This is a genomic window from uncultured Streptococcus sp. (genome assembly GCF_963511325.1).
Taxonomy (GTDB): domain Bacteria; phylum Bacillota; class Bacilli; order Lactobacillales; family Streptococcaceae; genus Streptococcus.
Map to the genome: position 1 here is coordinate 1 of NZ_CAUPII010000001.1, position 57671 is coordinate 57671.

The 57671-nt window shown below is 37.7% G+C and carries 52 protein-coding genes and 1 pseudogene (1 of these 53 running past the window's edge); 27 read left to right on the forward strand and 26 right to left on the reverse strand.

The annotated features are described in order from the left end of the window. Positions 1 to 74 precede the first annotated feature (74 nt). From RQ973_RS00005 to RQ973_RS00020, 4 genes are all read left to right on the forward strand, one after another. Positions 75 to 1034: a restriction endonuclease subunit S gene (locus tag RQ973_RS00005; protein ID WP_399553127.1), complete on the forward strand. Its 960-nt coding sequence runs from the start codon at positions 75 to 77 to the stop codon at positions 1032 to 1034. Between the two features lie 72 nt (positions 1035 to 1106). Beyond that, on the forward strand, positions 1107 to 4457 hold the full coding sequence (locus RQ973_RS00010; protein WP_311522256.1) for a DEAD/DEAH box helicase family protein: 3351 nt from the start codon (positions 1107 to 1109) through the stop codon (positions 4455 to 4457). A 19-nt stretch (positions 4458 to 4476) separates the two neighbouring features. After that, positions 4477 to 5253: a nucleotidyltransferase domain-containing protein gene (locus RQ973_RS00015; protein WP_311522257.1), complete on the forward strand. Its 777-nt coding sequence runs from the start codon at positions 4477 to 4479 to the stop codon at positions 5251 to 5253. Positions 5254 to 5261: 8 nt separating this feature from the next. Beyond that, a complete protein-coding gene (locus RQ973_RS00020; RefSeq protein WP_311522258.1) occupies positions 5262 to 6347 on the forward strand; it encodes a hypothetical protein in 1086 nt (361 codons plus the stop codon). 79 nt (positions 6348 to 6426) lie between these two features. On the opposite strand, the gene RQ973_RS00025 is transcribed toward RQ973_RS00020, so the two are convergent. Genes RQ973_RS00025 through RQ973_RS00035 form a run of 3 tightly spaced genes read right to left on the reverse strand, consistent with a single transcriptional unit; the run spans position 6427 to position 8276 of the window. Next, the gene (locus RQ973_RS00025) at positions 6427 to 7242 is read right to left on the reverse strand and encodes a TIGR03943 family putative permease subunit (protein ID WP_311522259.1); all 816 of its coding nucleotides are present in this window, start codon (positions 7240 to 7242) and stop codon (positions 6427 to 6429) included. Next, a complete protein-coding gene (locus tag RQ973_RS00030; protein WP_311522260.1) occupies positions 7239 to 8144 on the reverse strand; it encodes a permease in 906 nt (301 codons plus the stop codon). The genes RQ973_RS00025 and RQ973_RS00030 overlap by 4 nt, the downstream gene beginning before the upstream one ends. Next, positions 8145 to 8276 (reverse strand): SPJ_0845 family protein, encoded by a 132-nt coding sequence (locus RQ973_RS00035; protein WP_000268695.1) that lies wholly within the window; start codon positions 8274 to 8276, stop codon positions 8145 to 8147. Positions 8277 to 8439: 163 nt separating this feature from the next. Between RQ973_RS00035 and RQ973_RS00040 the strand changes: the two genes are divergently transcribed. Genes RQ973_RS00040 through RQ973_RS00050 form a run of 3 tightly spaced genes read left to right on the forward strand, consistent with a single transcriptional unit; the run spans position 8440 to position 11337 of the window. Then, positions 8440 to 10569: a Tex family protein gene (locus tag RQ973_RS00040; protein ID WP_311522264.1), complete on the forward strand. Its 2130-nt coding sequence runs from the start codon at positions 8440 to 8442 to the stop codon at positions 10567 to 10569. Next, on the forward strand, positions 10556 to 11005 hold the full coding sequence (locus RQ973_RS00045) for a SprT family protein (protein WP_311522265.1): 450 nt from the start codon (positions 10556 to 10558) through the stop codon (positions 11003 to 11005). The genes RQ973_RS00040 and RQ973_RS00045 overlap by 14 nt, the downstream gene beginning before the upstream one ends. A 59-nt stretch (positions 11006 to 11064) precedes the next feature. Then, a complete protein-coding gene (locus RQ973_RS00050; RefSeq protein WP_311522267.1) occupies positions 11065 to 11337 on the forward strand; it encodes a PspC domain-containing protein in 273 nt (90 codons plus the stop codon). Between the two features lie 212 nt (positions 11338 to 11549). On the opposite strand, the gene RQ973_RS00055 is transcribed toward RQ973_RS00050, so the two are convergent. Next, on the reverse strand, positions 11550 to 12245 hold the full coding sequence (locus tag RQ973_RS00055; RefSeq protein ID WP_311522268.1) for a VIT family protein: 696 nt from the start codon (positions 12243 to 12245) through the stop codon (positions 11550 to 11552). 218 nt (positions 12246 to 12463) lie between these two features. On the opposite strand from RQ973_RS00055, the gene RQ973_RS00060 reads away from it, so the two are divergent. Both RQ973_RS00060 and radC read left to right on the forward strand, forming a co-directional pair. After that, positions 12464 to 13744: an O-acetylhomoserine aminocarboxypropyltransferase/cysteine synthase family protein gene (locus RQ973_RS00060; RefSeq protein WP_311522270.1), complete on the forward strand. Its 1281-nt coding sequence runs from the start codon at positions 12464 to 12466 to the stop codon at positions 13742 to 13744. Positions 13745 to 13807: 63 nt separating this feature from the next. Further along, positions 13808 to 14488 carry a DNA repair protein RadC gene (radC, locus tag RQ973_RS00065; RefSeq protein WP_311522272.1) on the forward strand — a complete coding sequence of 227 codons (681 nt, stop codon included), beginning with the start codon at positions 13808 to 13810 and terminating at the stop codon, positions 14486 to 14488. A 23-nt stretch (positions 14489 to 14511) separates the two neighbouring features. On the opposite strand, the gene RQ973_RS00070 is transcribed toward radC, so the two are convergent. The 7 genes from RQ973_RS00070 to RQ973_RS00100 all read right to left on the reverse strand — a co-directional run bounded on the left by RQ973_RS00070 (position 14512) and on the right by RQ973_RS00100 (position 19283). Next, positions 14512 to 15201 carry a gamma-glutamyl-gamma-aminobutyrate hydrolase family protein gene (locus RQ973_RS00070; RefSeq protein WP_311522273.1) on the reverse strand — a complete coding sequence of 230 codons (690 nt, stop codon included), beginning with the start codon at positions 15199 to 15201 and terminating at the stop codon, positions 14512 to 14514. A 15-nt stretch (positions 15202 to 15216) separates the two neighbouring features. Then, on the reverse strand, positions 15217 to 15858 hold the full coding sequence (locus RQ973_RS00075) for a redox-sensing transcriptional repressor Rex (protein WP_311522274.1): 642 nt from the start codon (positions 15856 to 15858) through the stop codon (positions 15217 to 15219). Positions 15859 to 15938: 80 nt separating this feature from the next. Then, entirely contained in the window at positions 15939 to 16154 is a 216-nt protein-coding gene (locus tag RQ973_RS00080) for a DUF4649 family protein (protein ID WP_311522275.1), read from the reverse strand. A gap of 7 nt (positions 16155 to 16161) precedes the next feature. Beyond that, positions 16162 to 16509 (reverse strand): DUF1831 domain-containing protein, encoded by a 348-nt coding sequence (locus tag RQ973_RS00085; protein WP_311522277.1) that lies wholly within the window; start codon positions 16507 to 16509, stop codon positions 16162 to 16164. 4 nt (positions 16510 to 16513) lie between these two features. Beyond that, positions 16514 to 17629, reverse strand: a complete 1116-nt coding sequence (locus tag RQ973_RS00090; RefSeq protein WP_311522278.1) for a cysteine desulfurase family protein — start codon at positions 17627 to 17629, stop codon at positions 16514 to 16516. Between the two features lie 15 nt (positions 17630 to 17644). Further along, positions 17645 to 18589, reverse strand: coding sequence for a ribose-phosphate diphosphokinase (locus RQ973_RS00095; protein WP_049503350.1), 945 nt, complete (start codon positions 18587 to 18589; stop codon positions 17645 to 17647). Between the two features lie 124 nt (positions 18590 to 18713). Continuing rightward, complete coding sequence (locus RQ973_RS00100; RefSeq protein ID WP_311522280.1) at positions 18714 to 19283, reverse strand: CYTH domain-containing protein; 570 nt, start codon at positions 19281 to 19283, stop codon at positions 18714 to 18716. Positions 19284 to 19417: 134 nt separating this feature from the next. Between RQ973_RS00100 and RQ973_RS00105 the strand changes: the two genes are divergently transcribed. The 17 genes from RQ973_RS00105 (at position 19418) to RQ973_RS00185 (ending at position 37341) form a co-directional block, all read left to right on the forward strand. Beyond that, positions 19418 to 20089: a GTP pyrophosphokinase family protein gene (locus RQ973_RS00105; protein ID WP_049509203.1), complete on the forward strand. Its 672-nt coding sequence runs from the start codon at positions 19418 to 19420 to the stop codon at positions 20087 to 20089. Beyond that, complete coding sequence (locus tag RQ973_RS00110) at positions 20073 to 20891, forward strand: NAD kinase (RefSeq protein ID WP_025171265.1); 819 nt, start codon at positions 20073 to 20075, stop codon at positions 20889 to 20891. The genes RQ973_RS00105 and RQ973_RS00110 overlap by 17 nt, the downstream gene beginning before the upstream one ends. Next, the gene (locus RQ973_RS00115; protein WP_311522282.1) at positions 20888 to 21787 is read left to right on the forward strand and encodes an RluA family pseudouridine synthase; all 900 of its coding nucleotides are present in this window, start codon (positions 20888 to 20890) and stop codon (positions 21785 to 21787) included. Before RQ973_RS00110 ends, RQ973_RS00115 begins: the two co-directional genes overlap by 4 nt. A gap of 15 nt (positions 21788 to 21802) precedes the next feature. After that, positions 21803 to 22777, forward strand: a complete 975-nt coding sequence (gene pta / locus RQ973_RS00120) for a phosphate acetyltransferase (protein ID WP_311522283.1) — start codon at positions 21803 to 21805, stop codon at positions 22775 to 22777. A 251-nt stretch (positions 22778 to 23028) separates the two neighbouring features. Further along, positions 23029 to 23721: a YjjG family noncanonical pyrimidine nucleotidase gene (locus tag RQ973_RS00125; protein WP_075228583.1), complete on the forward strand. Its 693-nt coding sequence runs from the start codon at positions 23029 to 23031 to the stop codon at positions 23719 to 23721. A gap of 215 nt (positions 23722 to 23936) precedes the next feature. Then, entirely contained in the window at positions 23937 to 24581 is a 645-nt protein-coding gene (locus RQ973_RS00130) for a YiiX/YebB-like N1pC/P60 family cysteine hydrolase (RefSeq protein WP_223338469.1), read from the forward strand. Positions 24582 to 24703: 122 nt separating this feature from the next. Beyond that, entirely contained in the window at positions 24704 to 25672 is a 969-nt protein-coding gene (locus RQ973_RS00135; protein ID WP_311522286.1) for a hypothetical protein, read from the forward strand. 293 nt (positions 25673 to 25965) lie between these two features. Then, on the forward strand, positions 25966 to 26877 hold the full coding sequence (locus tag RQ973_RS00140; RefSeq protein ID WP_311522287.1) for a hypothetical protein: 912 nt from the start codon (positions 25966 to 25968) through the stop codon (positions 26875 to 26877). A 117-nt stretch (positions 26878 to 26994) separates the two neighbouring features. Continuing rightward, the gene (locus RQ973_RS00145; protein ID WP_049509671.1) at positions 26995 to 27648 is read left to right on the forward strand and encodes a uracil-DNA glycosylase; all 654 of its coding nucleotides are present in this window, start codon (positions 26995 to 26997) and stop codon (positions 27646 to 27648) included. Positions 27649 to 27657: 9 nt separating this feature from the next. Continuing rightward, entirely contained in the window at positions 27658 to 28122 is a 465-nt protein-coding gene (locus RQ973_RS00150; protein WP_001135775.1) for an 8-oxo-dGTP diphosphatase, read from the forward strand. Positions 28123 to 28134: 12 nt separating this feature from the next. Continuing rightward, positions 28135 to 29406: a dihydroorotase gene (locus RQ973_RS00155; protein ID WP_311522288.1), complete on the forward strand. Its 1272-nt coding sequence runs from the start codon at positions 28135 to 28137 to the stop codon at positions 29404 to 29406. 282 nt (positions 29407 to 29688) lie between these two features. Next, entirely contained in the window at positions 29689 to 31029 is a 1341-nt protein-coding gene (locus RQ973_RS00160) for an MATE family efflux transporter (protein WP_311522289.1), read from the forward strand. A gap of 180 nt (positions 31030 to 31209) precedes the next feature. Beyond that, complete coding sequence (locus RQ973_RS00165) at positions 31210 to 32178, forward strand: thiamine pyrophosphate-dependent dehydrogenase E1 component subunit alpha (protein WP_311522290.1); 969 nt, start codon at positions 31210 to 31212, stop codon at positions 32176 to 32178. Positions 32179 to 32195: 17 nt separating this feature from the next. Continuing rightward, positions 32196 to 33188, forward strand: a complete 993-nt coding sequence (locus tag RQ973_RS00170) for an alpha-ketoacid dehydrogenase subunit beta (protein WP_311522291.1) — start codon at positions 32196 to 32198, stop codon at positions 33186 to 33188. 321 nt (positions 33189 to 33509) lie between these two features. Beyond that, a complete protein-coding gene (locus tag RQ973_RS00175) occupies positions 33510 to 34553 on the forward strand; it encodes a dihydrolipoamide acetyltransferase (RefSeq protein ID WP_311522292.1) in 1044 nt (347 codons plus the stop codon). Between the two features lie 38 nt (positions 34554 to 34591). Continuing rightward, on the forward strand, positions 34592 to 36295 hold the full coding sequence (gene lpdA / locus RQ973_RS00180) for a dihydrolipoyl dehydrogenase (protein ID WP_281335602.1): 1704 nt from the start codon (positions 34592 to 34594) through the stop codon (positions 36293 to 36295). A gap of 56 nt (positions 36296 to 36351) precedes the next feature. Continuing rightward, positions 36352 to 37341, forward strand: coding sequence for a lipoate--protein ligase (locus RQ973_RS00185; RefSeq protein ID WP_311522293.1), 990 nt, complete (start codon positions 36352 to 36354; stop codon positions 37339 to 37341). A gap of 72 nt (positions 37342 to 37413) precedes the next feature. Here the strand turns inward: RQ973_RS00185 and xerS are convergent, their stop codons facing one another. From xerS to RQ973_RS00250, 15 genes and pseudogenes are all read right to left on the reverse strand, one after another. Continuing rightward, positions 37414 to 38484, reverse strand: coding sequence for a tyrosine recombinase XerS (gene xerS, locus RQ973_RS00190; protein ID WP_311522296.1), 1071 nt, complete (start codon positions 38482 to 38484; stop codon positions 37414 to 37416). A 364-nt stretch (positions 38485 to 38848) separates the two neighbouring features. Continuing rightward, on the reverse strand, positions 38849 to 40399 hold the full coding sequence (locus RQ973_RS00195) for a chloride channel protein (RefSeq protein ID WP_311522297.1): 1551 nt from the start codon (positions 40397 to 40399) through the stop codon (positions 38849 to 38851). 15 nt (positions 40400 to 40414) lie between these two features. Beyond that, the gene (locus RQ973_RS00200; protein WP_075231342.1) at positions 40415 to 41194 is read right to left on the reverse strand and encodes a ribonuclease HII; all 780 of its coding nucleotides are present in this window, start codon (positions 41192 to 41194) and stop codon (positions 40415 to 40417) included. Next, a complete protein-coding gene (ylqF, locus tag RQ973_RS00205) occupies positions 41181 to 42032 on the reverse strand; it encodes a ribosome biogenesis GTPase YlqF (RefSeq protein WP_075231341.1) in 852 nt (283 codons plus the stop codon). The genes RQ973_RS00200 and ylqF overlap by 14 nt, the downstream gene beginning before the upstream one ends. Before the next feature lie 133 nt (positions 42033 to 42165). Further along, positions 42166 to 42468 carry an Imm40 family immunity protein gene (imm40, locus tag RQ973_RS09435; protein ID WP_083301272.1) on the reverse strand — a complete coding sequence of 101 codons (303 nt, stop codon included), beginning with the start codon at positions 42466 to 42468 and terminating at the stop codon, positions 42166 to 42168. Between the two features lie 102 nt (positions 42469 to 42570). Further along, positions 42571 to 44448 carry a glucosaminidase domain-containing protein gene (locus RQ973_RS00210; protein ID WP_399553128.1) on the reverse strand — a complete coding sequence of 626 codons (1878 nt, stop codon included), beginning with the start codon at positions 44446 to 44448 and terminating at the stop codon, positions 42571 to 42573. Beyond that, on the reverse strand, positions 44420 to 44584 hold the full coding sequence (locus RQ973_RS09440; RefSeq protein ID WP_399553129.1) for a hypothetical protein: 165 nt from the start codon (positions 44582 to 44584) through the stop codon (positions 44420 to 44422). The genes RQ973_RS00210 and RQ973_RS09440 overlap by 29 nt, the downstream gene beginning before the upstream one ends. 215 nt (positions 44585 to 44799) lie before the next feature. Further along, a complete protein-coding gene (locus RQ973_RS00215) occupies positions 44800 to 45246 on the reverse strand; it encodes a hypothetical protein (RefSeq protein ID WP_311522386.1) in 447 nt (148 codons plus the stop codon). After that, on the reverse strand, positions 45227 to 46138 hold the full coding sequence (locus RQ973_RS00220; RefSeq protein WP_049526308.1) for a phosphodiester glycosidase family protein: 912 nt from the start codon (positions 46136 to 46138) through the stop codon (positions 45227 to 45229). The genes RQ973_RS00215 and RQ973_RS00220 overlap by 20 nt, the downstream gene beginning before the upstream one ends. Then, positions 46135 to 47178: a bifunctional glycosyltransferase family 2/GtrA family protein gene (locus RQ973_RS00225; RefSeq protein WP_311522301.1), complete on the reverse strand. Its 1044-nt coding sequence runs from the start codon at positions 47176 to 47178 to the stop codon at positions 46135 to 46137. The genes RQ973_RS00220 and RQ973_RS00225 overlap by 4 nt, the downstream gene beginning before the upstream one ends. Positions 47179 to 47401: 223 nt before the next feature. Further along, positions 47402 to 47899 carry a YkgJ family cysteine cluster protein gene (locus RQ973_RS00230; protein ID WP_049509707.1) on the reverse strand — a complete coding sequence of 166 codons (498 nt, stop codon included), beginning with the start codon at positions 47897 to 47899 and terminating at the stop codon, positions 47402 to 47404. A gap of 128 nt (positions 47900 to 48027) precedes the next feature. After that, a complete protein-coding gene (locus RQ973_RS00235; RefSeq protein WP_311522304.1) occupies positions 48028 to 49206 on the reverse strand; it encodes a hypothetical protein in 1179 nt (392 codons plus the stop codon). A gap of 16 nt (positions 49207 to 49222) precedes the next feature. Continuing rightward, on the reverse strand, positions 49223 to 52870 hold the full coding sequence (gene addA, locus RQ973_RS00240) for a helicase-exonuclease AddAB subunit AddA (RefSeq protein WP_311522306.1): 3648 nt from the start codon (positions 52868 to 52870) through the stop codon (positions 49223 to 49225). Then, on the reverse strand, positions 52867 to 56118 hold the full coding sequence (rexB, locus tag RQ973_RS00245; RefSeq protein ID WP_311522388.1) for an ATP-dependent nuclease subunit B: 3252 nt from the start codon (positions 56116 to 56118) through the stop codon (positions 52867 to 52869). The genes addA and rexB overlap by 4 nt, the downstream gene beginning before the upstream one ends. A 131-nt stretch (positions 56119 to 56249) precedes the next feature. Then, a pseudogene (locus RQ973_RS00250) lies at positions 56250 to 56921 on the reverse strand (lysostaphin resistance A-like protein). Between the two features lie 179 nt (positions 56922 to 57100). Here RQ973_RS00250 and RQ973_RS00255 point away from each other — a divergent pair. Beyond that, on the forward strand, positions 57101 to 57671 hold the 5' portion of the coding sequence (locus tag RQ973_RS00255) for a Cof-type HAD-IIB family hydrolase (RefSeq protein WP_311522307.1). The gene runs 239 nt beyond the window's last position; the window shows 571 of its 810 coding nt (coding positions 1-571); it begins with the start codon at positions 57101 to 57103; the stop codon falls past the right edge of the window.

Consider the following 57671-nt stretch of genomic DNA (forward strand, 5'->3'; position numbering starts at 1 on the left):
AAAGTAATGTCAAACATTCCCATCAGAAGTTTATCTCTTAAGTGCAAATCCCGATATTTCGAGGAGGTGGTTGCGTGAAGAAAGTGAAGTTAGGGCAATTAGTTTCTATTCAAACTGGTAAATTGGATGCTAATGCGGCAGTTTTCGGAGGTAAGTATCCTTTTTTTACAACAGCTAAAGAAATTTCAAGAATTAACGAATACGCTTATGACGGTGAGGTAGTTTTAGTAGCTGGAAATGGGGATTTAAATGTTAAGTATTATAAAGGAAAATTTAATGCTTATCAGAGAACCTATATTTTGACTAGTAATTCTAATGTAAGAATGAAATATCTATACTACTTTCTTGATAAGTATATAGAAGTTTTACGATACCAATCAATTGGAGGAGTTATAAAGTATATTAAACTCAATAATTTATCAGATGCCCAGATTCCAATGAGGAGTATTTTTGAACAAGATAAAATTATTGGAATATTAGAAAAGTTAGATAATGAAATTATTATTAGAAGTAAACAACTTAGCGAACTTTCAAACCTTGTAAAATCCCGATTTAACGAAATGTTTGGGGATGTTATTCTTAATGATAAAGAATGGAAAGTTTGCAAATGGAACGAAATTCTTACTATAAGAAATGGTAAAAATCAAAAGAATGTTGAAGATAATAACGGACAATTCCCTATTTATGGAAGTGGGGGAATTATAGGATATGCTAAAGATTGGATTGTGAAAAAAAATTCGGTAATTATTGGACGTAAAGGAAATATAAATAAACCGATTTTAGTAAGAGAAAACTTTTGGAATGTAGATACAGCGTTTGGATTAGAACCTACTTTAGAAAAAATAAACTCAGAATATTTATTCTATTTCTGTCAATTATACAATTTTGAAAAGTTAAATAAAGCCGTAACGATACCTAGCTTAACCAAATCAGATTTATTAGATATTTCCATCCCCCTCCCCCCTCTTTCCCTCCAGAACGAGTTCGCAGACTTTGTGGCTCAGGTGACAAATCACAATTTGCTTGTCAGATAGCTATAAAACTGTGGAGAAATAGCTTAAAATCTAGTATAATATAGCTATCTATTTAGTCAAAGTGAGAGAAAAATGGGAAATTTTGATTTTCTTTTGAATAATAAGGAGTATGAATCTTTTTCGAGGCCCTGTATAGAAGCTGAGAATATGATTGAGACATCCACTGTAGCGACAGCTTTCATGGCGCGTCGTGCCTTGGAGCAGGCTGTTCATTGGATTTATAGCCATGATTCTTATTTGGAAGCCCCTTATCGTGCTACCTTGTCTTCATTAGTTTGGGATGATGACTTTAGAGAAATCGTAGATCCAGAGCTTCATAGTCAGATGGTTCTCTTGATACGCTGGGGCAATCATGCTGCTCATGGTGGGGAGATCAAGGAACGCGAAGCGATTTTAGCCTTACATCATTTGTACCAGTTCGTAAACTTTATTGATTACTGCTATAGCAATGAATTTGTGGAACGTTTTTTTGACGAGAAATTATTGCCACTTTCAGAGAATGTCAAGAAAAGAGAAACACCACAAGCCATGGTGGAACTGCAAGACAGTTTACCTGTTATGCCAGACTTTCATGAACAAATGGCTGTACAGTCCTTGGAAGTGCAAGAGAATTATACTGAAAAACGTGAAACTGCTGCACAACGGCAAGAGGTTCCTTTCCACATCGATCAGTTATCTGAGGCTGAGACAAGAAAACTCTTTATTGACATTGATTTACGTTTAGCAGGTTGGACATTTGAAGAAAATCGTCGAGTTGAAGTCGCTGTTAATGGACTGAAACACGGCTCGGGAATAGGTTATTGTGATTACGTTCTTTATGGTAAAAATGGAAAGATTTTAGCAATTATTGAAGCTAAAAAAGCTGCAGTTAATCCAGAAGTAGGTGAGGTACAAGTCAGGGAATATGCTGAAGCGCTAGAGGAAAAAATAGGTTACCAACCGATTTGTTTTATTACAAATGGCCTCAAGCACTACATTCTTGATGGTGTAAATCGTCGTCAGATTGCAGGTTTCTACTCTCAAGAAGAATTGCAATTATTGATGGACAGACGGCATTTGCAAAAACCACTGGAGGATATTTCTAGTAAAATCAGAGACGATATTTCTGGTCGTTATTACCAGAAACATGCGATTGCAAGTGTTTGTGAGGCTTTTTCCAACAATCGTAGGCAAGCTCTTTTGGTCATGGCAACTGGTTCTGGGAAAACTCGAACAGCAGTCTCTCTTGTTGATATCCTATCACGTCACAATTGGGTCAAAAATGTCCTCTTTCTAGCTGACCGAACATCTCTTGTAAAACAGGCCTATGATTCATTTAGGAAATTGCTTCCAGATCTTTCGGTTTGTAACTTTTTAGAGGATAAAGCCGGGGCAAGATCAAGTCGTATGGTATTTTCTACTTATCCGACCATGATTGGAGCTATCAGTGATCAGGAAGAAGTCATCCAACGTCCTTTCACTGTTGGCCATTTTGATCTTATCATTATTGACGAGTCTCACCGCTCTATTTATCAAAAGTACAAGGCCATTTTTGATTATTTTGATGCTAGAATCGTAGGCCTAACGGCCACACCTCGTCAGGATCTTGATAAAAACACTTATGGCTTTTTCAACTTGGAAAATGGTGTTCCTACCTATGCTTATGATCTTGAAAAGGCTGTTGAGGATGGCTACTTGGTATCCTATCATTCAATTGAAACCAAATTAGAATTACCTACAGACGGCCTTCATTATGATGATCTATCCCAGGAAGATAAAGAATATTTTGATAGCCAATTTGAAGATGATAGTCTAGAAAAAGACATTGATGCTGGAGCTTTTAATTCTTTTATTTTTAATAAATCTACAGTTGAGATTGTTCTAGATGAACTAATGACGAGAGGAATTCAGACAGCTTCAGGGGATGAGATTGGAAAAACGATTATCTTTGCCAAGAATCATGACCATGCAGAATATATTAGAAAGATTTTCAATAAACGTTATCCTGAAAAGGGGAGCGACTATGCTCAAGTGATCGATTACAGTGTTAAACATTATCAAACCTTGATTGATGATTTTAAAATTAAGGAGAAATATCCTCAAATTGCAATTTCAGTTGATATGCTTGATACAGGTATTGATGTCCCAGAGGTTGTTAATTTAGTCTTCTTCAAGAAAGTACGCTCAAAAACAAAATTTTGGCAGATGATTGGTCGTGGAACCCGTCTCTGTAAAGATTTGTTTGGACCCGATCAAGATAAGGAAAATTTCTTGGTATTTGATTATGGTGACAACTTTGAATATTTCAAAGCAGATCCGAGAGAAGGTAGTGGAAGACATATTGTTCCCTTGACACAGCGTTTGTTTAATATCAAGGTGGACTTGATTCGTGAACTGCAGGACCTTCACTATCAAGAGGATCCATTTGCAAGAGAGTATCGTCAGCAACTCGTCTCAGAACTTCATAGATATGTAGAGGATTTAAATGAGCTAGACTTTAGGGTTCGTATGGTCTTAGATACAGTTTATACCTATAAGAAATTAGAAAACTGGCAAAATCTTACAACAATTTCATGCGAGAAACTTCATAGTCATATCTCCCCTCTCATGTTTGATGATGATAAAGAAAATGAAATGGCGAGACGATTTGATTTATGGATGTTAGAAATTCAAGTCGGACAGTTGACCTCTAGGCCATCTAGAACTCATATATCTCAAGTTATGAAAACTGCTCAGGCTCTTGCTTCTGTTGGCAATATTCCTCAGGTCTTTGCACAGGCAGAAATTATCAGGAAAGTGCAAGAACCTGAATTTTGGGAGGAAGTAAGCTTGTCTGAACTTGAAAAAATACGCCTTTCTCTAAGAGATTTATTGCAATTCTTAGATAAAACGAGTCGAAAGGTATATTATGTCAATTTTGAAGATCGAATTCTTTCTACTGTATATGAAACCACACCTTATTTGCAGGTAAATGATCTTCGATCCTATAACGAAAAAGTTGAGCATTATTTGAAAGCTCATTTGGATGAAGAAGCAATTTCTAAATTGTATCATAACAAGAAGTTAACTACACAAGATTTATTAGCTTTAGAGACTCTTTTATGGGAAAAATTAGGAAGTAAAACTGACTATCAGCAGCACTATGAAAACAAGGCTATTCCTAGATTGGTGCGGGAGATTATTGGTTTGAATAGAGAGGCCGCTAATCAAGTGTTTTCTAAGTTCTTGTCAGATGAAAGCCTTAATGCTAAGCAAATTTCTTTTGTGAAATTGATTGTCGATTATGTCGTTGAAAATGGGTATATGGATAAGTCGATCCTGACACAAGAACCGTTTAAATCTTATGGATCCGTACAAGTACTATTTCAACATCAAATACCAATATTGAGGAATATTGTCCAAACAATTGATTTAATCAATAATCGTGCCGAAGAAGTAGCTTGAATATAGAAAGAGAAGCACCATGCAAACACAAGAAGAAATGAATGTTCTGGTACCTGAAAAACTAGCGGAAATTGAATGTGATTATGATGTTACCGTATTGTGGGCAATTGAGTCTGGCAGTCGCGCTTGGGGCTTTGAGTCTCCAGATAGTGACTTTGATGTGCGTTTCATTTACAAGCATAAGCAAGAATTTTATCTTAGTCTGAACGATCATCGCGATGTCATCGAACTACCAATTGACGATACTTGGGATGTGAGCGGCTGGGATTTGGACAAGGCTTTAAAGTTGCTTTATAAGTCAAATCCAACCTTCTTTGAGTGGTTACAGTCGCCAATCGTTTACCAGCAAGACGAAGGCTTTATTGACCGTATCCGTCCGCTTGTTAGTCAGTATTTTTCTGAGAAAAAGATGCTCCACCATTACTTGAATACTGCTAGAACTCAAATGAATAAGTATCTTTCAGGAGATAAGGTAAAACCTAAAAAGTATTTCTATGCACTTCGTCCTATTTTAGCTTGTCGTTGGATTGAAAAATATCATTCTGTTCCACCGATTTTGTTTGATGATTTGGTCAAAGAATTGCTCCCTGATGAAATGAAAGACCATGTGTCTAGCTTGCTTGATATCAAGTTAAAGGGACCTGAAGGAATGGAAATTGAGCCGATAGAGCCAATTCAGGACTTCATCATCAAAAATATCCAAGAGCTGGATGACTACGTCCAAAGTGTTACAGAGGAAAAGAAAGACTGGAAAGCTCTCAATCAATTTTTCCTTGAAGAATTAAGTCGTGACTGAGGTTAATTATGGGAAAATGGACTTGTAGATGTGGTCAAGCAATGAACGACCACAAAGCCCCTGATCCAAATGCTTATTCGGTTTATTCGGATGAGTTATTAGTAGAAATTATGAATAAAAAAGATGGTAATGATACAATTTCCTATGAAGACATTTCAGAGGCTTCCTTTTATATGTGGAAATGTCCCAATTGTGGTAGTTTTATGGTCTTTGGCGAAGAGGATAATCCAAATTGTTTCACTTTTTATGAGCGCCAGACCAGTGGAGAAGCTGAACCACTTTTCGATCCTGATCAGGAGTTAAATCTCGTTGTCGTTGAGTTTCAAGAAGGTGGAAATGGTTATACTTATATATGTGACGAGCCAAATATCCATATTGGACATGCTGTTATTGTCCCAGTAGGAAAGGAAAATACTGAAAAAACTGCTTTAGTTGTCCAGAAGTATCATGCCCTACCAAAGGATATCACTTTTCCTGTTGAAAAGTTAAAACGTGTCATTCGTAGGTATTCTATTTTTGATCCTGAGACTTCAAAAATAGTTTGTAAAAATATACTTGAGCATGGAAGAATTCTAAATGCTTGTTCGAACAAGGTAAATATAGAGTCTAAACAAATTTACCATGCAATCAAAACTCCTCTAGGCTATTTTTGGTTGGAGTTAAATAGAATTCCAATTCCGATGAAAATCACACAAATTCAAGTTAAAGATAAAAGATATCAGGTAGAGGGTGCCTTCTTCATTAAACCCACCAAGGTAAACTACAGAAAATTGTTAGAACTTGAATTATGTGCAGATTTTGATATTGACGCCTCTCGTTGGATTGACGTTCTATCAGATGAAAATGTTTGGGGAAACACCTGGGAAATGAATGGCCTTCAATTTGGAATTACTGCAGGAGAGTCCCCAGAATTTGAAGATGAAGTAGTTGCAAGAAAATTTAGCCGTATCCCACTTTATTATGACTGGCATCCAGAATTTGAAGACTATTATGGCTTCAGTATAGCCTGGAAAAAATACGAATCTGATAGTGATCTGTCGATTGATTTCTATAAAATCGCAAGAGAATTTTTTACAAGCTATCGAACTTTTTGAAAAAGCAGGCGATCAGATCGGATCCCGAGAAGTTAAAAACTTACTAAACAAGAAAAAGTAGCCCACTCAGGCTACTTTTTTAAAATTCTTTATAAACATAAGGATTCTCTGGTTTATCGACTTTTACAAAGGATTGGATTTCAAGAGTTGGGAGGATTTGGTTGAGTTCTTTGTGGTAGCGATTGCTAATCTTACCTTTGACTCTCACCCAAGTATTATTTTCGTACTGATTGGTGTTTCCTGTAGTCAAAAGTCCAAAAACTCCTGAATCAGCGATACAGTGCATGATACCAAAACGAAAGACAAACTGACTATTAGAGTAATTGGGATCATTGTAGACAAAGCCAGTAAACTCGATCTCCTTACCTTCAAATTCATTTGGAAAATCATAGATAACTTCCATGACTTCCAAGTAATTCTCATCCTTGATGACAATGCTTGATTGGGTTAAGTATTTATCAGCAGTTTTCCTAACAATATTTTCATAAGCAGTTTTTGAATAAAATCTGCTCGTATCCGGTTTGAGATACTGACTGCTCGTTCCTTCACTTGCTTGGATTGCCTTGTCAGTTCCTTCCGACAAAGGGAAATAATATCCTTTTGCCGATACTGTTTGTGAATCCAGAGTGACTGTTGGAAAAGTAAATCCAATTAACAGAGGTAAACTTAAGAGGGCAAAACTAGCAAGCTTGGCTGAAAAACTATGTAAGTGACTATGTTCTTTCAAACGCTTGAAGCAAATATAGGCTTGAACGATGGCTAGTAGCAAAGATAAAAACATAGTGATATAAGCCAGATAAGAGTAGTGGAGGTTTATATACTGATTGAGTTTACCTGATAGGTGCAGATAAAGGGTTAAGATAAAATAGCCAAATAAGATAAAAAATCGAATCATAGCATCACCCCGATTAGATAAGAATAGACAAGAACAACAAGAGTTACGATGGTCATGAACTGCCAGATAAAGCGAGATTTGAGATAATTCTTCATCATGAGGAGGTTCTTGATATCAAGCATGGGACCTATAACTAGAAAGGCAAGCACTGGAGCAAAGCCAAAACTTGATAGAAGAGAAGATCCGATAAAGGCATCTGCTTCACTACAGAGAGATAGTAGGAAGGATAAGACCATCAGAAGAACAATCGCAAGTAGTGGTGTTGCGCTGATAGATGTCAGAACCCGAGTTGGTACATAGACCTGGACTATGCTGGCAAAAAGACAGCCAAAGACCAAGTAACGCCCCATATCAAAGAATTCATCAATAGCTTGGATAAAGACCTGAAGCATTTTTTGACTTTTAGTCAAGTGAGAAAAATCATGCTCATGGCAAGCAAGTCTATTTTCTTTTTGGATAGGTTCCTCCCAGAAAAATCCAAGAAAGACACCCAATATAGTAGCAACTAGAATTGCGCCCAAAGTTCTTAGGAAAACCATTTGAATTGAATTACCAAAAGCTGAGTAAGTCGCAAAAAGTACGATAGGATTGATGATAGGAGCCGTTACTAAAAAAGGTACAGCTGTATAGCTTGGAACCTTCTTCTCCAAAAAACGATTGATGATCGGAACAATTCCACACTCACAAGAGGGAAATAGAAAACCGATGAAGCTACCAAAAAAGATTCTCCCTAGGCGGTTTTTAGGGAGAAATTTATAGACCTTCTCAGGAGTCACATAGACTTCAATGGCACCAGAGATGATGCTACCAATTAAGACAAAGGGTAAAGCTTCAATGATAATTGATAGAAAAATAGCGCCAGTTTGTAAAAGACTAGAGGGTAGAGATTGAAAGATAGTCATCTATTTTTTCTTTTCTGCCTTATCTTTCTTTTCTTTGTCATCTGGGAAAGTCACTTGCTTCAAATCAGGGAGTTTAGCGAATTCTTCGAACATCTTATCTAAGTCATCAGTTTTTGTAAATTTAACAGCCATGGGGCATACCTCAATTCTTATTGTTTCCTCTATTATACTATTATTTCAGCCAAAAAGTTTAATTTTAAATTGTTAAGACGAGTGAATTTTCAATTTCAACAAATACCAAGTCAACTGTGACATGAATGAAAACAAGCTTTCTTCCTTATGGTATAATAGTTTCATGGATAAAAAATATGAAAAAATTTCCCAAGATTTGGGTGTAACCTTAAAGCAGATTGATACTGTCTTATCTTTGACAGCTGAAGGAGCGACTATTCCTTTTATCGCTCGTTATCGGAAAGACATGACTGGAAGCTTAGATGAGGTGGCTATTAAGGCAATTATTGACCTTGATAAAAGTCTAACCAACCTCAATGACCGTAAGGAAGCAGTCTTAGCAAAAATCAAAGAGCAAGGCAAGCTAACCAAGGAATTGGAAGAAGCTATCCTAGCAGCTGAAAAACTCGCAGACGTTGAAGAACTCTATCTTCCCTATAAGGAAAAACGTTGGACCAAGGCAACTGTCGCCCGTGAGGCTGGACTTTTTCCTCTTGCTCGCTTGATTTTACAAAATGTTCCCAACTTAGAAGAAGAAGCAGAAAAATTTGTCTGTGAAGGTTTTTCTAGTGGCAAAGAAGCCTTGGCTGGAGCAGTAGATATCCTAGTTGAAGCACTTTCTGAGGATCCTACACTTCGTGCCATTGCTTATCGCGAAGTCCTTGAAAATTCTAAAATCACTTCTCAAGTCAAAGACGAAAGCCTGGATGAAAAGCAGGTTTTTCAGATTTATTACGATTTCTCGGAGACGGTTGCTAACATGCAGGGCTACCGTACACTTGCCTTTAATCGTGGTGAGAAGTTAGGCATCTTGAAGATTGGTTTTGAGCATGCGGTCGAACGTATTCAAGCCTTCTTTGCTGCTCGTTTTAAGGTTAAAAATGCCTATATTGAAGAAGTTATTCAGCAATCTGTTAAGAAGAAGGTACTGCCAGCTATCGAGCGTCGTATCCGTACAGAGTTAACAGAGAAGGCAGAAGAAGGAGCTATTCAACTATTTTCTGACAATCTGCGTAATCTCCTTCTCGTAGCACCACTAAAAGGGCGCGTGGTTCTAGGTTTTGACCCAGCCTTTCGTACAGGTGCCAAGCTTGCGGTCGTTGATGCGACTGGTAAGATGCTGACAACGCAAGTCATTTATCCAGTCAAACCAGCTTCAGCTCGTCAGATTGAAGAAGCTAAGCGTGATTTGGCAGATTTGATCGGCCAATACGGTGTTGAAATCATCGCTATTGGAAATGGTACTGCCAGTCGTGAGAGCGAAGCCTTTGTAGCTGAAGTACTGAAAGATTTTCCTGAGGTCAGCTATGTCATTGTAAATGAGAGCGGAGCATCAGTCTACTCTGCTAGTGAACTTGCTCGTCAAGAGTTTCCAGAGTTAACTGTTGAAAAACGTTCTGCTATTTCTATTGCTCGTCGCTTGCAAGACCCACTTGCTGAATTGGTTAAAATTGATCCCAAATCCATCGGTGTCGGTCAATATCAGCACGATGTTAGTCAAAAGAAACTGTCTGAAAGTCTGGACTTTGTTGTTGATACAGTGGTTAACCAAGTCGGTGTCAATATCAATACAGCTAGTCCAGCCTTACTTTCACACGTTGCAGGACTAAACAAAACCATCTCTGAAAATATTGTTAAGTATCGTGAAGAGGAAGGAAAAATCACTTCACGCGCCCAAATCAAGAAAGTTCCTCGCCTAGGTGCTAAGGCCTTTGAGCAAGCTGCTGGCTTCCTCCGTATCCCTGAAAGTTCTAATATCCTTGACAATACAGGAGTTCACCCTGAAAACTATACTGCGGTCAAGGAACTCTTCAAACGCTTGGATATAAAAGACCTAAATGAAGAAGCGCAAGCAAAACTCAAATCTGTTTCTATCAAGGAAATGGCTCAAGAGCTAGAACTCGGTCAAGAAACACTTAAAGACATTATCGCTGACCTTCTCAAACCAGGACGTGATTTCCGTGATTCTTTTGATGCTCCGGTCCTTCGTCAGGATGTCTTGGATATCAAAGACTTACAAGTTGGCCAAAAGCTTGAGGGAGTTGTACGCAACGTCGTTGACTTCGGTGCCTTTGTTGATATCGGTATCCATGAGGACGGTCTCATTCATATCTCTCATATGAGCAAGAAATTTATCAAACATCCAAGTCAAGTAGTATCGGTCGGCGATTTGGTAACCGTTTGGGTTAAGAAAATCGATGCTGACCGTGAAAAAGTGAATCTGTCGCTCCTAGCTCCAAATGAATCTAACTGATTACGTTAAACAGGTCTCTTTAGAAGATTTCGGAAAACCTTTCAAACACCAAGCTCAATGGAATACTCGCCTACGGTCGACAGGTGGACGATTTTTCCCTAAGGATGGTCATTTGGATTTCAATCCTAAGGTTTATCAAGAACTTGGTTTAGAGGTTTTTCGTAAAATTGTTCGTCATGAGCTCTGCCATTACCATCTTTATTTCGAAGGTAAAGGCTATCAGCATAAGGATTTAGCCTTTAAGCAACTTTTAAAAGAGGTAGACGGACTTCGCTTTGTTCCTCCCTTATCAAGTGCCAATCAAAAGCCAAATTTCGTCTATGCTTGTCAGTCTTGTCAGCAAATCTATCAAAGAAAGCGAAAAATCGATACCAAGCGTTATCGTTGTGGTCTCTGTCGTGGAAAGCTCCTCTTGTTAAATCGGCCTAAGGACTGATGTAGTAAATCTAGCTTAGTGCTATACTAAGATTAAGAAATCCGAAAGAGGAATAAATTATGAATACAAAATTTTATAAAATGAGAAGAAATCGTATGGTATCAGGTGTACTTGCAGGTCTATCTGATAAGTGGAATCTTGATGTAACCCTAGTTCGTTTCCTTTTTGCAATCTTTACAATCGCAAACTTTGGACTCGGGATTATTATCTACATTATCTTAGCTTCTATCCTACCAACAAAGGAAGATATCGAAGCTGAAATGTATGGAACAGGCCCACGCAAGATCAAAGAAGCCAAACCTATCAATGATGACGAAGGTTGGTTTTGGTAAATCAAATTAACTGTCTATATTTTGATAGCAAAAGAGGCTGGGACGAAAGTCCTAGCCTCTCAATTGTCTTTGGATTGCCGAGCAAGACGCAGTGGTTGAGTGGGCTTTACTACGCTGATTTCATCAGCTTTTACAGCCCTACTCAACTGTGCGGAGGTGGGACGACGAAATCGAATTCTAACGAATTACTGATTTCTGTCCCACTCTCTTTTTTAAATACTAAACAATTGACCCAATAGATAAGTCATTCCCATGGTTAAAAGACCGATACAGAGATTTCGAATCATAGCTGTTTTGGTTGGAGCTTTTCCGAGTTTTGCACTGGTGTAACCTGTGATCAATAAAGAAATTGCAACGATAAAAACAGTAGCAGGGATTCGAAAGTCACTTGGAAAGATGGTAATCGAAAGCATTGGTGGTAGGCTACCAAGTACGAAGGAAATAAAGCTAGATGCTGCAGCATGCCAAGGGTTGGTAAACTCTTCATACTCGATTCCGTATTTTTCTTCTACTAAAGCTTTCAGTGGATTTTTTAGAAAAGCTTTATTGACTAAAAGTTGAGCTGAAGTTTCACACTCACCATTTTGAAGATAAGCAGCATAAAGGGATTTCTTTGCAGCTTCGATATCCTTATCCAAGAGTAGTTGTTCACGGGCTACAGCGGCTTCCTCGGTGTCTTTTTGAGTTGATACAGAGACATATTCACCTCCAGCCATAGAGAAGGCTCCTGCTAAGATTGCTGCTAAACCTGAGAGAAAGATAATCCAGATGTTGCTGGTTGCACTGGCAACCCCGATAACAACTCCAGCGATAGAGATAATCCCGTCATTGGCTCCAAGCACACCAGCACGTAGGATATTTAAACGACCAGCAAAGTTTGTATCTATTTCATGTTTATTTTCTGACATAGTATTCTCCTTTATATCTAGTATAAAGTATAGGAGAAGTGAAAACAAACATTTTTAACTATCTGAAAAAAGTTTTACAATTCTAATAAAAGATTGCTATTTTTCTCTATCAGGCATAGCCATAGCTATTTCTTATGCCAAGATATAACAAAGTTGTATTTGTAACCTATTCCAATAGGTGATACAATGAACCTAATGAAATCTTTGGAGGTCTAAATATGACTCGTGAATTTAAATTTGAAACTCTTCAATTGCATGCTGGTCAAGTGGTAGATGCTACTACCAAGTCTCGTGCTGTTCCAATTTACCAAACAACGTCCTTTGTATTTGATGATACACAAGAAGGTGCAGAACTTTTTGCCCTTCAAAAAGCTGGAAATATCTATACTCGTATTACCAATCCAACAACATCAGCTTTTGAAGAGCGTATCGCAGCACTGGAAGGCGGTGTTGGTGCACTTGCAACAGCTTCTGGGATGGCAGCTCTTACCTACACAATTTTAGGATTGGCTCACGCAGGAGACCATGTGGTTGCAGCTTCAACTATTTACGGTGGTACCTTTAACCTGTTGAAAGAAACCCTTCCTCGCTATGGAATCACCACAACTTTTGTTGATATTGATAATCTAGAAGAGGTAGAAGCAGCGATTAAAGATAATACCAAGCTTGTCTTGATTGAAACATTGGGAAATCCAGTTATCAATATTCCAGATATTGAAAAAATCGCTGAAATTGCTCACAAACATCAGATTCCTTTGGTCGCAGACAATACTTTTGCTACACCTTATCTTATCAATGTCTTTTCACATGGTGTAGACATTGCAGTTCACTCAGCAACTAAGTTTATCGGCGGTCACGGTACAACAATTGGTGGTGTCATTGTTGATGGCGGCAAGTTTGATTGGGCAGCTTCAGGGAAGTTCCCTCAATTTGTCAATGAAGATCCAAGCTACCATAATTTAAGCTACACTAGAGATGTAGGTGCAGCAGCCTTCATCGTTGCCCTTCGTGTTCAATTGCTACGTGACACTGGTGCAGCTCTGTCACCATTTAACTCATTCTTGCTCTTGCAAGGTCTTGAAACACTTTCTCTACGTGTTGAACGCCACGTTCAAAATGCTGAAAAAATCGTTGATTTCCTTGTTAACCATCCAAAAGTTGAAAAAGTTAACTATCCAAAATTAGCTGAAAGCCCTTACCATGCCTTGGCGGAGAAATATTTACCAAAAGGTGTTGGTTCAATCTTTACTTTCCACGTTAAAGGTGGAGAAGCAGAAGCACGTAAGGTGATTGACAACTTGGAAATCTTTTCAAACTTAGCCAATGTAGCAGATGCTAAATCATTGGTAGTTCATCCAGCAACTACCACTCATGCCCAGTTGTCTGACTCAGATCTAGAAGCAGCAGGGGTAACTAAAAATCAAATCCGTCTATCAATTGGTCTTGAAAATGTTGATGATTTGATTGAAGATTTGCGTTTTGCTCTTGAAAAAATCTAAAAATAACTAGTTTTTATCGAATTATAAATCCTTCTCACGAATAATAAAGTGAGGAGGATTTTTATGTATAGTATTTCATTTCAAGAAGATTCACTCTTGCCAAGAGAACGGCTGGTGACAGAAGGAGTGGGAGCTCTGAGCAATCAGGAATTACTAGCTATTTTACTCAGAACGGGGACACGTCAATCTACCGTTTTTGAAATCGCTCAAAAAGTATTGAATCAATTAAGTTGCTTAACTGATTTGAAAAAAATGACCCTACAAGAACTACAGGGATTATCAGGTATCGGTAGAGTGAAAGCTATTGAATTGCAAGCCATGATTGAACTGGGCCATCGTATTCATAAACAAGAAACCATTGAGGCAGAGAGTATTCTCAGTAGTCAAAAGTTGGCTAAAAAGATGCAAGCTGAGCTGGGAGATAAAAAACAAGAGCACCTGGTGGCGCTCTATCTGAATACACAAAATCAAATCATTCATCAGCAAACCATTTTTATCGGTTCAGCTACTAGAAGTATTGCTGAACCACGGGAAATTCTCCACTATGCTTTAAAGCATATGGCAACATCTGTGATACTGGTTCATAATCATCCATCTGGTGCTGTCATGCCGAGTAGAAATGATGACCATGTTACGAAGCTTGTCAAAGAAGCATGCGAATTAATGGGTTTGGTCTTATTGGATCATCTTATCGTCTCACATTCCGATTATTTTAGTTACCGTGAGAAGACGGATCTGGTATAAAAAACCTGTATATGATACAGGTTTTACAATTCATTGATGACATAGTCGAAAAGTGTTTTATCTTTGGGACGATTTTCAAAGAGAAATTCTGGATGCCATTGAACACCGAGGTAAGGGAAACCATCCGTTGTTGTAACAGCCTCGATAATTCCATCTTTAGGATCATGAGCTACAACCTTGAGATTTGGAGCTAGGTCCTTAATACTCTGATGGTGGAAAGAGTTGATATGGGAGATTTCTCCATAGATATCTCGAAGAATAGTATCAGGCTCGGTGACTAAACGTTGAGTTGTATACTCGGCTGAAGTATCCTGCCAATGGTCTTCAATATCTTGATAAAGAGTTCCTCCCATAGCCACATTAAAGAGCTGGGTGCCTCGACAAACAGAAAAAATGGGTTTCTTTTGTTTGATGGCTTCTTTTATAAGAGCTAGCTCAAAAATATCTCTCTGAAGGTGGTAGTCATCGCTATCGATCGTTTTAGGCTCACCGTAGAACTTGGGATCGACATTTTGTCCACCAGTTAGAATAAGTTTATCAATCAAGCCAATGTAGTAACTGGCCATTTCTTGATCATCAATTGGTAGGATAATGGGAATTCCCCTAGCTTCCTTGACTCCTTCAACAAAGCCCTTTGCAGCATAGCTCATCATAAGCTCATCATCAGGATGAGTTTTTTCATTTCCTGTAATCCCAATAACTGGTTTTTTCATAAATGCTTTCGCTTTCTAATCCTCTTTTCTCATGAAATAGAGGAGAGTTTGCAATTCACTAGTTAAATCCACATATTGAGCCACCACATCTTTTGGTAGTTGGAGATGAACGGGTGAAAAGCTTAAAATTCCTTTAATACCAGCATCGACAAGGAGATTGGCTACTTCTTGTGACTTGACACTCGGTACAGTTAAGATTGCAGTTTTTACATCTGCATTTTTTATTTTATCCTTGATTTGGGAGATTCCATAAATTGGAATTCCATCGGGAGTTTTTGTACCAACTTCAGGATGATCATCCAAATCAAAAGCCATAATAATTTTCATTTTGTTTCGTTCATGGAAACGGTAGTGAAGGAGAGCGTGCCCCATATTACCAATACCCACCAACATAACATTTGTAATAGAATTATCATTTAGAAGATCAGCAAAAAACGTCATTAGTTTTTTGACATCGTAGCCAAATCCACGGCGACCAAGTTCACCAAAGTAGGAAAAATCTCGTCTAACGGTAGCAGAATCAATACCAATGGCCTCGGCAATTTGTTTTGAGTTGGCTCTTTCAATCTTTTCTGCATGAAATCTTTTAAAGATACGATAATAAAGAGAAAGTCTCTTTGCTGTTGCTTTTGGAATAGCAGACTGTTTTTCTTTCACAAAATCACAACCTTTCTAAATACTATTTTATAGAAAGATTGTGAAAAAATCAACAAAAACAAGAAAAAACTAAGAAAATCTTAGTTTATCTTTGTAAAATCATAGTGAAATAGAAAACGATAGAGATCTCCCAGAAGACCTTGATAGATTTCTTCTCCCTTATAGGTAAGAGAAGTAATGACGGTCGTATCTGGAAGAGTCACACATCCTGAAAGTGACAGCATGAGTGCTTCGTAATCTTCGTATTCTAAGACACGTTCGACTTGATAGGTGTCCTTGTAAGTTAATCGAAACATAGGCCACCTATCTTTCACTTTTAGTGAAGACACCACGTTCAACAAGACTGTCCATCAAGAAGTAGAATTTCTCTTGGTGGATATGAGTTTCTTCCGACTTAAAGATATCGACCAAACGTAGACCAAATTTATCAGTGATGTTAATTTTTGCACCAGTTAAGTCTTTGTTGATGATAATCTTAAGTTGGAAACCTTCCCCACTATTTGGGACTTTTTCAAGAAGACGTGTTAGTTCATAGTTACCAACCTTTGTTTCAAAAAAAGTGTTATCTTTTAGAGTAAACTTTTTGACAGTTGGACTGATTGTGTAATCGTAACGGCAATTTTTGAGACTAATAGTTTTTTCGAATGCCATTGAGTTATCCTCCAATGATTTCTTTTAGAGTTTGTGCGAGGGTGATCATTTCTTGCTCTGTGTTTTGAGGTGAAATGCTGACGCGAACAGATTCGTGTAAGCGAGGAGAGTCTTCTCCGTAGAAAGCCTGAAGAACATGACTAACTTGAACGACGCCTGCAGTACAAGCAGAACCAGTTGAAATAGAAATCCCTTCAAGATCCAGACGAAGGAGTAGTAGATCATTTCGTTGACCTGGAAATCCAATATTAAGGACATAAGGTAGCTGGTCTTTTCCTTGATTGAGGTAATAGTCTGTCTCAGCCATTTCCTTTAAGAAGGTGTCTTTCAGTTGTTGAACCTTTTCAAAGTTTTGTGCTTGGTTTTCAAGATCATCCTTTAGAGCTGCTACCATTCCTACAATGGCAGGAAGATTTTCTGTTCCTGCTCTTTTTTTCTGCTCTTGATCACCACCATGAAGGTAGGAATCAAAATCTGTAGATGCAGCATAGAGAAAACCAACTCCTTTTGGACCATAAAATTTGTGTGCAGAAGCGCTGAGAAAATCAATTCCCAATTCTTCGGGAAGTATCTCTAATTTACCGACTGCCTGAACTGCATCGACATGATAGACGGCTGGATGATTTTTTAGAACCGCACCAATTTCAGCAATAGGTAATAGTGTACCAGTTTCATTGTTGGCAAACATAGTAGAAACAAGAATGGTATCTTCACGCAGTGCATTTTTGACTTGGTCTGCAGTGATTTCTTGATGTTCAGGCTGTAATATAGTCACTTCAAAACCGAAATTTTCAACCAAGTATTTGATGGGTTCTAGAACAGCATGGTGCTCGATCGCAGTAGTGATAATGTGCTTTCCACGATTTTGATGGCGAAGGCAGTAGCCGATGATAGCAGTATTATTGCTTTCAGTACCACCAGTGGTAAAGAATATGTGTTGTGGCTTTGTTCCTAGTAAACTTGCTAGTTCTTGACGAGCTTCTCGTAATAGTTTACCTGCTTGGCGCCCATGGCCATGAATACTAGAAGGATTTCCATAGGTTTCCTGCATGACTTGAGTCATTGCTGAGATAGCAACTGCTGACATAGGAGTCGTAGCAGCATTATCCAAATAAATCAAAAGCTCACCTTATTTCTATTTAAATAGTGGACTAACTGGTTTTCTTTCATGAATACGAACCATAGCATCACCAATCAATTCGCTAGCAGTGATGTATTGCACGTTTTTAGGTTTTCTACTTTCTGTCACAACAGAATCTGTAACCAAGATTTCCTTAATATTTGTTGCATCTAATAACTCTGCAGCACCGTTAACAAATAGACCATGACTTGAAACCGCATAGATTTCAGTTGCGCCGTCACGCTCTAAAATTTTAGCAGCTTCAGAGAAGGTACGGCCAGTGTTCAGAATGTCATCGATCAAGATTGCCTTTTTACCTTCGACATCTCCGATAATGTAACCTTGACTGCGTTCAGAATCATCTTGTGCATAATCAATGATAGCAATCGGAGCATCTAGGTATTCTGCAAGACTACGAGCACGTTTAACACCAGAGTTTTTAGGACTTACAACAACCACATCTGAACCAGTCAAACCTTTATCACAGTAATGTTTTGCAAAAAGTGGAATTGTATAGAGGTTATCTACAGGAATGTCAAAGAATCCTTGAACCTGAACGGCATGGAGGTCAAGAGTCAATACACGACTAACTCCTGCTTTCACCAACATATTTGCAACCAGTTTTGCAGTAAGTGGTTCGCGCGAAGAAGCGATACGGTCTTGGCGAGCGTAGCCGAAGTATGGAAGTACAACGTTAATGGTATTAGCACTAGCACGAACACAAGCATCAACCATAATCAAGAGTTCCATCAAGTGGTTATTTACTGGATAACTAGTTGATTGGATGATATAAACATCATATCCACGAACACTTTCTTCGATGTTAACTTGGATTTCACCATCTGAAAATTGGCGTGAAGATACTTTTCCAAGTGGAACACCTGCAGCATCTGCGATTCTTTGAGCAATTTCCTGGTTGGAAGATAGTGCGAAAAGTTTCATGTTTTTTGTATCTGACATCGATAAACCGTCCTCTTTAAACTAAGTGAATCGCTGTAGTAAAACACTTTTAGTGATAAATGTTCTCTACAACAGATTCTATTATTTTTCATCCCTTTTATTTTATCAAAAAAAGAAGATTATTTCAGTATTTTTTCATATTTTCTATAAAACGAACCAATTTCGAAGGAGCTTTTTTGTAATGGATTTCATTGACTTGTAAAAATTCTTGGAAATCAAGGCTACCTTGCTTACCATCTTCTACTTCTAATTCAAGCTCAAAGTCAACAATATCAAAGTATTCACTTTGATCAAGAGCCATGAGTCCGATAGGAGTTTCCTTTTCGTAACGAACAGTAGTTAGGCAACCTAAAACTACCCAGCCACTGGTTGAAAGTCCACGGCTAGTCAATTCGTCAGAAATTATTCCTTGTGGAAGTTTACATTCTTTAAGACAATGGTTTGCTTCCTCTAAGCTTAGATCTTGATTGTACTCCATATTTCCAACTTTTTGTGGAATTTTTATGGTCAATTCAGCGCTATTTTCAAAAGTACGAATGCGCATAGCAATTTTATGCTTACGAAGGTAAAAATCAGGCGTGTCTAGGTAGTAATTTCTTTGTGTAATAGGTGTAACTCCTGAAAAGTGATCCTGCAATCTTTGATATTCATCCTTGTTTAGAAGTGTTTTCATTTCAATTTCTAAATGTTTCATTTTTTTTACTTTTTCCTTATCTTTGAAAGCGATTGTATGGTATAATAAGCATTGTATTTATTGTATAAGATTTTTCCTAGAAAATCAAAAACTAGATAAATCGAAGTGTATAGAGAATTGGATGAAAAAGATATATGATTACAGAATGGGAAGAATTTTTAGATCCTTACATTCAGGCTGTCGGAGAGCTGAAGATAAAACTCCGAGGTATTCGAAAACAATACCGCAAACAAAATAAACATTCTCCAATTGAGTTTGTAACTGGTCGAGTCAAACCGATCGAAAGTATAAAAGAAAAAATGGCTCGTCGAGGGATTGGATACGATACGTTGGAACAGGACTTGCAAGATATTGCAGGTTTACGCGTCATGGTTCAATTTGTAGATGACGTGAGCGAGGTTGTTGCCATCCTTCGAAAGAGGCAAGACATGAGAGTGGTACAAGAACGTGACTACATTACTCATCGAAAGGCTTCAGGCTATCGTTCTTACCATTTGATTATTGAGTATACAGTTGATACGATCAAGGGGGCAAGAACGATTCTGGTGGAGATTCAGATTCGTACCTTGGCTATGAATTTCTGGGCTACCATCGAGCATTCTCTCAATTATAAATATCAAGGGGATTTTCCAGAAGAAATTAAGAAACGTCTGGAAATCACAGCAAGAATCTCTCACCAATTGGATGAAGAAATGAGTAAAATTCGTGATGATATCCAGGAAGCACAGGCACTCTTTGATCCATTGTATAGAAAGTTAAATGACGGGGTAGGTAATAGTGACGATACCGATGAAGAATACAGGTAAACGAATTGATCTAATCGCTAATCGCAAACCTCAAAGTCAAAGAGTCTTATATGAATTAAGAGATCGACTAAAAAAGAATAACTTTATATTAAATGATAAACATCCCGATATCGTCATTTCCATAGGTGGGGATGGGATGCTTTTGTCTGCTTTTCATAAGTATGAAGACCAGCTGGATAAGGTTCGCTTCGTTGGTGTTCACACAGGTCATTTAGGTTTCTATACGGATTATCGTGATTTTGAACTAGATCAATTGCTTACAAATTTACAGTTGGATACTGGGGCTCGTGTGTCTTACCCACTGTTAAATGTAAAGATATTTTTGGAAAATGGAGAAGTGAAAATTTTCCGTGCTTTGAATGAGGCTAGTATTCGGAGAGCTGATAGGACTATGGTTGCCGATATTATCATTAACCAAGTGCCATTTGAACGTTTTAGGGGAGATGGCCTGACGGTATCGACGCCAACTGGCAGTACAGCCTATAATAAATCTCTTGGTGGAGCTGTTTTGCACCCTACTATTGAGGCCCTACAATTGACAGAAATTGCGAGTCTTAACAATCGTGTCTACAGAACCTTAGGTTCTTCTATCATTGTGCCTAAGAAGGATAAGATAGAATTGATACCAACTCGTAATGACTATCATACGATTTCTGTTGACAATAGCATTTATTCTTACCGTAATATTGAAAGAATAGAATACCAAATAGACCACCACAAGATTCACTTTGTCGCAACACCAAGCCATACTAGTTTTTGGAATCGTGTCAAGGATGCCTTTATTGGTGAGGTGGATGAATGAGGTTTGAATTTATTGCTGACGAACATGTCAAGGTAAAGACCTTTTTAAAAAAACACGAAGTCTCGAAAGGTTTACTTGCCAAAATCAAGTTTCGAGGTGGAGATATTCGAGTAAACGGTCATCCACAAAATGCAACCTATCTCTTAGATATTGGGGATGTGGTTGTCATCGACCTTCCTCCTGAGGAAGGTTTCGAGACACTGGAAGCCATTGATTATCCACTGGATATTCTGTTTGAAGATGATCATTTCTTGATTTTAAACAAACCCTTTGGTGTGGCCTCGATTCCTAGTGTCAATCATTCCAATACCATCGCTAACTTTATCAAGGGCTACTATGTGAATCAGAACTACGAAAATCAACAGGTCCACATTGTAACCAGACTAGATCGAGATACTTCGGGCCTCATGCTTTTTGCGAAACATGGTTATGCTCATGCTAGACTAGACAAACAATTGCAAAAGAAAGCCATTGAAAAGCGATACTTTGCTCTGGTTAAAGGAGATGGTTTTCTGGAACCTCAAGGTGAGATTATTGCACCGATTGCCCGTGACGAAGATTCAATCATTACTAGACGAGTTGCAAAAGGTGGTAAGTATGCCCATACTTCCTATCGTATAGTGGAGTCTTATGGCAATATTCATCTAGTTGATATTCGACTGCACACAGGAAGGACACACCAGATTCGTGTCCATTTCTCACATATCGGTTTCCCTTTGCTTGGTGATGACCTATATGGTGGTAGTCTTGAACATGGCATAGAGCGTCAAGCTCTGCATTGCCATTACTTATCGTTTTATCATCCTTTTCTTGAAGAGCGGTTGGAGATGGAAAGTCCACTGCCGGATGATTTCAACACCCTTATTACTCAGTTATCAAATAATAATTTATCTTAAAAGGAGTAAAAACTCATGGAAGTTTTTGAAAATTTAAAAGCCAACTTAGTTGGTAAAAATGCACGTATTGTTTTGCCTGAAGGTGAAGAACCACGTATTCTTCAAGCAACAAAACGCATCGTAAAAGAAACAGAAGTTATTCCTGTCCTACTTGGAAATCCTGATAAAATTAAAATCTATCTTGAAATCGAAGGAATCATGGATGGTTATGAAGTAATCGATCCTGCACATTATCCTCAATTTGAAGAAATGGTAGCATCACTTGTAGAACGTCGTAAAGGAAAAATGACTGAAGAAGAAGCTCGCGAAATCTTGGTTAAAGACGTGAACTATTTTGGTGTTATGTTGGTATACATGGGCTTGGTAGATGGAATGGTTTCAGGAGCTATTCACTCTACTGCGGCAACTGTTCGTCCAGCCCTTCAAATCATTAAAACACGTCCAAATGTTAGTCGTACTTCAGGTGCCTTCCTTATGGTTCGTGGCACTGAGCGTTACCTATTTGGTGACTGTGCCATCAATATCAATCCTGATGCTGAAGCATTGGCAGAGATTGCGATTAACTCTGCTATCACAGCTAAGATGTTCGGTATCGAACCAAAAATTGCGATGCTAAGCTATTCAACTAAAGGTTCTGGTTTTGGTGAAAGCGTAGATAAAGTTGTTGAAGCAACTAAGATTGCTCATGATCTTCGTCCCGACCTTGAAATTGATGGGGAATTGCAATTTGATGCTGCCTTCGTTCCAGAAACAGCTGCTCTTAAAGCACCAGGAAGTAAGGTTGCTGGACAAGCAAACGTCTTTATCTTCCCAGGTATTGAAGCAGGGAATATTGGTTACAAGATGGCAGAACGTCTCGGTGGATTTGCAGCGGTTGGTCCAGTATTGCAAGGTTTGAACAAGCCAGTTAATGACCTTTCTCGTGGATGTAATTCAGACGACGTCTTCAAGCTTACTCTTATCACAGCAGCCCAAGCTGTACACCAATAAAATACAAGATAGCTCCTTTTCTGTTAAAGGAGCTTTTCAAGTAGGAAGAATTCAAACTGGTTATTAAAAGGTGATAGGAATATCGGCTTTTGTTAATACTTGGTGAAGTTTATAGATCAAACCTATAGATACCCAAAGACCTAGTTGAGACCATAGTCAATACTGCCAGTTCAATAGAAATTAGCTCCTGCAATCTTTTGAATGACTATTTATTTTTTACTCACTTAATGTTCAGAAAGGAGCATTTAGATTTGAAATATAAGTATTTACTCTTCGACCTCGATCACACACTACTTGATTTTGATGCTGCAGAAGATATTGCCTTATCGCAACTCCTAAAAGAAGAAGGAGTAGTGGATATACAAGCCTATAAAGATTACTATGTACCAATGAACAAGGCTCTTTGGAAGGATTTGGAACAGAAAAAAATTACAAAGGCTGAGTTAATTAACACACGTTTTGCAAAATTGTTTGCTCACTTTGGCATTGAAAAAGATGGGGCTTACTTAGCAGAGCGCTACCAGTTTTTCCTATCAAAACAGGGACAGACTTTCCCAGGTGTCGAAAATTTATTAAAAAAATTGATAAGTAAGGGCTATGAACTCTATGCTGCGACAAATGGAATCACCTATATTCAGACAGGTCGTTTGGAACAATCTGGAATTACACCATTTTTCAAGGAAATATTCATTTCAGAGAAACTCCATACCCAAAAACCAGATGCTGAATTTTATGAAAAAATTGGAGCTCGAATCCCTAACTTTGATAAAAATCAGACCCTTATGATTGGTGATTCTTTGTCAGCTGATATTCAAGGTGGAAATAATGCTGGCATCGATACCATCTGGTACAATCCTCATCATCTGGAAAATAAGACACAAGCTCAGCCAACTTATGAAGTCGACTCTTATCAGGCTCTGCTTGATTGCTTGGGGCTCCTTTAAAAATCACAAAATATAAAAGATTCTGGAAAACATGGTGCATGAAGTGCAAGAAATTCTTGAAAACGCTTCATATCTTTTGACTGTTTTTATTTTTTTAGGTATAATAAAATTGTACACAGATAAAATAATAAACAGAAAGAAGGAGATTGACATGTACAGTTGAGTTGTTTATGATAAGTAATTCCAATAGTTGTGATTTATTTAGGAGAAAAAATATGAGCAAATTAACTAAAAAATTAAGTATAGGTATCATTTTTTTGTCATTATGTGGTTTTAACGAATATGTCTACGCTATGGAGGAAGCTATAGATAAAAATGAAATGAGAGTTTGGGAAGAATCTGTTTTAGAAGATATAAATTCTGAAACTCCTAGAGGTGACTGGAAAACAATGGATAGAGCTGCACATGGAGGATGGACATGGAGAGATGGTGTTATTTGCATAACTGATTCATATGCGATAACTCCTCATTTTAACAATGGGCATGCTGGAATTGTAGCAGCTGATCCTTACTATTATGCAACGATTGAATCTAATCCAGGATCAGGGGTTCAAGTTGTATATGGAAATTGGACAAGTCGTTTTAGTGGTAGTACTGTTTATCAAATAGGGGTTAAAAAAACAAGTATTCGAGATGATCAAAAAGTTGCTTATTGGGCCGCTAGACAAATCGGAAAACCTTATAACTATGAATTTTTCAATATTAATACTAGAAGTAAATTTTATTGTTCTCAGTTAGTTTGGGCAGGGTATAAAGATGTAACAGGAGTAGATATTGGTACTTGGGATTGGGGTTCTGCTATCCATCCGTTTGAGCTACTTAAATCGAGAGAAACGATATTAATATATAGGAACAAATGAGTATGATATTGAAAAGAAATAAAAGAGTCAGGAACTTCATGTTGATGATAGGTGCTTGTTTCTGCCTTATTTGTCTAAGTGCCTGTCAGTCAAACAAGGTAAATTCGGTAGATGATTATAAAATGGCTATCTGGGATAGCGATAAAATAGCTGTATTTGATGATTATGATTTAAATGAGTCCAAGGGTAATATAGCTAGAAAAGAAAAATACATCTATTGGGCAGAAAGTTTTTCGGAAGCAGGATCCTATTCAACTGCAAAAACAAAAGATACTCCTGAACTAAAAAGATATGTATCTAGAATTAATAAGGAAACTTTAAGTGAAACATTTAAATTAGCAGGAGGAAATGATGCATATGCATCCATAACAGATGGGGATTATTTATATGCAACTGCTGTCTTTACGGATAGAATTGAATTTTATAAATATGATAATAATTTAGAGGTTGTCACTAATGTTACCATGAAAAATGATGGTCAACTAAATGCCAGTCAACAGTTCGTTATCGTAGATAATTATTTATACTTACTTGTAAGCATATTGGATTTATCAACTCAAATTTCTAATACGGAAATTTGGAAAATGGATAAAGAATTCAACATCGTCGAAAAATATAATCTTGACGAAACATCAGCATATATGAGAATGGTTAATGTAGATGATGTCTTGTATATTGTGGAAGCACTTGATGGACGTAATTCTAATGGGGAGTATAAGTCAGGAAATAAATTATTGGTTTTTGATTTAAAGACTCAAAACAAGAATTATATCGATATTCCTGAAAAGTATCCAACAAATATTCACTATGATGCTAAAAATAATCAATTGATTATAGAGAATGAGGGATTGTATAATGGCGAATTTTTCTTTACTACAGTCAATCTAGACAATTTAGAAAAAGATATTATTCATCTGGAAGGCTTTAGTACAGAGCAGTATACTGCACCATATTTTACATTTAAAGACAACATCTATTATTTTTTATTTAATGATTCTCTGGTTAAATATGATATTGTTGATAAGAAACAAACAGTTATCAGTTTAGAAAATTATAAGATAAAAGATGCACATTATTTGATTGTTAAATAGTTTATTTATTGGGTGAAAGTCAAATAATAGAAATTTAATCTTTAAGATGTGCTTAAGTATAGTTTTAGTAATCTCTCCTTATCTCTGGCTAAGGGGAGATTTAATCTAGTTTGTTGTCAGCATAGATTTAGAAGGTATTTGAAAAGTCCTGCAAGGAAAAGATTTGAAAGATATCATGATAGTTTTTTTTTATAATGATCAGTTATCTTTCTGAGTATTCTGAACAATAGATTCTTTGCAAAACCTTGTAAAATATTTAGAACTTTTTAAAAGTAGATAGGAGTCTTGAAATTATGGGCACATGGGATGCAACGATTTTTGGAAATGACACCTCCTTAGATATTAAAGAAGAATTCTTCGAGAGATACAATCAAGGAGAAGATGCAAATACAATTAAAAATGACTTGACGTCGGATTTATACGATGACGATATGTATGATGTCTTGTTCGCCTTGGCACAATGTTTATGGGAAGTTGGGCAATTAGATGACGAATTCTTGCTTGAAATTAAAGAAATCATTCTCAACAAAGAGGATTTAGAACTTGCCCAAGAATTGGGTGCAGATAGTGAATTTTTAGAACAAAGAAGTGAAAATCTAGAAAAGTTCTTAGAAAAAATTAGTGTAAAAAAAGAAAATCCAAAAAAGAGAATTGCTCCGCCTGTTCCTGTAGAAAGCAAATATAGGAACGGTGCTGTGATGGTTTTTCAGTATGAAGATGGCATGTACGGTGCTTTGATAGCAGTAGATGGAGCTTTCTTTGATAAGGAAACCTATTATGCTTATCTGCAGACTGATATTAAAATGCCCACAAAACCCACTATGGAAGATGCGCGATCAGCACGAATTCTCGATCCAAGTTTTCATAGTGCAGAATACAATTCATTTCGTGACTCTAAGTATTACTACTCTTTTGTAAATTGTATTTCAGGTTATTTAAAAAGTACAGCAACTAAAAAATTTGAAAAATATAATGATAGTGTTTTTGAAATAATAGGCTATCTTTCAGATTGGGGGAGTTGCTGTAGCGCGGTTTCTGGAGGATTTGATTACTATAAACAAAAATCAAGTGATGAGTTTAAGATAAGCGTTGTAAAGGAATTGAATAAAAGATTTGATGAAAAACTAAATACTCGAACAGAATTGATTATTGATGAAATCGACAAAGAATTTATCCTTTCTAATACGAAAAAAGGTGGTGAATAAAGGCTATTTAGTATAAATTCTCTATAAAACTTCTCAAATCTCAATAGATACTTTTAAAAGTGGTTTAGATAGCCACTTTTTGCTATAATAGAGGCAGTATAAACGAAGGAGTTGACTATGCAACACTCATCTTGGCATGCTTTGATTAAAGAGCAATTACCTGAGGGTTATTTTGGGAAAATCAATCACTTTATGGAGCAGGTTTATGCCCAAGGAACTGTATATCCTCCTAAAGAAAAGGTTTTTCAGGCTCTTATAACAACTCCTCTGGAAGAGGTTAAGGTGGCGATTCTAGGCCAAGATCCCTATCATGGGCCTGGTCAAGCTCAGGGCTTGAGTTTTTCAGTTCCAGATTCTATTCCAGCACCTCCTTCCTTGCAAAATATTCTAAAGGAACTTGCTGATGATATTGGTCTAAAAGCTTCACATGATTTGACTACTTGGGCCGAGCAGGGGGTCTTGCTTCTCAATGCTTGCTTGACGGTTCCTGCTGGTCAAGCAAATGGTCATGCTGGGCAGATATGGGAACCTTTTACAGATGCTGTGATCAAGGTTGTCAATAATATTGATAGACCCGTAGTTTTTGTACTTTGGGGTGCTTATGCACGTAAGAAGAAGTCCTTGGTTACAAATCCTCAGCACTTGATTATCGAATCAGCCCACCCAAGTCCTCTTTCAGTTTACAGAGGATTTTGGGGTTCCAAGCCTTTTACCAAGGCCAATGCATTCTTAAAAGAAAGTGGACAAGAGCCAATTGATTGGCTTAGATAAGGAGAGAATATGCCCCAGTTAGCGACAATTTGCTACATTGATAATGGAAAAGAATTGCTCATGCTTCATCGCAATAAAAAGCCTAATGATGTCCATGAAGGGAAATGGATCGGTGTAGGTGGAAAGTTAGAACGGGGGGAAACTCCACAAGAATGTGCTGCTCGTGAAATTCTTGAAGAAACTGGTCTAAAAGCAAAACCAGTATTAAAAGGAGTTATCACCTTTCCAGAGTTTACACCAGACCTTGACTGGTACACCTATGTATTTAAAGTAACTGAGTTTGAAGGTGAGTTGATTGACTGTAATGAAGGAACCTTAGAATGGGTTCCTTACGATGAGGTTTTAAGTAAGCCGACCTGGGAAGGGGACCATACCTTTGTAGAGTGGCTTTTAGAAGATAAACCCTTCTTTTCAGCTAAATTTGTCTATGATGGTGATAAATTATTGGATACCCAAGTGGATTTCTACGAATAAAGGAGTAAAGCGATGTTAGTAATCAAAAACGGCCGTGTAATGGATCCTAAGTCTGGTTTGGATCAAGTCAGTGATATTTTAGTTGAAAATGGAAAAATCCTTAAAATCGCTCCTCGAATCGATGTTGAGGAAGTTCAAGTAATAGATGCTACTGGTCTTGTAGTTGCGCCTGGATTGGTGGATATCCATGTTCATTTCCGTGAACCTGGTCAAACTCATAAAGAAGACATTCATACAGGAGCACTAGCAGCAGCTGCAGGTGGATTTACAACTGTCGTTATGATGGCTAATACTAATCCAACTATCTCAGATATTGAGACTTTGCAGGAAGTTCTTCAATCTGCGGCAAAAGAAAAGATCAACGTTAAATCTGTAGCAACAATTACCAAGAGCTTTAATGGCCAAGATTTGACTGACTTTAAGTCGCTTTTAGAAGCTGGAGCTGTTGGATTTTCTGATGATGGGATTCCACTTGAAAGCAGTAAAGTGGTCAAGGAAGCCATGGAAGAGGCTAAAAAGTTAAACACCTTTATCAGTCTGCACGAAGAAGATCCTGGACTGAATGGTACGCTAGGTTTTAATGAAAACATCGCTAAAGAACATTTCCATATCTGCGGTGCTACCGGGGTTGCAGAATACGCTATGATAGCTCGTGATGTCATGATTGCCTATGCAACCAAGGCTCATGTTCATATCCAGCATTTGTCAAAAGAAGAAAGTGTCAAAGTTGTGGAATTTGCTCAAAATATGGGAGCAAACGTAACTGCAGAAGTAGCTCCCCAGCATTTTTCTAAGACTGAAGCTCTTCTTTTGACTAAAGGAAGTAACGCTAAGATGAATCCACCTCTTCGTCTGGAGTCTGACCGTCGTGAAGTTATTGAAGGGCTTAAATCTGGAGTCATTTCTGTCATTGCTACTGACCACGCGCCTCACCATGCTGACGAAAAAAATGTTGAGGATATTACCAAAGCTCCATCAGGTATGACAGGTTTAGAAACTTCTTTGTCACTCGGTTTAACTTACTTAGTAGAAGCTGGTGAGCTAACCCTGATGGAATTATTAGAAAAAATGACAGTAAACCCTGCCAAATTGTATAATTTTGAAGCAGGATATTTGGCTGAAAACGGCCCAGCTGATATTACAATTTTCGATGATAAAGCTGACCGAATTGTTGATACGCATTTTGCTTCTAAAGCAGCTAATTCACCATTCATTGGTGAACAATTAAAAGGGCAGGTTAAATATACTATTTGTATGGGACAAATCGTTTATCAAGCAGATTAGGAGCTTGAGGATGAATTATTTTCGTAAACTTAGAAATCGTAAATGAAATGCTTGCCATGGAGTATATTGTCCAGCCGCTAACCGTGCTAAAATTCAGTATGAAACCAAGGAAAAAGCTGATCATGCTGTAGAGTTTGATAATGGTGGCTTGGTTAGAAGCTATTATTGCGCCTCATGTAATTGCTGGCACACGACATCAAAAACTAGTAATCCACCTTTGAGCTTGAGAAAATACGGCTTAAAGCTTTTTGGCTTGGATGAAAAGGAGTAGAAAGAGTAGGTATGCATTCAACAGAAACTATTAAAGACAAAATCATCTTATTTTTAAAAATTTTCTTTCCTATTTTAATTTATCAATTCTCTAATTATTCCGCATCTTTTGTCGATACCACGATGACGGGCCAATATAATACTCTCGATCTAGCGGGTGTTTCAATTGCAACTAGTTTATGGAATCCTTTCTTTACCTTTTTGACTGGAATTGTCTCAGCCTTGGTCCCTATTATTGGTCACCATTTGGGACAAGGAAAAAAGAAAGAAGTTTCTTCGGATTTTTATCAATTTCTTTATTTGGCTTTAGCCTTATCTATCGTACTTTTTGTCTTGGTTTTCTTTTTAGCACCAATTGTGTTACAATTCATGGGACTGGAAGTGGCTGTATCCAGCGTTGCCATACGTTATCTATGGCTCTTAGCCATCGGTATTATTCCTCTCTTACTCTTTAGTGTTATTCGTTCGTTACTGGATGCACTAGGACTGACAAAATTGTCTATGTATCTCATGCTACTTTTACTTCCTTTAAATAGTGGATTTAACTATTTACTAATATATGGAGCTTTTGGTTTTCCTGAGTTAGGAGGTGCAGGAGCAGGTCTGGGGACTTCCCTTGCCTACTGGGCTTTGTTGCTGATTTCGGTTTTGGTCTTGTTAAAGCATAAAAAGCTCAAGGAATATCAACTCCAAAGACCTATGCCCCTACAAATCAAAAAAATCAAGGAAGCTATTTATCTTGGTCTACCAATAGGTGGGACGGTATTTGCTGAGGTTGCTATTTTTTCAGTTGTTGGTTTGATTATGGCGAAATTCTCATCACTTATTATTGCCAGTCATCAGTCAGCTATGAACTTTTCAAATCTGATGTATGCTTTTCCTATGAGTATTTCAACTACCATGGCCATTGTGATTTCTTATGAGGTAGGAGCTAAACGGTTAGACGATGCTAAACAGTATATCCATATTGGTCGTTTAACAGCTATGGTGTTTGCGGTTTTAACACTTAGTTTTCTCTACATTTATCGTGAAAATGTAGCCAGACTATATGGTCAAGATTCAGAATTTATCCAACTGACAGCTTCTTTTATGACCTATAGTTTGTTCTTCCAGTTAGCTGATACCTTTGCAGCCCCTTTACAAGGTATTTTAAGAGGTTACAAGGATACGATTGTTCCTTTTTGTCTTGGTCTTCTCGGATACTGGGGTGTTGGGATTCCGCTTGGGTTATATCTTGATTATTCGACTAGTTTAGGTGCGTACTCCTATTGGATTGCTCTTATCATTAGTTTAGTTGTCAGTGGATTACTCTATCAGTGGCGTTTACAAGTTATTATGAAAAGATTCAAATAATTTGTTGAAAGTATCCTTGGAAATCACTTTGTGAAATAGTCATTTTATGTAAAGGAAAGTCTTGATTTCATTGACTTTTCTTTTTTTATATTGTGAAAAATTGCAAGCATATTTTTTGACACTAATTAACCTATAAAGTAAAATAGAACTATAAGAATTTAAACTTAGAAAGGCAAGATTATGTCAACTTTAGATAAAAATCTTTTGCTTGAGATGTTCCGTAAGATGGAAGAAATTCGTCGTATGGATTTAAAAATTGCTCAATTAGTAAAAAAAGGAAAAGTGCCAGGAATGACGCACTTTTCTGTTGGTGAGGAAGCTGCTAACGTTGGGGCTATGTTAGCTCTAAACGAAGATGATTTGATTACTTCAAATCACCGTGGTCACGGTCAAGCTATTGCTAAAGGTATTGACCTTAATGGCATGATGGCTGAAATCCTTGGTAAGTATACTGGAACTTGTAAAGGTAAAGGTGGATCAATGCACATCGCCGACCTAGATGCAGGTAACCTTGGTGCTAATGGTATCGTAGGTGGTGGTATGGGGATTGCAGTAGGTGCAGCCCTTACTCAACAAATGAAAAACACTGGTAAAATCGTTGTCTGCTTCTTTGGTGATGGAGCAACTAACGAAGGTGTATTCCACGAAGCTGTTAATATGGCTTCAATTTGGAATCTTCCAGTAATTTTCTACTGTATCAATAACGGTTATGGAATTTCAGCAGATATTAAGAAAATGACCAATGTTCAACATATCCATGAACGTAGCGCAGCTTATGGTATTCCTGGTATGTTTATTGAAGATGGTAACAATGTTATCGATGTCTACGAAGGATTTAAGAAAGCAGTTGACCATGTTCGTTCTGGTAAAGGTCCTGTCTTGATTGAAAGTGTAACCTATCGTTGGCTTGGTCACTCATCATCAGACCCTGGTAAATATCGTACACGTGAAGAAGTCGATATGTGGAAGGAAAAAGATCCAATCGAAAACCTCCGCAAGTACCTTGTTGAAAATAAAATTGCTAGTGCAGAAGAACTTGAAGAAATTCAGGCTCAAGTCAAGGAAGCAGTGGAGGCATCTGTTAAGTTTGCAGAAGAAAGTCCATTCCCTCCGCTTGAATCAGCATTTGAAGATATTTACGCAGACTAAGGAGAAGTAGAGAAAATATGGAAACTAAATTAATGTCTTTCCGCGATACCATTATCCTTGCTATGTCTGAGGAAATGCGTCGTGATGAAAATGTACTCTTGATGGGTGAAGATGTCGGTGTCTTTGGTGGAGACTTTGGTACATCTGTAGGTATGCTTGAAGAATTTGGACCAGAACGTGTACGTGACTGTCCAATTTCAGAAGCTGCAATTTCTGGTGCTGCTGCTGGTGCTGCTATGACTGGACTTCGTCCAATCGTTGATATGACTTTCATGGACTTTTCAGTTATTGCCATGGATAATATCGTCAACCAAGCAGCTAAAACTCGTTACATGTTTGGCGGTAAAGGTCAAGTGCCTATGACAATCCGCTGTGCAGCAGGTAATGGTGTAGGTTCTGCAGCTCAACACTCACAATCATTGGAAACATGGTTTACGCATATCCCAGGATTGAAAGTAGTAGCTCCAGGTACACCAGCTGATATGAAGGGACTTCTCAAGTCTTCTATTCGTGATAACAACCCTGTTATCATTCTTGAATACAAGTCAGAATTTAACCAAAAAGGCGAAGTGCCTGTTGATCCTGACTACACCATTCCACTTGGTGTCGGAGAAATCAAACGCGAAGGAACTGATGTAACAGTAGTAACATATGGTAAAATGCTTCGTCGTGTTATGCAAGCAGCTGAAGAATTGGCTGAGGAAGGCATTTCAGTAGAAGTAGTAGACCCACGTACTTTGGTTCCACTTGATAAAGACATCATCATTAACTCAGTTAAGAAAACAGGAAAAGTAGTTCTTGTCAATGATGCTCACAAGACAAGTGGTTTTATCGGTGAAATCTCAGCTATTATCTCAGAATCAGAAGCATTTGATTATTTGGATGCACCAATCCGCCGTTGCGCAGGTGAAGATGTACCAATGCCTTATGCACAAAATCTTGAAAATGCAATGATTCCAACAGTTGAAAGCATCAAAGATGCAATCCGTAAAACTCATAACAAACAATAATACATAATATAAATTATGTAAACGAAACTTATTTGAGATAATTTTTGTATCCAAGTAAGTTGAAAAGTTGCGACAGGAGAGAGTCGGGTCGATATTAACCGACGAACGACTTAGTAAGTCTACTAGGTTGACCGCCTTATAGCGGCAACCGTAGTAACTTGAGATACGATTCGTATCCAAGTTACTTGTAGAGTTGAACTCGGGCTTAAGTCTGTTTGAAAAAGATAAACTTTCCTAGAAACTAAAGTTTCTTCGTCAAGTTTACTATTTTCACTGTGACTTTTGACGCCCTTAGTATCTTATAATAGAATAGGAGAGGTCATGGCTGATGATAAGCTAAGAGCGACTCCTGCAGCTAGAAAATTAGCGGATGATTTAGGAATTAATCTCTACGATATTTCTGGCTCAGGCGCAAACGGTCGTGTCCACAAAGAAGACGTGGAAACATATAAAGACACTAATGTGGTTCGCATTTCGCCACTCGCAAAACGAATTGCCCTTGAACATAACATTGCATGGCAGGAAATCCAAGGAACTGGTCATCGTGGCAAAATTATGAAGAAGGATGTTTTAGCTTTCCTTCCTGAAAATATCGAAAACGATACGATTAAATCACCTGCTCAAATTGAGAAAGTAGAAGAAGTTCCAGATAACGTGACACCTTATGGAGAAATCGAACGCATTCCGATGACACCAATGCGTAAGGTTATTGCTCAACGTATGGTTGAATCATACTTGACTGCCCCAACCTTTACGCTTAACTACGATGTTGATATGTCTGAATTGCTTGCCCTTCGTAAGAAAGTCCTTGATCCAATCATGGAAGCAACTGGTAAGAAAATTACCGTTACAGACTTGCTTTCACTTGCAGTTGTTAAGACTCTTATGAAACACCCATACATCAATGCGTCATTAACTGAAGATGGTAAGACAATCATCACTCACAACTATGTCAACCTTGCGATGGCAGTTGGTATGGATAATGGATTGATGACACCAGTTGTCTATAATGCAGAAAAAATGAGCTTGTCTGAGTTGGTAGTTGCATTTAAAGACGTTATTGGACGTACCTTGGATGGTAAACTAGCTCCTAGCGAATTGCAAAATTCAACCTTCACCATCAGTAACTTGGGGATGTTTGGTGTTCAATCATTCGGTCCTATCATCAATCAACCAAACTCAGCAATTCTCGGAGTTAGCTCAACAGTTGAGAAACCAGTTGTAGTTAATGGTGAAATCGTGATTCGTCCAATTATGAGTCTTGGATTGACAATTGACCACCGTGTCGTAGATGGTATGGCTGGTGCTAAGTTTATGAAAGACTTAAAAGTTTTGATTGAGAACCCAATCTCAATGTTGGTTTAAAGTATTTGTTTTAGAAAAATAGATAGAGGAAGTAAGATATGGCCTTAGAAGTAATTATGCCAAAAGCCGGCGTGGATATGACAGAAGGACAAATCGTCCAATGGAATAAAAAAGTCGGAGAATTTGTAAAAGAAGGAGAAATCCTTTTGGAAATCATGACTGACAAAGTCAGCATGGAATTGGAAGCAGAAGAAGATGGATACTTAATCGCTATCCTTAAAGGGGATGGTGAAACTGTTCCAGTTACAGAAGTAATCGGCTATCTTGGTGAAGAAGGGGAAAATATCCCATCAGCAGGAGCTGCTGCACCAGAAGCTAGCCCAGTACCTGCAGTAAGTGCTTCAAACGATGATGGTAAGAGCGATGATGCTTACGATATCGTTGTTATTGGTGGTGGACCTGCTGGTTATGTATCTGCCATCAAAGCTGCTCAATTGGGTGGTAAGGTTGCTCTTGTTGAGAAATCTGAACTTGGTGGAACATGCTTGAACCGTGGATGTATCCCAACTAAGACTTACCTTCACAACGCTGAAATTATCGAAAATATCGGTCATGCAGCAAATCGTGGTATTGTGATAGAAAATCCTAACTTCACAGTTGATATGGACAAACTTTTAGAAACAAAATCTAAAGTTGTTAATACTCTTGTTGGTGGTGTTGCAGGACTCCTTCGTAGTTACGGAGTTGATGTTCATAAGGGTATCGGTACAATCACTAAAGATAAGAATGTCTTGGTAAATGGTTCTGAATTGCTTGAAACTAAGAAGATTATCCTTGCTGGTGGTTCAAAAGTAAGCAAAATCAACGTTCCTGGTATGGAATCATCACTTGTGATGACTAGTGATGATATCCTTGAAATGAACGAAGTTCCAGAAAGCCTTGTCATCATTGGTGGCGGTGTTGTCGGAATCGAACTTGGACAAGCCTTCATGACATTTGGTTCAAAAGTTACTGTTATCGAAATGATGGACCGTATTGTTCCAGCTATGGATGCTGAAGTATCTAAGAATCTTCGTTTAATCCTTGAACGTAAAGGTATGACTATCTTGACAGACACTAAACTTCAAGAAATCATTGAAGAAGATGGCAAACTTCGTATCAAGGTTGAAGGAAAAGATGATATCATCGCAAATAAAGCACTTCTTTCAATCGGTCGTGTTCCAGATCTTGAAGGTATCGGAGAAGTTGAGTTTGAGTTAGACCGTGGTCGTATCAAGGTTAACGAGTACATGGAAACTTCTGTTCATGGTATTTATGCACCAGGTGATATCAACGGTACTAAGATGTTGGCTCACGCTGCCTTCCGTATGGGTGAAGTAGCGGCTGAAAATGCTCTTAAAGGAAACCACGCTGTTGCCAAATTAAACTTAACTCCTGCAGCTATCTACACACTTCCAGAAGTAGCAGCAGTTGGTTTGACTGAAGAACAAGCTCGTGAGAAATACGATGTCCAAATTGGTAAATTCAACTTTGCAGCAAACGGTCGTGCCATTGCTTCTGATGCAGCACAAGGTTTCGTTAAGGTTATTGCCGATAAGAAATATGGTGAAATCCTTGGTGTTCATATCATTGGTCCTGCTGCTGCAGAGTTGATCAATGAAGCGTCAAGTATCATCGAAATGGAAATCACTGTTGAAGAAATGCTTAAGACAATCCACGGACACCCAACATACTCTGAAGTTATGTACGAAGCATTTGCTGATGTTCTTGGAATGGCCATCCATTCACCTAAGAAAAAATAAAGATAGATAGTTTAGACTGGAATTTTTTTCCAGTCTCTATCGTATAAAGGGATATCATGAAATATATTATCAATCATTCAAACGACACTGCCTTTAATATCGCTTTAGAGGAATATGCTTTTAAACACCTTTTGGACGAGGATCAAATCTTCCTTCTTTGGATCAACAAACCATCTATCATTGTAGGACGTCACCAAAATACGATTGAAGAAATTAACCGTGACTATGTTCGTGAAAATGGAATTGAAGTAGTCCGTCGAATCAGTGGTGGTGGAGCTGTTTACCATGATTTAAACAACCTTAATTATACAATCATTTCAAAAGAAGATGAAAACAAGGCCTTTGACTTCAAGAGCTTCTCTACTCCCGTGATCAACACCTTGGCTCAACTTGGTGTTAAAGCTGAATTTACAGGCCGCAATGACCTTGAGATTGACGGTAAGAAATTCTGTGGAAATGCTCAAGCCTATATCAATGGCCGTATCATGCACCATGGTTGCCTTCTCTTTGACGTTGATTTGTCAGTCCTTGCTAACGCACTTAAAGTGTCTAAAGATAAGTTCGAATCTAAAGGTGTTAAATCAGTCCGTGCTCGCGTAACCAATATCATCGATGAGTTACCAGAAAAGATTACTGTTGAAGAATTCCGTGACTTACTTTTGGAATATATGAAAAAAGAATACCCTGAAATGACAGAATATGTCTTTTCAGATGAGGAATTGGCTGAAATCAATCGAATCAAAGAAACTAAGTTTGGAACTTGGGACTGGAACTATGGTAAATCACCTGAATACAATGTCCGTCGTGGAACTAAATTCCCTAGCGGTAAGGTTGAAATCTTTGCTAATGTTATCGAATCAAAAATTCAAGACATCAAGATTTACGGTGACTTCTTTGGTATCGAAGACGTAGCAGCTGTAGAAGATGTCCTTCGTGGTGTTAAATACGAACGCGAAGATGTACTTAAAGCTCTTCAAACCATTAACCTAGGTCGTTACTTCGCAGGAATCACTGCAGAAGAAATTGCTGAGGCGGTTGTTGAATAAAGAAAAAAGAAGTTGGTTTTATATCCAGCTTCTTTTTTGCAAGAATTACGTACATAATTTATATTATGTATCTTATAAACTATCCAAGGCATTTTTCTGCTCATCATTAACGATATGTGTATACAAGTCAGTTACTTGTGTGCTTGCATGTCCAAGTTGATGACTTACCAAAACTTGTGATTTGGTTGCATCATATAGACGTGTTGCAAGCGTATGGCGTAGTTTGTGGGGAGTTACGCGGACTTTAAAGTCTTCCGAATACTTGGCCACCATCTTTTCAACACTAGAAGTATCGATACGGTTTGGAACACCTCGATACAAGGTCAGAAAGAGAGCTGTATCAGTCCTTTCTGTCTTATAACGTTTGTCTCGAATAGCAAGATATTGCTCCAGATAAGGCTTAGCAAAGGCGGCTACATTTACCGAATCGCGTTTCCCACCTTTTCGAGTGACGTCAATGACCATCATCTTAAGATTGAGGTCACGAAGGTCTAGGTTAACAGCTTCAGATAAACGGACACCAGATGCCAAGAGAAGGGCGATAATGGCCAAATCACGTTCCTTATTTTTTTTAAACGATGATAGAGCACGATTTGAGAGTTGTTGTGGGTACTCTTGGTCGATATAAGTCAGAAAACCTTCTGTTTCATCACCTAAAAAGAGTTTTTGCTTGATATTCTCAGCCCGTGCAGCCAAGGTTTCTTTCTTTTTCTTGGTAGCAACCTTCTTCATGACATTACGATAGAAATAAGGTTCCCCTTGCTCGTTTTCAACTTCCTCAGTTAAATACTTATAAAGACTAGAAAGAGCTGATAAAGTACGGTTAATGGTTGTTTGGGAGACACCATTTTTAGTTGTATTAGCATTAAGCAAAGGACGTTCACGTAAGTAAAGAATAAAAGATTCCATGTCTTTCTTTGTCATATTCTCAAGTACATCTAAAGGTATATTTGCCATGGTGTCAGCATTCGATATACCAGATTCTAAAACCCAGCTGAAAAATCGATCGTATTCCTTTAAGTATTCGTACAAGGTCGTAAAACTGTATGGAACAGCTAGTTTTGATTGATAATATTCCAAAACATACCAGGGCATGACTTGTTTAAGTTTATCAATCCGTTCTAATAAGATCTCGCGTTTCATGTTTTTTCTCCAAATCTTTCTATACTAGTAGTATAGCATAGCCAGATATATTTTTCAAGAAAATTATAGTTTTTCGGAAAGATGTTACAGGAGATATATAGGATTGTCTTAGTAAGCTATATAATGGAAAAATAGCTTAAAATTTGGTAATTCATTGCTTTATTGAACTTATAGTTTTAAAATTTCTAATCTTCTACAGTGTATTTGATTGTAATAAAAAACTCGATTCCATCTTTTAGGGACCGAGTTTTTGTTTTTATATTGTTTTCATCTATAAGAATCTGTCGATCAAATAAATCTAAAAAATCTTTTTCTTAAATTATTACCTGATACAACATAATATAAATTATGTAAATTAATACTGCTATAAAAGCAAATCTTTTACTTTTCCAATTTCACTTTTTGGAATCACGAGATGAATCATATCACCTAGATACATCCTTGTAGATCCATTTACTGTCTTACTTTTACCATTATGTACTTGGGTTGTGATAAGCACATTATGAGGTAAATTGAGTTCGTGTACCTGCTTACCAGCTATTTTGTCTGAAACCGGAATTTCTATCAGTGTAACTTCTCCATCATCAGTTGCTGATTCAGGTAGCATTTTCTCCAACATGGCTTCATAGACAGGCGCTCCTTTTAGCAAATCCATGACGATGTAGGCAACTAGTGTCACCATACCTAAAGGCATGAGATTGCGGATGTCACCAACCATTTCCGTCACAAGAATCATAGCTGTCAAAGGTGCTTTTGAGATAGCCCCAAAATAACCACTCATTCCAAGAATTACAAAAATGGGAAATTGCTGCTGGGTAACAAGTCCAAAATTGACACAAATAACGCCTACTAGGGCACCAAGTAAGGATCCTAAAGCTAAAATCGGTAAGAAAATACCACCTGGCAGTCCACTTCCGTAACTAATCATGCTCCAGATAAAGCGAATGATGAAGTAAATTAAAAGAATTTGGAAACTATAATCTTGTTCCGTTAAGGACAAGACAAGCTGATTGCCTCCACCAAGTATCTGTGGCAGGAAGATTCCAACTGGAATAATCAGGATAAAAGCAAAAATTGGATGATAAGCTTTATCAATATGAACCTTTTGGCCAATCCAATCATAAACTTTTCCGACATTTAGAACGGCTTTTTCATAAAGAAAACCTGAGAGCCCAAGAAAAATTCCCATCACCAGATAAATCCAATATTGATTCAAACTCATGAGAGGGATATCATCAGGCATATCCAGAACAGGTGTTAAGCCAAAGATGAGAAGAGAGACAAAGTTTGCTACCAGACTGGCTGCCAAGGTAGAAACCCAGAAGAATCGTGAAAAGTGATGGTAAACTTCTTCTACTACAAAAAGCAGACCTGCTATTGGAGCGTTAAAGGCTGCAGCAAGTCCAGCAGCAGCTCCACTCGCGATTAAAGAACGCTCTTCGACAGGGCTAGACTTGAGCCATTTTGCAATTCCTTTACCTCCAACGGCGCCTAGTTGAATACTTGGACCTTCACGCCCTAACATGAGTCCACTAGCAATTGCGAGAATACCCAGAACATATTTCTTCCATAGCACACTCCACCAGTTGAGTGACATGAGACCTTTTAACTCTGCTTCAACTTGAGGAATACCAGAACCTTTAATATCTTTTTCTGAGCGTGTTAATTTGGCGCTAAGTAAGCAAATGAGGATATAAAACAATAAAATGATCAATAGATTCCGTATCAGATTCTCTTGGTCTTGATAAAATCCTTGAACAATATGAAAGCCTTTTTCGATCAAAAATCGAAATGATCCTACAATAAGTCCTACGACTAATCCAACAATAATACCTCGCCCTACTTGAGCTAAGATTGTACTGGACGCGAAGGCAAATTCTTTCTTGGAACTAAGTATTTCCGATTGTTCCTCCATAATTCTCTCCTTTAATTATCTTTTACTAGTTTCTGGAACGATCGTTTTAATCGGTTCAAAACTGGTGCGATGAATAGGTGTGACACCGTGCTTTTCAATTCCTTCTAGATGCTTAGCAGTTCCATAGCCAGCATTTTGAGCAAAATCATAGCCTGGAAATTCTTGGTCATAGTTAGCCATGATCTTATCTCTGGTAACTTTAGCTATAATCGATGCTGCTGCAATAGATAAGGAGTTGGCATCTCCTTTGATGATGGATGTCTGAGAAATCGGCAAGTCCAACTTCATAGCATCAATCAAGAGGTGCTCTGGTTGAGGCTCAAGCTGATAAATAGCTTCTTTCATGGCTAGTTTCGTCGCTTCGTAGATATTGACTTGATCAATGACTTGATTGTCCATAATCCCAATACCGATTGCTAGGGCATTATCTTTGACAGCCTGAAAAATCTCCTCGTGTTTTTTCTTAGGAATCTTCTTACTGTCATTTAAGCCTTTAATCTTACAATTTTGGGGAAGAATGACTGCTGCAGCAACAACAGGTCCAGCTAAAGGACCACGTCCAACTTCATCTACACCTGCAATTAAGCTAATCCCTTGTGCATAAAGCTCTTTTTCGTAAGCTAACATGCCTTCTAAGCGCAGATTTTCATCAATTTCAGCTTGAAGGGCTTTTTTCCGCTTTTGAATTTCTTTTTGGACACCTGAACGAGAATCTTTTTCGAATTCCTTAAACAAGGGACTTTCAAGTTCAGTTATCTTTGCTAATTCTTCTTTTATTTCTTTAATCGTTGCCATTGAGGTCTTCCAATGTATCTAATGTATAGTTACCTAGTTTTCCATCACGAACTTCTTTGACGAAGAGATTGTAAAAGCGATCATAATCATCACGGAAACCAAGGATACGAGTCATGTCCATGATAATTTCAGGAGCTTCATCGTCCAGATTCATTTGTTTAAAACGTTCTTGAAGCTTATCAGGGTAATGTGTTTTAAAGTAATTAAGCCCGAAGATCGTCACTTCATCCATTGGAAGCAATTGATCCTTGATCGCTCCGGTAAGAGCAAGTTTAAGGGCGACAGTTTCATCTTCAAATTTTGGCCAGAGAATCCCTGGAGTATCCAATATTTCCAAATCCTTATTTGTTTTGAGCCATTGTTGGCCTTTTGTCACACCTGGCTTGTTACCAACTACAGCAATTTTCTTACCTGCCAAACGGTTCATCAGGGTTGATTTACCAGCGTTTGGAATCCCGATTATCATGGTACGTAAGGTTTCGATTTGAATCCCACGTTCCTTTTGACGAGCGATTTTATCTGCCATGAGTTTCTTGGCGGCATCTGTAACGACTTTAACTGTAATTTGCTCTTTAGAATTGATTGCCAGTGTTTGAATGCCTTGTGATTCAAAATGCTGACGCCATTCTTTTGTTAATACTGGGTCTGCAAGATCTGCCTTGTTCAAAATCAATAGTCTTGGTTTATCTCCGATGATTTTAGTCAGCATCGGATTTTGACTTGACAAGGGTAAACGTGCATCAACTAAAACTGTCACAAAATCAACAAATTTTAAATTTTCCTGGACCTGACGACGCGCTTTAGACATATGCCCAGGAAACCATTGAATAGTTGCCATAATGTAAAATTCCTTTCTCAGTTTGGATTTTATCTATTTTTTTATTTTCTCGAGTAAGCAATAGATAGCTTTTTTTCTAAAAATAAATCACTAACCTTTATTATATCATGATTTCTCCTATTTGACTCTCTATTCAGTCTATTGGTTTTTTTATTCCTTCCTCTAAAACGATTGAAAAATAATAGTGTTCACCATGATTTTTTACATAATGCTTTATATACTTTTCTGTTTGAGGAATGGATTTGCTACAATCGCTAGTTGGATCTTGTTTCTCATAATGCCAATTGTCATAAGTATGTGTCAATTGAGCATTTTTGTAGCAAAACACATCTCCACCTAATATGGTCAGATTATTCGCTTGGACAATAGCAAGTAAGTCTGTTATAACTGAGTAGCTATAAGCGTATGCATTAATCCCTAAGTGGTTTAGATTTATTGTATATGTTCAAAATTCAATTTCATAAAAGAAATTCCTCGATTTTCTCTTGATATGCAAAATCGATAACCACTTTGCAGTCGTTATCGATTGTAATGATTTTTAATCTTTTTCACCAAGCTGACTGTTGATTCTCATCATGATACTTGCAATTTTTTCTCCCCAATATGGATCTGAAGCATAGAGAACATTCATACCTGATGCTTTATTTCCTAGGTATGTTCTGCCATTATCGATGTAATTTTCGCGAATCCACTTGGCTGCACCTAAGATACCCTTATCAACATCATCAAAGCTTTTAGCTGAATCATATGGTGTTGTATCGTAAGCTGCGATACCGAAGAAATTATTTTTATCCTTAGCAATTTGGCTACGTCCCCATGAACTTTCAAGGGCACTATGGGCGATTAGATATAGAGCGTTGATCTGATAACGTTCTTCAGCTTCTTTAAAGATTGCCCCCTTACCTGCCAGACGACTTCCCTTGATATTCATAAGAGAATAGACTTTATCTAATTCCTCAGCCGTGTAATTGCTTGGTTTTCTTAAATCTCTAAATAAGAAAGGATTTTCAACTGTAAAGTTTTCAAAGTTAATACCATCAGCTGAATAGTATTTTTTGCCAATGGCCATTGATGAATTATGAGGTGCTACACGAATACTTGCGTAAGGTGATAACTCATGGTAAAGATAACGACCATCCGTAGTATAGTGAGGAATGAATTCACTATCTGAGCTGACCGCTACTAGATCACTCTTGTTCATATATCCTGAAAGTCCTGATATTTTGACTGGAAGTCGACCACCTTGGACTTCATCCCCAGTAACCGAAACAATGCTACCTTGTGAGATATAGCTGAGTCTATCACCAGAAGCACTGTATACATAAGCTGTAATTGGTGTTACTTTATAATAGGATGATGGATCAGAAATCCATTTTCCATTGTTTTGGAATGAATAGTCTTTACCTTTGATTTTGAAAGTCCCTGTTACATATACCCCATCCTCTTTGAGGTAATACCAAGCATCATAGTTCTTATCAAAAATCCATTCATTCTTAGCCATATAGCCACCAGATTTTAGATAGTAAGCACCCTGCCATTGATTTTCAGCATAGGTGCCGTCCGACTTGAGGTAGAACCAGCTATTATATTTCTTATCAAAGATCCATTCATTCTCAGCCATGGCTCCACTATCTTTTAGATAGTATTTAGATTTCCATTGGCTACTTAGCATGTCACCATCTTTATTAAAATAGTACCATGTACCGCTGATTTTCTCCCACTTGTCACGATTGATTTTTCCTGCTTGATTACCGTAGTACCATTTATCAGCAATTTTTACCCAAGAAGATTCTGCCATAGCACCGCTATTATTCAATAGATAATCATTAAAGATAGTGCTACTAAGCATGATACCATCTTGATTGAAATAGTACCAAACACCAGCTATCTTTTTCCAAGTATTACGAGTAACTTTCCCGTCCTCAGTGGCATAATACCATTTATCAGCAATTTTTACCCAAGAATTTTCTTCCATAGCACCACTATTCTTGAGAAGATAATCATTATAAATAGTATTACTTAACATTGTGCCGGATTCATCAAATCGGTACCAGACTCCAGCTATCTTTTTCCAACTATTACGAGTAACTTTCCCATCTTCATTGGCATAGTACCATTTATCAGCAATTTTTACCCAAGAAGATTCTGCCATAGCACCGCTATTATTCAATAGATAATCATTAAAGATAGTGCTACTAAGCATGATACCATCTTGATTGAAATAGTACCAGACTCCTGCTATTTTTTTCCAATTTGAAACAGGCTGATTATTTTCATAATAACGCCATTGGTTATTTTCTTTTTGCCAACCTTCTTTGTTAACTACCTCTACTATTGCTTCTTTTGAAGATTGTTCCTGGGTATCAGGAGTTTTAGAGGTTGCTTTTTCAGCTTCGCTTTGTTTTTTTCTTCTCATTGCTTACTGTATTCGAAGAAGCTCTTTCTGATGATTGAATATTATTGGTGGCTTGAGAATCCTCGGCATAGACGGTCGTTTTTGCAAAACCTGCCATAGAGAGGGCAACCGTACTTGCCAGCAATATTTTTTTCATTCTTTTTCTCCTAACAAATACATAGATATTGTATTTGATGCTTCTATATATTGTGTAAAAAACAGTATTTATCCACTATATTATACAATATTCTGTTAAATATAAAAGTAGTATCTTTCAGAAGAAAAGAACTTGTAATATTTTTAAAATATTTTAGAAATAAAAGTCAATAAAAAGTAGTCGAACATCAGCTGTACGACTACTTTTTTATAAAATTATACCTGACTATAGACTTCTTTGCTATTCGTCTTGGTTGCTTTAGCAGAATTCTTCCAAAGGTTTGGATTGATGAAAATAGTGACGATTGCTAGTATTGCAAACCCAATCCCAACATACCAGTAGGGTGCATCCAAGGTTGTTGAGCGTCCTGAAAGATTGACAATCCCGCGGAAAAGTGTACCTGCTGTAATAATCGCTACTGCCGAATTCCATAGATTTAGACTAATACGAGAGAAATGAGGGAGAATCTTGAGAAAGATTGCTAGTAGAATCCCCCCTACAAGAGGTGCTGCAAATAAATAGTGCATATGAACAGAAATTTCTCCAAAACTAAAAGCTTCGTAGATTCTAGAAAATGCAAAGAAGAAAATAGTGATTAGTGTATAAGAAATGACCGTTTTTTTAAATCGTTTTTTTCCAAAATTAGTAACCAATGTAGACAATGTCACTCACCGCCCTTTCTGAAATTTTATTTCCACCAGTCGTTGGTTTATTGATAACCTGACCGTTGAAGTAAAGTGTAGATGATCCACCACCATCAAGGTTGTAGGCTGTTTTTGCTCCATAAGATTTCATAACCTCAGCAAGCTGATAAAGAGAGAGACCTTCACTTTCAGAGGTACGTCCATCTGAAACCACGATGATATAGTGGTTTTCATCGATAATACCAATAGCTGTACGAGGATTTGAAGCCATGGCCTGTCCTACTTCTGTATTGGTATCAACTGCAATTTCACCATTTTCGACCAAGGCTGGTCCAAAAGCCAAGAGATTGACGACACCGTCATTTACTAGTTGCTCAGCTGAGATCTGATCTTCGTAAATAACCTTGAAAGAGCCATCTTTATAAATAGCTAAGTCACCATTACTAGAATCTTCGCGAACAGTATCACGATAAACTACTCCATTACGGATGACATAACCTGTAGAGTTAGCACCATAGTAATCCCCGTTTACTGCTAAAATGGCATTGTTGTCAGCTGCAGTTACAGAGGTTTTTGCAGTTACGTTAGTTCCATAAGCATTTTGAGCGAAGGCAGTTTTCAGATAATCTGATGAGCTCAGAGTAATATCAGCAACGTAGACTTGGGTATTATTGACCGTCGTTTCAGACAAATTGACGGAAATATTGTCATCTTTATAACTAGAGTCAGTGACAGTAGCTGTCTTAGCAGCTTGACTTGCTGCTGCAGCATTGGAACTTGTGCTAGTTGTGGCAACTGTCGAGATCGTTTCAGCGAGGACAAAGGTCTTTAGCATGGAGTAACTAAAGGATCCTGTCAAGAGTAGGCCAAGAACTGAGGCGTAAGCATAGCGTTTCTTTAAAAATTTCATAATACAGTTGATGTCCTTTCCTTAAAGATGAATTTCTTCTGCACTGTCCAAGAGACAGCGAAGAGAAGGATGCCGACGATAACTTTGGCAATCAGAAGGTTGATTCCAAAGACTGTAAAGAAGAGACGAATCAGTAGCGTGTCTAAGACAAAGAGTCCGACTGCTAGACCAAAGTACCCCATACCTGTTTTTACAAGGCTATCGTCATTTTTAAAGACTAGTTTTTTATTTGTAGAATAGTTGAAAATAGAGCTAGTTACACGAGCGACTCCGTTTGCTAGAAAAATTCGTAGACTCGTAGGAACTGTCGGCAAAATCAAAATTGCTAGGGCGTAAACGACATAGTCTACAACAAAGCTACTGAGAGATGATAAGGCAAATTTAAAGATATTTTTATAAATCATGAGTCCGTCTTGGATTGGGCGGAAGTGTGAAGCCTCATTGTCATTAATATAGACAGTTTCAATAGGAACTTCTAAAATCTCGTATTCTTTCGTTGCTTCGAGCAACATGTTCATTTCATATTCGTAACGTTGGCCTTCAATCTTAAGCATAAACGGTATCAAGTTTGTAGTAAAAGCACGAAGACCTGTCTGCGTATCTGTTACTCCTACTCCTGTTTGAAGCTTAAAGAGAGCTTTGGTTAAGCTGTTACCAAAACGGCTACGAAGGGGAACTTTTCCAGAAAAGGCACGTACACCCAAGATTAGCTTGTTTGGATTTTCGGAAGCTTTATTAGCCGTGCGGAAAATATCCCATACCTTGTGCTGTCCATCCGCATCTGCTGTGACAACCGTACCATAAATGTTTTGTTCTTGGATATAAGTAAAGGCTGTTTTTAGAGCCTGCCCTTTACCTTGGTTCACTTGGTGACGAATGACAGTAGCAAATTGTTTTGCTTTATCAAAGATTTTTTGGCACTCTGATGAACTGCCGTCGTCTATGACTAAGATATGAAAATCACTCTTTTCGTGAATTTTTTCGATAAGTTTGATAAGTTGCTTATCTGGTTGATAAGCTGGAATGACTATGTAGTTCATATCGATACCTCTTTCTTTGATGATGGTATAACTATACAGAACATCGCTTAAAGATACCTTATATCAGTTTTCTTTAAGATTCGGTTTAAAAAACTTTAAGCTTAATAAAGGACTTATCAATTAATGAAAAATATATTTTGAATTTTCAGATAAAAATAAATATACAAAAATCCTCAAATAATATCTGTATCTGAGGATGTATCTAATCATACAATGAGAGTTCTTAATCTATCTTCTCTCTTAATCTTTCAACAAAGAGATAAGCTGCGGGGCAGGTTAGAGTATTTTTAATAGTAAGATTATTGATTTGGTAAATCTTCTTACGATCAGTATGTGGAAATTCACGACAGGCTTTGGGACGGACGTCGTAGATGGAACAAAGATTATCGCCTCCTAAAAATGGACAGGGCATTGACTTAAAGACTTTATCACCGTCTTCATCTACTTGCAAAAACTCAGCTTCAAAGGCTGGCAATTTCATTTTAAAGTATTTTGCGATACGTGTGATATCTGCTTCTTTGAAGTCTGGACCAAGACTCTTGCAACAGTTAGCGCAGGCTGTACAATCAATTTCAGTAAAAACTTCTTGATGGATTTCAAGGGCAATTTTATCCAAATTTTTAGGTGCTTTCTTTTTCAGATTTCCTAAAAACTTCCGATGCTCTTTTTGTTTTTGCAAGGCTAGTTGGTGATAATATTCGATATCGATTTCTTTTGACATAGTTTCTTTCTATTTTTTTAATGTTGAAACAAATATTTTGAGTTTATACATAAAATAAATTATGTATAATTGCTTTAAGACATAATTTTAATAAACATGAGTCTCTCCATGCAGAACGAAAACTACTGCTATACTATCATTCTTTCTAAAAAAGGTTTGATGCAGTTGGTTAAAATGCCTTCTATCCATGATTTTTGTGCGGATGATAGGTTTTCTGCATTTAAAGACTCCTTTAAAAAATCACGTACCTGGTCGGGTGCTATTTCAAACTCAAAAGCCTTCATTTTGTAGAAAAAATCAAATAGATTATTAGATAGGTATTCTCTTGAAAATGGGATTTCTCCAGTTTTTCGATACATGGTTAAAAGTCGAGAAAAGAGAGCTTTTTCTTCTGGAATATCTTGAAAATAAGAGTTTAACAACCATACTTGCTTTTGTCTTCTTTCAAGGAGATCTTGACTAGCAATACGTTGATCCTTTTCTAGTTCTCTTTGGTATTGTTTTGATTTTATAGAACGTTCTGTCCGATTTTTACCGAAGAGAATCTTTTCCCACTGGCGTTCTTCTAGAGTCAGTGTTTCGCTCAGTCCAAAGTAATCTTGATAGGCACGTTCAGCTGGTCCCATTGCTAGAACCAGGTTATCCGCATATTGTTTAGCAATCTTGTCTCGCTTCTTTCGTTCCTTTTCTGCTTTGATGCGAAGTCCTTGCTCATAGTCAATTTTTTCTTTTCCTAGTTTAACTAGATAGAGTTGATCGTCCGATTTTCCAAGTAGAAAGGGTTTAATAAATTTCTCAAGGACTTCTTCCATACGAGCTTTCTTCACAGGCTCTGCCTTAGTCCAACTTCCACCTTGAAAAACCTCCAAAAAGAGTTGATAATCCTTTTCTGGTGAGAATTGATTACCTCGATTTGACTTGAAAGCTCCCTTTTCCCATAGCCAGTTGATCAGGCGCTCATCAAAATCCGTTTTATTAACTCGAATGGCTTCTTTTTTCTGGGCCTTTCTGGTTAGATTTTCAAGCTTTCTGAGAAGTTTTTCTTCCTCTTCTAGCTGTTGATCTAGGCCAATTCTTTGGAAATGACGCACACAGTCACTCCCAATGGGAAAAAGTCGTTTGCCAGTAACTCCGTTAAAAAGTTCATAAGCATACTTAATAGCATTACCGCAGACACAATTGCTTCGACCGATTCCATTAAAAATCAAGGAAACTTCACTCCATTCTTTGGTAGCTTGTTCCCAAGTATCGGCTTTAGATGCCTCTAAAACTGCATCATATAAGTTTTTTCTAACAGGAATGGACATGATGTCTCCTTTCTTTTTAGAGTTTAACGACTTCTACTTGGTCTTTACCAAGTAAAATCAAATATTTCTCAACTGATTCTATCTGATAAGAACGAGATAGAGCTTCTGCATAGAGAGATAATTGACCTCTATAACGTTCAATCAGTTGACTAGCTTGGTCATAGCGGTCTGTCTTGTAGTCAAAGAGAACAATTTTATCATCGTAAACTAGATATCCATCTAAAATTCCACGGACAACAAAATCTTCCTGACTCTTAGCATCTCTTTTCAACATTGAGAAAGGTTGTTCTCGATAGAGTTTATCTTGATTTGCAAGAATCTCTTGACCTAGAGCTGTATCAAAGAATGACAAGATTTTTTCTAGATTAACTTTATCTTTAATAGCTGTACTAGCCTGAACTTGCTCCAAGGCTTCTGTCAAGGTTTCCAAAGTAGGTTTCTTAGCAAGATTGATTCGTTGCATCAATTCATGAGTAGCACTACCAATTTCAGCTCCAGTGACTTTTTCTGTCTTGGAGAACTCTGGAAGTTCAAACTGAATAATAGTTTCTTTTGGTTTAGATTGACCAGCTACTACTACACCTTCCATATCCATGACTGGTTCATAGAACTTTTTAATCTGACTTGGCGTTTGAACACTTGGAAGATTAATTGCTGCTCGGTGGACTTGATTATAGACTTCCACTTCTTTCAGCATTTCTAAAGCTTCCTTAATGGTATCAGATTGACGGTTGCTTGCCTGAGAAAGATCTTGGAGATGGCTTTTAGTTTCCAACTTACCGATAGCTTCTTCTGTCAGTTGTTCTTCACCCTCGAAACGAACACTAAAGTGTAAGTCCTCTTTAGAAAAAGCTTGATAGATGGCCCAAATCCAGTCCTGGAAATTAGTAGCATCTAGTCTAGTTTCTCGAGTCAAAAGACCTTTTCCATTTGTCGGATATTCTTTAGACTCCAACTTTTCTCGTGATCCCTTTCCGACTAGATAGAGTTTTTTCTCAGCCCGAGTCATGGCTACATAAAGTAAACGCATCAACTCAGAATAGCTTGCTAATTGAAGCTCTTCCTCATTTTGACTATAAGTCAAACTTGGGATTGATAACTTAATCGTAGATGGAACATATTCCTCTTTGGCATTTGTAGCTACTCTAGCAACATACTTGAGCCCAAGGCCATTTTTACGACTTAGGATAACTTCAGACATGGAATCTTGCTTATTAAATTGCTGATCAATATTAAGGATAAAGACATAAGGAAACTCAAGGCCCTTACTTTTATGAATACTCATAAGTTCTACAGCATCCTTAGGTGGTGCCACAGCGACATTGGCAAGATCATGCTGGGCTTCCAAGACTTGGTCAATCATTCGAATAAAGCGAGATAATCCCTTGAAATTACTCTTTTCAAACTGATCGGCTCTTAGGGCTAGGGCGTAGAGATTTGCCTGTCTGGCCTGACCATTTGGCAAAGCGCCAACATAGTCATAGTAAAAGCGGTCGCTATAAATTTTCCAAATGAGATCATAAAGTGAATGCGTTTTGGAATACAAACGCCAATCTTGGACGGTTTCCATGAAAAAGCCTAGCTTCTTTTGTAATTCAGCTTTGATTAAATCCTTTTGAAGACCAATTTTCTCCTGAGCATTGACTAGTTTCTCATAAAAGTTTTCTTGAACCTTATCCTCGGATTTCTGAAGGGCTAATCGAGCCAATTCATCTTCATCAAAGCTAAACATCGGAGACTTCATGAGAGCTACTAAAGCGAAATCTTGAAGAGGGTTATGGATGACACGAAGGGTGTCTAACATGACTTGGACTTCCAAAGATTGTAAATAGTTGCTTTGAGCACCATCTGTCTTGACTGGAATCCCATGCTCAGACAAGGCAAGTAGAACCTGGTCATTGCGACTTCTGCTTGCAGTCAAGAGAGCAATGTCCTTGAAGGGCACACCTTTATCATTGTGGAGATGCAATATCTCCTTAAGAACCATTCGCATTTCACCAGTCAATTTGTTGGTTGTAAGATTTTCTTCGTCATCAGTATCGCCAGCTTCATCCTCATCATACAAGAGGACTTCTGCCTTGTTTTCAGGATTTGCTTGAATATCAGTATTCCCAAAAACAAGCTGATGCATACCGTCATAAGAAATCTCTCCAACTTCCTCGTCCATAAGATGCTTAAAGACGTCATTAGTAGCATCAAGTACTTCTGAACTACTACGGAAGTTTTCCTTGAGCAGAATTAGCTGACCTTCTTTGCCATTCTGAGCAAAACTGTGGAATTTTTCATTGAAGATTTGGGGATCTGCCTGTCTAAATCGATAAATGGACTGCTTAATATCTCCTACCATAAAACGATTATGACCGTTTGAGAGGAGTTCCAGCATTCTTTCCTGGATGTGGTTGGTATCTTGGTACTCATCGACCATAACTTCGTGGAAGCGTTCCTGGTATTCTCGACGAACCTGAGGGTAGTTTTCTAAAATTTCAATGGTATAGTGGCTAATATCAGCAAATTCAAAGGCATTTTCTTCACGTTTACGTTGTCGATAAGCTACAACAAAATCCCTCATGAAGACTTGGAAAGTCTTTGCCAAGTCCCAAGAAGCTTGATGGTAGTCTTCTTGGAATTTTAGTAAAGTGATTTGATCATTGAATTCAATCAGCTTTCCAAACTTGTCTTTTCTCTCTTGGTTGTATGCTTCTTTCAGTTCTTGAAGTTCAGCATTACGACTAGCATTTGTAAGAGCACGGCCACCCTTATCCTTAGAAATACTTACAACTCGCTCTAGAACTTCTTGATATTGATTAAAAGTTGATTCGTTGGTTAAAGCACCAATTTCATCAAGAATTTGTTGGACAGATTCTAAGTAGGCTGCTTTTCCAAATTCCTTGGCATCATTCTCTAAATGGTAACGGAAGAAACTTTCTAAATCCCAAAGTTTTTCTTTTATAGCATCTGCGAGTTTTTCTTTGGAAACTGTAAAATCGGCCTTTTCAAATCCTTTTAAGAAAGATTCCTCTAGCCAGGCCTGAGGATTACTTGTAGATTGCAAAAAGTCATAAATCATGTAGACCTGTTTACGCAATCCACGTGCATCCTTGCTTTTACCTGCAAAGTTCTTGACCAGGTGACTAAACTTGACTTGTTCTTTACCTTGGTAGTGACTTTCAAAAACTTGACGAAACACTTCGTTTTTTAAGAGGAGTTGCTCACTTTCATTCTGAAGAATGCGGAAGTTTGGAGCAAGGTCGAGAAGATAACCATGCTTGGCCAGGAATTTCTGGGTAAAAGAGTCCATGGTCCCGATCGCAGCATTGGGTAAATCAGCTAGTTGTCTGCCGAGGTGTTTTTTTAGTTCTACATCTTTCGTTACTTGGATTTGTTGGCTGATTTTCTTTTCCAAGCGTTCTTTTAACTCGGTTGCTGCCTTTACCGTAAAGGTTGAGATAAAGAGTTGGCGAATTTCTACACCACGCGCTAGTTGGTCAAGAATTCGTTCAGCCATGACAAAAGTTTTACCTGAACCAGCAGAAGCTGAGACTAAAATATTTTGACCAGAACTATAGATTGCTTGAATTTGTTCAGCCGTTTTCTTAGGTTTCTTGTTAGACTGAGCTTCTGCTATTTGTAACTCTTTAATCTCTTCTTGGGTTAAAAATTTCATCGCTCCAACTCCTCTCTGATTTTATTAAACCAAGCTTCCTTGGCATTGCTCTTGGCAACTTTCTCTAAAAATCTCGCCTGACCTAGATGGTAATTGGCTTCAAAACCTGTAATAGCTTGATATTGTTGAACATAGGGTGCAATGCTTCTACCGTTTTCTGTATAAGGGTTGATCGCAAATTCACCAGATAAAATCTTCTCTGCCGCTTTTTTGTAGAGAAGGGCATTATAGTCTAACAATAACTGGAATTCCTCATCTGACAACTGATAAGTCTTATTTTTATTGTAGAACTCTCCAAGGTGTTGCATCTCTTTTTCAAGAAAGAGGCCTTGGTATTTCATAGTCTTATTCGTTTCTGCTACTGCCTTAGAAAGAGTTTTAGCAGTTTGTAATGACTGAATTGGTTCAGCCATTTCTAGGTACATAGCTCCAAAGAAGTCTCTATTCCCTTCTTGCTTGAGGGCAGCTAGATAGGTTGGTAATTGCGAGTTAAGACCATTATAAAACATAGGGAACTTGAACTGAGTCAAAGAAGACTTATAATCTACAACACCGATAGCTCCATCTGATTTTAGACGGTCAATTCGGTCAACCTTACCACGAACATAGAGATTTCGACCATTACCTAGCTGAATAAAGGCTTGTTCCTTGCCACCAAAGACTGCCTCTTCCTGAATCGTTTCAACATCCGCATTATGTCGAAGAATATGTCCAGTAGCGCGTGCGACATCCAAGAGGACTTCCTTAGTAAATTGAGCCTCCAAACTCTCCTGATAAATAGCTTGAAACTCACGTTCTTGACTGGTTTCAGAGATAGCTTGTTCTAAACGACGATCAAAGGATTCATCGCTCGGCATTTTCAATGCCCGCTCAAAGATACGATGCAAGAAATTCCCATGGCTTCGAGCATCAGGTTTCAGACGCAATTCTTCTTGCAAGCCTAATACATAACGAAGGTAATAACTATATTCATTACGGTAAAACTCCGTTAGTCCAGAAGTAGATAGATAGAAATCTTGATCTTCAGGATACAAGGCTTTCAAAGTTTCAGAATCTAAAGTCTTGCTCTTTGGACTTGTTGGTAAAACTGGATTTTCCAAACCTTTGCCTTCCAACTTTTTACCCATCACACGAGCCAAAACCTTGACAAAGGTTAAGTCTTGGTCGCTTGTCTCCATCTCACCTTGCTGATGATAGGCAACCAGACTAGACAAAAGACTGTGATAAGAACCAATGTCATCTTTCGATAGATTTTTTCGATCAATTCTCTTTTCAATCTTGCTAAAACCAAAGTCCTGCAATTCTTTCAGATAAACTGACTCTTTACTCTCATTTTCATTGAGTAAACTTGGTGCTGATAAGACTAATTGCTTCCTAGCAGAGTTGACCAAAGAAAGCATAGTATAGCGATTCTTCTTGAGGTTTTCTTGACTTGCAATCAGTAATTGAGAACCTTCTTGAGTCATTTGATTCAAGGATTCTCTTTCTTCATCGCTCAACAAACTGGTGTTCTGAGCAATTTTGGGCAAATGATCTTGAGTTAAACCAATTGCATAGATGTAATCAGCTGTCAAGGGTGCAATCAAATCATAACTCTGCACCAGGACAGTATCTACTGTTGCTGGAATTGTACGGTAATTTGACAAGCTCATACCTGAATGAAGAAGTGCCAAGAAATCATCTAAAGTGACCTGAGAACCTTCAAATACAGTTGCAAATTGCTCCATTACGTGGCAAAATGCTTTCCAGACCTCCTCTTGTCTTTCTTGCTCTGCTACTTCCATCGTTGCAGATAAGGTTTGTAACTGCTTGGTCAAATGAGAATCTTTCAAAAAGTTGTTCCATTTTGCAAGAAGATTCTCAGCTTTTTGCTTACGACTAGATAATAAAGTTTCTAGTGGATTTAGAACACGAACACGAAGCTTATTTAATTTTTCTAAATCAAACTTTCCATGATATGACTTTGTGAATTCTTGTTTAAAGTTAGAAAGACCATCAATACCTAGATAACGAAGATATTGTTCAAAGCTATCAATTTCCTCTTGGTTAAGGTCAGTATACAAGCCAGTGCGTAAGAGATTAATCAAATCTTCTTGACGGAAATTGTATCGTTTCAAACGCCCGATGGATTCTACAAATTGAGTTAGAGGATGATGAGCCATAGACTCACTCTTGCCCAAATAAAAAGGAATTTGATATTGATTAAAAATTGTCTGCAAGGACAGTTTATAGGACTCTACGTCACCAAGTAGGATTCGAAAATTCTTATAGCTAAGTTCTGGCTCTTGGTGCAATTTCTGGCGAATACTACGAGCAACTAACTCCAGCTCTTCTTTTTGTGTCAGACAAGACCAGATTTGCAAGTCCTTTCTATCTTCGTCATTCACATCTAAACTAATTTCAGAATAATCATAAGCACTTTCCAGTAATTTTGAGGCTTTGGCAAAGGCATCAAGTTTCTCATGTTCTTGATAAGTATTTTCTGCCTTAGTCTGATATTTAAAGGCCAAATGTCTCAAAAACTCAACACTGGCTTGATAGAGGTTACCTTCACTAAATGGACTTGTATAAGCTTTTTTAGTCGCATAAGCCCCGATAACAATTTCAACACCCTTACGATAAAGTAGATCCACTAGGTGTTCTTCTTCTGCAGAAAATCGGGTAAAACCATCAATGACTAGGGCAATCTTACTAAAATCACTACTTACCTTATTCTCTTCAATAGCATCAATCAGATACGATAATTGACTTCCTTGCGAAACTTGACCTTGATTTAGATAAGCTGTTACTTTTTCAAAAATTAAGAGTAAATCAGAGCGTTTATCAGCGTCAGATAGACTTTCTAAATCCAAAAAGCTCATCTTTGCAGTTGTCATTTCATGATAAATCTCAATCAGTTGTTGGATGAATTGCGGATCTTGCTTAATAGCCCCGTAAACTCGCAAATCCTTAGCGTCTATCTCAGACAAACATTTATAGAAAACCATGCCCAGACCAATATCATCGAGACTAGACTTCGCTGGTATATCGTTTAAAACCAGATAACGAGCCATTTGAGCGAAGCGCGTGACTGTGATCGCAAAAGAAGCCTGCTGACTCAAGCACTCCAGCACGGCACGTTCCTTTTCAAAAGAAAGAGAGTTAGGAGCTATGTAAAAGACTCGTTTGCCTTGGGCAACCAGTCCTTGAGCCTCCTTGGTCAGGATTTCTGTCAAAGAAGTCCGAATATCGGTATAAAGTAGTTTCATCTCTGCCTCGTTTGATTTTTTCATTACCTTCCATTATACCATTTTTTGACTGCTAATCCTATAAATAGAGGGCTCTTTAACATCTCAAGAAAAGAAAAATGCCAGAAATTTTCGGCATTGATTGATAAGCACTAGCTTCCTGAAAATAGATTTACCCATAATTCCCAAGATGCAGTGATGTTAATCATGATATGGAGCAAAATAGGATAATAGAGAGAATGAGTTTTTCGGTAGAGGAATGCTAAGATTGCTCCTCCACTTGCATAGGTGAAAAAGGCGAGTGGTGTTAAACCTGAACTGACATGCACATAGCCAAAGATACAGGCTGATAGTAAAACATCTCCATACCAAGGTGAATCTTTCAAAAATGTTTTCATCAGAACTCCTCAATAAACCAATTCTTCTGTAATTGGTCCTAGTAGACAAACAATAAGTAAAAGATAAGGTAACTCTTGTCGCCCTGTCATCTCAATCGTTTCATTTAAAGCGATTTGATTGGACGTGGCTGGGGTTAAAAAGGAAAACACAGTATCTGAAAAATAATTGACTCCATAAGCAAGAAGCAAATAAACTGGATAACTCCATTTCCACTTCAACTCAAGCATTTTTCTACCTTCGAATACTAGTAAATATAGCATAGCTAGAAGAATAACGATAAACTCTAAAAAAGCAAGAATTTGAAAAAATTCTCGACTAGCAGGTACAAGCCTACCTGCAAAATGATTAAAAATCCACCAAAACCATGTCTTCCTATAAATAATTACTAATAAAGCTAGTAAAATCTGTACTGTTCTTCTTTTCATGATAAACCCTCTGCTTTTTTATCCATTATCAGTATGTTGCGAGTTTAGTATAGCATATATTTGCAAAAAAGCTTCTTCCAATCATGAATTGTAATCGAAACGTCCTAAATTGACATAGTAATCCTTATTTCATCCAAAATATGCTATAATATAAGCAAAACTCGTGAAAAGGAACTACTATGATTAAACTACTTGCTCTTGATATGGATGGAACCCTACTCAACGAAGCCAAGGAAATCCCTCAGGCTCATATTGATGCCATTCATAAGGCTATCGAAAAAGGTGTTAAACTGGTTCTATGTACTGGTCGTCCTCTCTTTGGAGTTCTTCCCTACTATAAAAAACTAGGCCTAGATTTGCAGAATGAATACGTTATTGTCAACAATGGTTGTTCTACCCACCAAACCAGTGACTGGGGCCTTGTTGACTGGCGAGAACTTAGTAAATCTGACATCGAATACCTGAATGACCTGGCTGAAAAGAGTGAGGTCCAGTTGACTCTCTTTGACGAAGAACACTACTTCGTTCTCGGAGGTAAACCGAATCCTATCGTTCAATATGATGCGACACTTGTCTTTTCTGACCTGACTGAAATTTCACTAGAGGAAGCTACCAGTGGTAAATATCGCATATTCCAAGGTATGTTCTTAGGTACAAAAGAACAAACAGATGATTTTGAACAACGATTTGCTGATGAACTTTGTCAGAGATTTAGCGGAGTTCGTTCACAACCAGTTATCTATGAAGCAA

What these genes read in the sequence shown, in the direction of transcription:
- RQ973_RS00135 (WP_311522286.1), top strand. Translation starts at nt 24,704, where the DNA reads ATGGCTATCTGGGATAGCGATAAAATAGCTGTATTTGATGATTATGAT.
- RQ973_RS00010 (WP_311522256.1), top strand. Translation starts at nt 1,107, where the DNA reads ATGGGAAATTTTGATTTTCTTTTGAATAATAAGGAGTATGAATCTTTT.
- RQ973_RS00230 (WP_049509707.1), bottom strand. Translation starts at nt 47,899, where the DNA reads ATGTCAAAAGAAATCGATATCGAATATTATCACCAACTAGCCTTGCAA.
- RQ973_RS00035 (WP_000268695.1), bottom strand. Translation starts at nt 8,276, where the DNA reads ATGGCTGTTAAATTTACAAAAACTGATGACTTAGATAAGATGTTCGAA.
- RQ973_RS00015 (WP_311522257.1), top strand. Translation starts at nt 4,477, where the DNA reads ATGCAAACACAAGAAGAAATGAATGTTCTGGTACCTGAAAAACTAGCG.
- RQ973_RS00110 (WP_025171265.1), top strand. Translation starts at nt 20,073, where the DNA reads ATGAAGAATACAGGTAAACGAATTGATCTAATCGCTAATCGCAAACCT.
- RQ973_RS00060 (WP_311522270.1), top strand. Translation starts at nt 12,464, where the DNA reads ATGACTCGTGAATTTAAATTTGAAACTCTTCAATTGCATGCTGGTCAA.
- RQ973_RS00115 (WP_311522282.1), top strand. Translation starts at nt 20,888, where the DNA reads ATGAGGTTTGAATTTATTGCTGACGAACATGTCAAGGTAAAGACCTTT.
- RQ973_RS00160 (WP_311522289.1), top strand. Translation starts at nt 29,689, where the DNA reads ATGCATTCAACAGAAACTATTAAAGACAAAATCATCTTATTTTTAAAA.
- radC (WP_311522272.1), top strand. Translation starts at nt 13,808, where the DNA reads ATGTATAGTATTTCATTTCAAGAAGATTCACTCTTGCCAAGAGAACGG.
- RQ973_RS00225 (WP_311522301.1), bottom strand. Translation starts at nt 47,178, where the DNA reads ATGAACTACATAGTCATTCCAGCTTATCAACCAGATAAGCAACTTATC.
- RQ973_RS00040 (WP_311522264.1), top strand. Translation starts at nt 8,440, where the DNA reads ATGGATAAAAAATATGAAAAAATTTCCCAAGATTTGGGTGTAACCTTA.
- addA (WP_311522306.1), bottom strand. Translation starts at nt 52,870, where the DNA reads ATGAAATTTTTAACCCAAGAAGAGATTAAAGAGTTACAAATAGCAGAA.
- RQ973_RS00210 (WP_399553128.1), bottom strand. Translation starts at nt 44,448, where the DNA reads ATGAGAAGAAAAAAACAAAGCGAAGCTGAAAAAGCAACCTCTAAAACT.
- RQ973_RS00235 (WP_311522304.1), bottom strand. Translation starts at nt 49,206, where the DNA reads ATGTCCATTCCTGTTAGAAAAAACTTATATGATGCAGTTTTAGAGGCA.
- RQ973_RS00070 (WP_311522273.1), bottom strand. Translation starts at nt 15,201, where the DNA reads ATGAAAAAACCAGTTATTGGGATTACAGGAAATGAAAAAACTCATCCT.
- lpdA (WP_281335602.1), top strand. Translation starts at nt 34,592, where the DNA reads ATGGCCTTAGAAGTAATTATGCCAAAAGCCGGCGTGGATATGACAGAA.
- RQ973_RS00220 (WP_049526308.1), bottom strand. Translation starts at nt 46,138, where the DNA reads ATGAAATTTTTAAAGAAACGCTATGCTTACGCCTCAGTTCTTGGCCTA.
- RQ973_RS00050 (WP_311522267.1), top strand. Translation starts at nt 11,065, where the DNA reads ATGAATACAAAATTTTATAAAATGAGAAGAAATCGTATGGTATCAGGT.
- rexB (WP_311522388.1), bottom strand. Translation starts at nt 56,118, where the DNA reads ATGAAACTACTTTATACCGATATTCGGACTTCTTTGACAGAAATCCTG.
- RQ973_RS00105 (WP_049509203.1), top strand. Translation starts at nt 19,418, where the DNA reads ATGATTACAGAATGGGAAGAATTTTTAGATCCTTACATTCAGGCTGTC.
- RQ973_RS00195 (WP_311522297.1), bottom strand. Translation starts at nt 40,399, where the DNA reads ATGGAGGAACAATCGGAAATACTTAGTTCCAAGAAAGAATTTGCCTTC.
- RQ973_RS00140 (WP_311522287.1), top strand. Translation starts at nt 25,966, where the DNA reads ATGGGCACATGGGATGCAACGATTTTTGGAAATGACACCTCCTTAGAT.
- ylqF (WP_075231341.1), bottom strand. Translation starts at nt 42,032, where the DNA reads ATGGCAACTATTCAATGGTTTCCTGGGCATATGTCTAAAGCGCGTCGT.
- RQ973_RS09440 (WP_399553129.1), bottom strand. Translation starts at nt 44,584, where the DNA reads ATGAAAAAAATATTGCTGGCAAGTACGGTTGCCCTCTCTATGGCAGGT.
- RQ973_RS00130 (WP_223338469.1), top strand. Translation starts at nt 23,937, where the DNA reads ATGAGCAAATTAACTAAAAAATTAAGTATAGGTATCATTTTTTTGTCA.
- RQ973_RS00155 (WP_311522288.1), top strand. Translation starts at nt 28,135, where the DNA reads ATGTTAGTAATCAAAAACGGCCGTGTAATGGATCCTAAGTCTGGTTTG.
- RQ973_RS00045 (WP_311522265.1), top strand. Translation starts at nt 10,556, where the DNA reads ATGAATCTAACTGATTACGTTAAACAGGTCTCTTTAGAAGATTTCGGA.
- xerS (WP_311522296.1), bottom strand. Translation starts at nt 38,484, where the DNA reads ATGAAACGCGAGATCTTATTAGAACGGATTGATAAACTTAAACAAGTC.
- RQ973_RS00185 (WP_311522293.1), top strand. Translation starts at nt 36,352, where the DNA reads ATGAAATATATTATCAATCATTCAAACGACACTGCCTTTAATATCGCT.
- RQ973_RS00165 (WP_311522290.1), top strand. Translation starts at nt 31,210, where the DNA reads ATGTCAACTTTAGATAAAAATCTTTTGCTTGAGATGTTCCGTAAGATG.
- RQ973_RS00150 (WP_001135775.1), top strand. Translation starts at nt 27,658, where the DNA reads ATGCCCCAGTTAGCGACAATTTGCTACATTGATAATGGAAAAGAATTG.
- RQ973_RS00030 (WP_311522260.1), bottom strand. Translation starts at nt 8,144, where the DNA reads ATGACTATCTTTCAATCTCTACCCTCTAGTCTTTTACAAACTGGCGCT.
- RQ973_RS00200 (WP_075231342.1), bottom strand. Translation starts at nt 41,194, where the DNA reads ATGGCAACGATTAAAGAAATAAAAGAAGAATTAGCAAAGATAACTGAA.
- RQ973_RS00095 (WP_049503350.1), bottom strand. Translation starts at nt 18,589, where the DNA reads ATGTCAGATACAAAAAACATGAAACTTTTCGCACTATCTTCCAACCAG.
- RQ973_RS00100 (WP_311522280.1), bottom strand. Translation starts at nt 19,283, where the DNA reads ATGAAACATTTAGAAATTGAAATGAAAACACTTCTAAACAAGGATGAA.
- RQ973_RS00170 (WP_311522291.1), top strand. Translation starts at nt 32,196, where the DNA reads ATGGAAACTAAATTAATGTCTTTCCGCGATACCATTATCCTTGCTATG.
- RQ973_RS00025 (WP_311522259.1), bottom strand. Translation starts at nt 7,242, where the DNA reads ATGATTCGATTTTTTATCTTATTTGGCTATTTTATCTTAACCCTTTAT.
- RQ973_RS00085 (WP_311522277.1), bottom strand. Translation starts at nt 16,509, where the DNA reads ATGGCATTCGAAAAAACTATTAGTCTCAAAAATTGCCGTTACGATTAC.
- RQ973_RS00080 (WP_311522275.1), bottom strand. Translation starts at nt 16,154, where the DNA reads ATGTTTCGATTAACTTACAAGGACACCTATCAAGTCGAACGTGTCTTA.
- RQ973_RS00055 (WP_311522268.1), bottom strand. Translation starts at nt 12,245, where the DNA reads ATGTCAGAAAATAAACATGAAATAGATACAAACTTTGCTGGTCGTTTA.
- RQ973_RS00145 (WP_049509671.1), top strand. Translation starts at nt 26,995, where the DNA reads ATGCAACACTCATCTTGGCATGCTTTGATTAAAGAGCAATTACCTGAG.
- RQ973_RS00020 (WP_311522258.1), top strand. Translation starts at nt 5,262, where the DNA reads ATGGGAAAATGGACTTGTAGATGTGGTCAAGCAATGAACGACCACAAA.
- RQ973_RS00175 (WP_311522292.1), top strand. Translation starts at nt 33,510, where the DNA reads ATGGCTGATGATAAGCTAAGAGCGACTCCTGCAGCTAGAAAATTAGCG.
- pta (WP_311522283.1), top strand. Translation starts at nt 21,803, where the DNA reads ATGGAAGTTTTTGAAAATTTAAAAGCCAACTTAGTTGGTAAAAATGCA.